At 61.0% G+C, this 57,671-nt stretch carries 47 protein-coding genes (1 of these 47 only partly in view); 30 read left to right on the top strand and 17 right to left on the bottom strand.

The genetic code is table 11. The features are described 5' to 3' along the window. Window positions 1-468 carry the 5' portion of a preprotein translocase subunit SecA gene (gene secA, locus BFQ03_RS21685; protein WP_032862476.1) on the bottom strand. The gene continues 2,268 nt to the left of window position 1, outside the view, so the window shows 468 of its 2,736 coding nt (coding positions 1-468); the start codon lies at window positions 466-468; its stop codon lies off the left edge, out of view. Between the two features lie 308 nt (window positions 469-776). Here secA and BFQ03_RS21680 point away from each other — a divergent pair, with 308 nt between their 5' ends. Further along, window positions 777-1,232 (top strand): DUF721 domain-containing protein, encoded by a 456-nt coding sequence (locus tag BFQ03_RS21680; protein WP_032862475.1) that lies wholly within the window; start codon window positions 777-779, stop codon window positions 1,230-1,232. Between the two features lie 38 nt (window positions 1,233-1,270). Here the strand turns inward: BFQ03_RS21680 and BFQ03_RS21675 are convergent, their stop codons facing one another. Next, complete coding sequence (locus tag BFQ03_RS21675) at window positions 1,271-2,749, bottom strand: helicase HerA-like domain-containing protein (protein WP_032862622.1); 1,479 nt, start codon at window positions 2,747-2,749, stop codon at window positions 1,271-1,273. Between the two features lie 193 nt (window positions 2,750-2,942). Here BFQ03_RS21675 and BFQ03_RS21670 point away from each other — a divergent pair, with 193 nt between their 5' ends. Further along, on the top strand, window positions 2,943-4,832 hold the full coding sequence (locus tag BFQ03_RS21670; RefSeq protein WP_032862474.1) for a methyl-accepting chemotaxis protein: 1,890 nt from the start codon (window positions 2,943-2,945) through the stop codon (window positions 4,830-4,832). Window positions 4,833-4,855: 23 nt separating this feature from the next. Here BFQ03_RS21670 and BFQ03_RS21665 read toward each other — a convergent pair whose 3' ends face one another. Together BFQ03_RS21665 and purU are read right to left on the bottom strand one after the other, a co-directional pair. Continuing rightward, entirely contained in the window at window positions 4,856-5,062 is a 207-nt protein-coding gene (locus BFQ03_RS21665; protein WP_065944002.1) for a hypothetical protein, read from the bottom strand. 87 nt (window positions 5,063-5,149) lie between these two features. Continuing rightward, window positions 5,150-5,998, bottom strand: a complete 849-nt coding sequence (gene purU / locus BFQ03_RS21660) for a formyltetrahydrofolate deformylase (protein WP_032862472.1) — start codon at window positions 5,996-5,998, stop codon at window positions 5,150-5,152. A gap of 351 nt (window positions 5,999-6,349) precedes the next feature. On the opposite strand from purU, the gene mvaT reads away from it, so the two are divergent. Further along, on the top strand, window positions 6,350-6,724 hold the full coding sequence (gene mvaT, locus BFQ03_RS21655) for a histone-like nucleoid-structuring protein MvaT (RefSeq protein ID WP_029295469.1): 375 nt from the start codon (window positions 6,350-6,352) through the stop codon (window positions 6,722-6,724). 89 nt (window positions 6,725-6,813) lie between these two features. On the opposite strand, the gene sbcB is transcribed toward mvaT, so the two are convergent. Continuing rightward, on the bottom strand, window positions 6,814-8,241 hold the full coding sequence (gene sbcB, locus BFQ03_RS21650; protein ID WP_032862471.1) for an exodeoxyribonuclease I: 1,428 nt from the start codon (window positions 8,239-8,241) through the stop codon (window positions 6,814-6,816). Between the two features lie 210 nt (window positions 8,242-8,451). On the opposite strand from sbcB, the gene BFQ03_RS21645 reads away from it, so the two are divergent. Genes BFQ03_RS21645 through BFQ03_RS21620 form a run of 6 tightly spaced genes read left to right on the top strand, consistent with a single transcriptional unit; the run spans window position 8,452 to window position 15,119 of the window. Further along, on the top strand, window positions 8,452-9,144 hold the full coding sequence (locus BFQ03_RS21645) for an RDD family protein (protein ID WP_032862621.1): 693 nt from the start codon (window positions 8,452-8,454) through the stop codon (window positions 9,142-9,144). Continuing rightward, window positions 9,141-10,121, top strand: a complete 981-nt coding sequence (locus tag BFQ03_RS21640) for a stage II sporulation protein M (protein ID WP_032862470.1) — start codon at window positions 9,141-9,143, stop codon at window positions 10,119-10,121. Before BFQ03_RS21645 ends, BFQ03_RS21640 begins: the two co-directional genes overlap by 4 nt. Next, window positions 10,108-11,637, top strand: coding sequence for a DUF4129 domain-containing protein (locus BFQ03_RS21635; protein ID WP_065944001.1), 1,530 nt, complete (start codon window positions 10,108-10,110; stop codon window positions 11,635-11,637). Before BFQ03_RS21640 ends, BFQ03_RS21635 begins: the two co-directional genes overlap by 14 nt. Continuing rightward, window positions 11,634-12,791 (top strand): DUF4350 domain-containing protein, encoded by a 1,158-nt coding sequence (locus BFQ03_RS21630; protein WP_065944000.1) that lies wholly within the window; start codon window positions 11,634-11,636, stop codon window positions 12,789-12,791. Before BFQ03_RS21635 ends, BFQ03_RS21630 begins: the two co-directional genes overlap by 4 nt. Continuing rightward, window positions 12,788-13,780, top strand: coding sequence for an AAA family ATPase (locus tag BFQ03_RS21625; RefSeq protein ID WP_032862467.1), 993 nt, complete (start codon window positions 12,788-12,790; stop codon window positions 13,778-13,780). Before BFQ03_RS21630 ends, BFQ03_RS21625 begins: the two co-directional genes overlap by 4 nt. 7 nt (window positions 13,781-13,787) lie before the next feature. Beyond that, window positions 13,788-15,119 carry a DUF58 domain-containing protein gene (locus tag BFQ03_RS21620; protein ID WP_065943999.1) on the top strand — a complete coding sequence of 444 codons (1,332 nt, stop codon included), beginning with the start codon at window positions 13,788-13,790 and terminating at the stop codon, window positions 15,117-15,119. Window positions 15,120-15,132: 13 nt separating this feature from the next. Here the strand turns inward: BFQ03_RS21620 and BFQ03_RS21615 are convergent, their stop codons facing one another. Then, complete coding sequence (locus tag BFQ03_RS21615; protein WP_032862620.1) at window positions 15,133-15,492, bottom strand: PilZ domain-containing protein; 360 nt, start codon at window positions 15,490-15,492, stop codon at window positions 15,133-15,135. A gap of 219 nt (window positions 15,493-15,711) precedes the next feature. Beyond that, window positions 15,712-16,086, bottom strand: a complete 375-nt coding sequence (locus BFQ03_RS21610) for a tol-pal system YbgF family protein (protein ID WP_032862465.1) — start codon at window positions 16,084-16,086, stop codon at window positions 15,712-15,714. A gap of 176 nt (window positions 16,087-16,262) precedes the next feature. Here BFQ03_RS21610 and pyk point away from each other — a divergent pair, with 176 nt between their 5' ends. Beyond that, a complete protein-coding gene (gene pyk / locus BFQ03_RS21605; RefSeq protein ID WP_032862464.1) occupies window positions 16,263-17,714 on the top strand; it encodes a pyruvate kinase in 1,452 nt (483 codons plus the stop codon). Window positions 17,715-17,892: 178 nt separating this feature from the next. Here pyk and BFQ03_RS21600 read toward each other — a convergent pair whose 3' ends face one another. Continuing rightward, window positions 17,893-18,642, bottom strand: coding sequence for an enoyl-CoA hydratase (locus BFQ03_RS21600; RefSeq protein ID WP_065943998.1), 750 nt, complete (start codon window positions 18,640-18,642; stop codon window positions 17,893-17,895). A gap of 28 nt (window positions 18,643-18,670) precedes the next feature. Beyond that, on the bottom strand, window positions 18,671-19,603 hold the full coding sequence (locus BFQ03_RS21595) for an iron-sulfur-binding ferredoxin reductase (RefSeq protein WP_065943997.1): 933 nt from the start codon (window positions 19,601-19,603) through the stop codon (window positions 18,671-18,673). 298 nt (window positions 19,604-19,901) lie between these two features. Between BFQ03_RS21595 and BFQ03_RS21585 the strand changes: the two genes are divergently transcribed. From BFQ03_RS21585 to BFQ03_RS21570, 4 genes are all read left to right on the top strand, one after another. After that, window positions 19,902-21,425, top strand: a complete 1,524-nt coding sequence (locus tag BFQ03_RS21585) for a fumarate hydratase (protein WP_032862460.1) — start codon at window positions 19,902-19,904, stop codon at window positions 21,423-21,425. 260 nt (window positions 21,426-21,685) lie between these two features. Continuing rightward, on the top strand, window positions 21,686-23,452 hold the full coding sequence (locus tag BFQ03_RS21580) for an ATP-binding protein (RefSeq protein ID WP_032862459.1): 1,767 nt from the start codon (window positions 21,686-21,688) through the stop codon (window positions 23,450-23,452). Then, a complete protein-coding gene (locus BFQ03_RS21575; protein ID WP_065943995.1) occupies window positions 23,446-24,780 on the top strand; it encodes a sigma-54-dependent transcriptional regulator in 1,335 nt (444 codons plus the stop codon). Before BFQ03_RS21580 ends, BFQ03_RS21575 begins: the two co-directional genes overlap by 7 nt. A gap of 194 nt (window positions 24,781-24,974) precedes the next feature. Continuing rightward, window positions 24,975-26,294 (top strand): MFS transporter, encoded by a 1,320-nt coding sequence (locus tag BFQ03_RS21570; RefSeq protein WP_032862456.1) that lies wholly within the window; start codon window positions 24,975-24,977, stop codon window positions 26,292-26,294. Between the two features lie 63 nt (window positions 26,295-26,357). On the opposite strand, the gene BFQ03_RS21565 is transcribed toward BFQ03_RS21570, so the two are convergent. Continuing rightward, complete coding sequence (locus tag BFQ03_RS21565) at window positions 26,358-27,113, bottom strand: COG4705 family protein (protein WP_032862455.1); 756 nt, start codon at window positions 27,111-27,113, stop codon at window positions 26,358-26,360. Between the two features lie 185 nt (window positions 27,114-27,298). Between BFQ03_RS21565 and BFQ03_RS21560 the strand changes: the two genes are divergently transcribed. Next, window positions 27,299-27,931 carry a flavin reductase family protein gene (locus BFQ03_RS21560; protein ID WP_032862453.1) on the top strand — a complete coding sequence of 211 codons (633 nt, stop codon included), beginning with the start codon at window positions 27,299-27,301 and terminating at the stop codon, window positions 27,929-27,931. Between the two features lie 38 nt (window positions 27,932-27,969). Here BFQ03_RS21560 and BFQ03_RS21555 read toward each other — a convergent pair whose 3' ends face one another. Together BFQ03_RS21555 and BFQ03_RS21550 are read right to left on the bottom strand one after the other, a co-directional pair. Further along, complete coding sequence (locus tag BFQ03_RS21555) at window positions 27,970-28,251, bottom strand: hypothetical protein (RefSeq protein ID WP_032862452.1); 282 nt, start codon at window positions 28,249-28,251, stop codon at window positions 27,970-27,972. Between the two features lie 8 nt (window positions 28,252-28,259). Further along, window positions 28,260-28,601, bottom strand: a complete 342-nt coding sequence (locus BFQ03_RS21550; RefSeq protein WP_032862451.1) for an antibiotic biosynthesis monooxygenase family protein — start codon at window positions 28,599-28,601, stop codon at window positions 28,260-28,262. A 328-nt stretch (window positions 28,602-28,929) separates the two neighbouring features. On the opposite strand from BFQ03_RS21550, the gene BFQ03_RS21545 reads away from it, so the two are divergent. Further along, complete coding sequence (locus tag BFQ03_RS21545; protein WP_065943994.1) at window positions 28,930-29,859, top strand: AraC family transcriptional regulator; 930 nt, start codon at window positions 28,930-28,932, stop codon at window positions 29,857-29,859. Between the two features lie 9 nt (window positions 29,860-29,868). Here the strand turns inward: BFQ03_RS21545 and BFQ03_RS21540 are convergent, their stop codons facing one another. The 4 genes from BFQ03_RS21540 to edd all read right to left on the bottom strand — a co-directional run bounded on the left by BFQ03_RS21540 (window position 29,869) and on the right by edd (window position 34,898). After that, entirely contained in the window at window positions 29,869-31,323 is a 1,455-nt protein-coding gene (locus BFQ03_RS21540; protein WP_032862449.1) for an ATP-binding protein, read from the bottom strand. Then, window positions 31,313-32,044, bottom strand: coding sequence for a response regulator (locus BFQ03_RS21535; RefSeq protein ID WP_032862448.1), 732 nt, complete (start codon window positions 32,042-32,044; stop codon window positions 31,313-31,315). The genes BFQ03_RS21540 and BFQ03_RS21535 overlap by 11 nt, the downstream gene beginning before the upstream one ends. A gap of 74 nt (window positions 32,045-32,118) precedes the next feature. Further along, complete coding sequence (locus BFQ03_RS21530) at window positions 32,119-33,075, bottom strand: glucokinase (protein WP_065943993.1); 957 nt, start codon at window positions 33,073-33,075, stop codon at window positions 32,119-32,121. Further along, window positions 33,072-34,898 (bottom strand): phosphogluconate dehydratase, encoded by a 1,827-nt coding sequence (gene edd, locus BFQ03_RS21525; RefSeq protein ID WP_032862446.1) that lies wholly within the window; start codon window positions 34,896-34,898, stop codon window positions 33,072-33,074. The genes BFQ03_RS21530 and edd overlap by 4 nt, the downstream gene beginning before the upstream one ends. 222 nt (window positions 34,899-35,120) lie before the next feature. Between edd and gap the strand changes: the two genes are divergently transcribed. The 7 genes from gap (at window position 35,121) to BFQ03_RS21490 (ending at window position 44,159) form a co-directional block, all read left to right on the top strand. Beyond that, the gene (gene gap / locus BFQ03_RS21520; RefSeq protein WP_032862445.1) at window positions 35,121-36,122 is read left to right on the top strand and encodes a type I glyceraldehyde-3-phosphate dehydrogenase; all 1,002 of its coding nucleotides are present in this window, start codon (window positions 35,121-35,123) and stop codon (window positions 36,120-36,122) included. 216 nt (window positions 36,123-36,338) lie between these two features. Continuing rightward, window positions 36,339-36,857 (top strand): RNA polymerase sigma factor, encoded by a 519-nt coding sequence (locus BFQ03_RS21515; protein WP_032862444.1) that lies wholly within the window; start codon window positions 36,339-36,341, stop codon window positions 36,855-36,857. An 82-nt stretch (window positions 36,858-36,939) separates the two neighbouring features. After that, window positions 36,940-37,908 (top strand): FecR family protein, encoded by a 969-nt coding sequence (locus tag BFQ03_RS21510; protein ID WP_032862443.1) that lies wholly within the window; start codon window positions 36,940-36,942, stop codon window positions 37,906-37,908. A 115-nt stretch (window positions 37,909-38,023) separates the two neighbouring features. Continuing rightward, window positions 38,024-40,594: a TonB-dependent receptor gene (locus tag BFQ03_RS21505; RefSeq protein WP_065943992.1), complete on the top strand. Its 2,571-nt coding sequence runs from the start codon at window positions 38,024-38,026 to the stop codon at window positions 40,592-40,594. A gap of 127 nt (window positions 40,595-40,721) precedes the next feature. Then, complete coding sequence (locus BFQ03_RS21500; protein ID WP_032862441.1) at window positions 40,722-41,330, top strand: biliverdin-producing heme oxygenase; 609 nt, start codon at window positions 40,722-40,724, stop codon at window positions 41,328-41,330. A 161-nt stretch (window positions 41,331-41,491) separates the two neighbouring features. Then, window positions 41,492-41,896 (top strand): YbaN family protein, encoded by a 405-nt coding sequence (locus BFQ03_RS21495; RefSeq protein ID WP_032862440.1) that lies wholly within the window; start codon window positions 41,492-41,494, stop codon window positions 41,894-41,896. A 124-nt stretch (window positions 41,897-42,020) separates the two neighbouring features. Next, window positions 42,021-44,159 carry a methyl-accepting chemotaxis protein gene (locus BFQ03_RS21490; protein WP_065943991.1) on the top strand — a complete coding sequence of 713 codons (2,139 nt, stop codon included), beginning with the start codon at window positions 42,021-42,023 and terminating at the stop codon, window positions 44,157-44,159. Between the two features lie 151 nt (window positions 44,160-44,310). Here BFQ03_RS21490 and BFQ03_RS21485 read toward each other — a convergent pair whose 3' ends face one another. Then, window positions 44,311-44,874 (bottom strand): nitroreductase family protein, encoded by a 564-nt coding sequence (locus BFQ03_RS21485; protein ID WP_032862438.1) that lies wholly within the window; start codon window positions 44,872-44,874, stop codon window positions 44,311-44,313. A 149-nt stretch (window positions 44,875-45,023) separates the two neighbouring features. Here BFQ03_RS21485 and BFQ03_RS21480 point away from each other — a divergent pair, with 149 nt between their 5' ends. The 7 genes from BFQ03_RS21480 (at window position 45,024) to BFQ03_RS21450 (ending at window position 57,421) form a co-directional block, all read left to right on the top strand. Then, window positions 45,024-46,454 (top strand): di-heme oxidoreductase family protein, encoded by a 1,431-nt coding sequence (locus tag BFQ03_RS21480; protein ID WP_065943990.1) that lies wholly within the window; start codon window positions 45,024-45,026, stop codon window positions 46,452-46,454. Window positions 46,455-46,485: 31 nt separating this feature from the next. Continuing rightward, complete coding sequence (locus tag BFQ03_RS21475) at window positions 46,486-47,550, top strand: imelysin family protein (protein ID WP_032862436.1); 1,065 nt, start codon at window positions 46,486-46,488, stop codon at window positions 47,548-47,550. Window positions 47,551-47,552: 2 nt separating this feature from the next. Further along, complete coding sequence (locus BFQ03_RS21470) at window positions 47,553-48,650, top strand: DUF1513 domain-containing protein (RefSeq protein ID WP_065943989.1); 1,098 nt, start codon at window positions 47,553-47,555, stop codon at window positions 48,648-48,650. 204 nt (window positions 48,651-48,854) lie between these two features. After that, complete coding sequence (locus BFQ03_RS21465; protein WP_065943988.1) at window positions 48,855-50,015, top strand: efflux RND transporter periplasmic adaptor subunit; 1,161 nt, start codon at window positions 48,855-48,857, stop codon at window positions 50,013-50,015. Beyond that, entirely contained in the window at window positions 50,012-53,068 is a 3,057-nt protein-coding gene (locus BFQ03_RS21460) for a multidrug efflux RND transporter permease subunit (protein WP_065943987.1), read from the top strand. Before BFQ03_RS21465 ends, BFQ03_RS21460 begins: the two co-directional genes overlap by 4 nt. A gap of 153 nt (window positions 53,069-53,221) precedes the next feature. Further along, window positions 53,222-54,385: an efflux RND transporter periplasmic adaptor subunit gene (locus BFQ03_RS21455; protein ID WP_065943986.1), complete on the top strand. Its 1,164-nt coding sequence runs from the start codon at window positions 53,222-53,224 to the stop codon at window positions 54,383-54,385. A gap of 3 nt (window positions 54,386-54,388) precedes the next feature. After that, entirely contained in the window at window positions 54,389-57,421 is a 3,033-nt protein-coding gene (locus tag BFQ03_RS21450; RefSeq protein ID WP_065943985.1) for a multidrug efflux RND transporter permease subunit, read from the top strand. The last annotated feature ends 250 nt before the right edge of the window (window positions 57,422-57,671 follow it).

Below are 57,671 nucleotides of genomic sequence, written 5' to 3'. Positions count from 1 at the left end.
GACGCCGACAGTCAGGCCGAGGAATTCATACAGCGGGCGCATCCAGTTGGCGTCCCGGCGGGCCAGGTAATCGTTCACCGTCACAACGTGCACGCCCTTGCCGGACAGTGCGTTGAGGTAAACGCCCAGGGTTGCCACCAGGGTCTTGCCTTCACCGGTACGCATTTCGGCAATCATGCCTTCATGCAAGGTCATGCCGCCGATCAACTGCACGTCGAAGTGACGCATGCCCATGACACGCTTACCGGCTTCGCGGGCGACCGCAAAGGCTTCGGGCAGCAATTTGTCGAGGGATTCACCTTTGGCTATGCGGGCCTTGAACTCTTCGGTCTTGGCGCGCAATTGCTCATCCGACAGAGCAACCATCTGCTCTTCGAAGGCATTGACCAGCTGCACCGTCTTGAGCATGCGTTTGACTTCGCGCTCATTCTTGCTTCCAAAAAGTTTCTTTAACAAAGGCGCAAACATATCGGCAGGTTCTTCCACACATTAGGGATGAAGGGGCGCCCCGTAAGTCGCCCGAGCAGCCCTCACGGCCGCATGCGAACGAGCATTCTACCCGGAAACGAGGGTGAGGAAAGTGGCGTTGTTCCACGATGCAGACACAGCGTTCCAGGAGGGCTTGTCTAAAATAAGGGCTTTTTGCTGAACTTCAACCCATTCGAGCGAGAAGTTACTTATTGATTTAATGGATAAACTGCCAACAAAGCAATGACCACGGTGCCGCACACGCTTTCTGCTACCATGGCGGCTCTGTTACCTAAGGTGTCTAGATCATGGCATTTCGCCCTCTTACGGCCCGAGCTCCCGCCGTGCTGCTGCGCGAAGCCAAGCCTTTAAAAGCCATCTTTGGCCATGCGCAACGCCTGGGTCATCTGCAACGCCTGCTGGAAAGCCAATTGCAACCTGCGGCCCGCGAGCACTGCCATGTGGCGTCGTGGCGGGAAGGGACGCTGCTGCTGATCGTCACCGACGGGCATTGGGCAACCCGCCTGCGCTACCAGCAAAAACGCTTGCAGCGCCAACTACAGGCATTTGATGTGTTTGCCAGCCTGCTACGCATCCAGTTCAAGGTCCAGCCACCGACCGTACAGCAAGGCGCGGTGGGGCATACCATGGATTTGTCGGTGAATGCCGCCGAGACGATCCAGGCCACGGCGGACGGGATTACCGATCCGAAGTTGCGCGCGGCGCTGGAGCGGTTGGCCGCGCATGCCAAGCCCAAAACCTGAAAACCGCTCCCACAGCTGGATTGCATAGACCTTGCTGGCTACTTACGCTTGCTACCGCCAAGCAACGAGCCCAGCAACCCGCGCACCAACTGGCGACCCATCTGATTCGCCGCCTGCTGCATCGCCGACTTCAAGGCCTTGCCCGCTGTAGTTCCCAGAAACGCCCCGGCCTTGTCGGTGAAGCTCGGCTCTTCTGCGACAGGTGCAGCACCCGCCTCCGGTCCCAACTCTTTACGCGCCATCAGCACTTCATAGGCCGACTCACGATCAACCGGCTTGTCGTAGCGTCCCAACAGCGATGAGCTGGCAATCAAGGCCGCACGCTCGGCTTCGGTCAACGGCCCGATCCGCGATTGCGGCGGTGCTACCAGCACCCGCTGGACCACCTCAGGCGTACCTTTTTCCTGCAGCGTCCCCACCAGCGCCTCACCCGTACCCAGCTCGGTCAACACCGCCAGGGCCTCGAACGCCGGGTTAGGCCGGAAGCCATCAGCCACCGCCCGCAGGGATTTTTGTTCCTTGGTAGTGAACGCGCGCAGGCCATGCTGGATCCGTAGACCCAGTTGCGCCAGCACGTTGTCCGGCAGATCGCCTGGCGACTGGGTGACAAAATACACCCCCACGCCTTTGGAGCGAATCAGCCGCACCACTTGCTCCAGACGGTCCTGCAACGCCTTGGGCGTATCGGCGAACAGCAAATGCGCCTCGTCGAAAAACAGCGCCAGCAGCGGCTTGTCGGCATCGCCGCGCTCCGGCAATTGCTCGAACAACTCGGCCAGTAACCACAACAGGAAGGTCGCATAGACTTTTGGCGACTCGTGTACCAGACGGCTGGCATCCAGCAGATGAATGCGTCCACGCCCGTCGCTGGCCGGCTGCAGAATGTCTTCCAATTGCAACGCCGGCTCGCCGAACAGGGCTTCTGCGCCCTGCTGTTCCAGCACGGCCAGGCGACGCAGCAAAGCCTGGCTGGAGCCGGTCGTCATCAAGGCCGCGTCATCACCCAGCAGTTCTGGGTTGAACTTGAGGTGATTGAGCAGGGCCTTGAGGTCCTTGAGGTCCAGCAGCAGCAAGCCCTCGCGATCCGCCACCTTAAAGGCGGCATACAACGTCGACTGCTGGCTGTCGGTCAGCTCCAATAGGCTGCCCAGCAGCAACGGGCCCATTTCACTCAAGGTTGTACGAAGCGGATGACCGGACTGACCGTGGATATCCCACAGTGTTACCGGATACGCCTTAGGCGCGTAATTAAGGAAAGGCATGCCGGCGATACGCTCGGCCACCTTGCCCTGGGGATTGCCTGCGGCGCCCAGGCCACACAGGTCACCCTTGATATCGGCGGCGAACACCGCGACGCCAGCATCACTGAACGCCTCCGCCAGCCGTTGCAAAGTCACGGTCTTGCCCGTGCCGGTGGCGCCGGCGATCAGGCCATGGCGATTAGCCAGGCGCATGGCCTGGGCAATGGGTTGGCCTTCGAGATCTGCGCCAATAAGAAGTTGCGAGGAGTCAGGCATTTTGTCACCCATGGTTAATCTTTAGCGCTGCACGGTCGATACAGACAAAGCGGAGACCAGAAAAGTCCTTAAAACAGAACAGATAATTCCTACACACCAAATGGAAATATCACAGTTTTTTTATCGCTGCCATTTTGCGCGCCTACACAAGAATGCGCCTCGGACATTAAGACCTTAGCGGACACGACAAGCCATGAATAAAAATCTGCGCTTCAGCCACAAAATCCTGCTTGCAGCCGCCCTTATCGTCATTGCCGCTTTTGCGTTGTTCACGTTATACAACGACTATCTGCAACGTAACGCGATTCGCGACGACCTAGACAATTATCTACATGAAATGGGTGATGTCACCGCCAGTAATATCCAGAGCTGGCTGGCCGGGCGCATTGTGCTGGTGGAGAACGCCGCCCAGAACATCGCCATCAATCCCGAGCCGGCCGTTGTCGCCAGCTTGCTGGAACAGAAAGCCCTGACATCGTCGTTCATGGCCACCTACCTGGGGGACAGCCAAGGCGGCTTCACTATTCGCCCCGATGCCAAGATGCCCGACGGCTTCGACCCACGCGTGCGTCCCTGGTACAAAGGCGCCCAGGCCAGCAATGGCTCGACCCTGACCGAACCCTATATTGATGCAGCCACCGGCCAACTGATCATTTCCATCGCCACGCCCAGCAGCAAGGCCGGACAAAGTGTCGGCGTGGTAGGTGGTGACCTGAGCCTGCAGACCCTGGTCGATAATATTGGTGCCCTGGACTTCGGCGGCATGGGTTATGCGTTTCTGGTCAGCGCCGACGGCAAGATCCTGGTCCACCCGGATAAAACCCTGGTGATGAAAACCTTGAGCGAGGTTTACCCGAATCAATCCCTGAAAATCAGCGCTGACTTCAGTGAAATTGCGGTCGATGGCAAAACCCGCATCGTCACCTTCGCCCCGATCAAGGGCTTACCGTCAGTGAACTGGTATATCGGTCTGTCGGTAGATAAAGACAAGTCCTTCGCAATGCTCAGCGAATTCCGCACTTCTGCCATCATCGCCACCGTGATTGCCGTGGCGATCATCATCGCGTTGCTGGGCATGCTGATCCGCGTGTTGCTGCAACCGCTGCACGTCATGACCCGCGCCATGGAAGACATCGCCGATGGCGAAGGCGACCTGACGCGCCGCCTCAATATCCAGAACCACGACGAGTTCGGCATTCTCGCCAAAGCCTTCAATCGCTTTGTGGAGCGGATTCACACGTCTATTCGCGAAGTGTCCTCCGCCACCGGCCAGGTCAATGAAGTGGCATTACGCGTGGTCAGTGCCTCCAACTCGTCGATGGTCAACTCTGACGAACAGGCCAACCGCACCAACAGTGTCGCGGCAGCCATCAACCAGCTGGGTGCCGCAGCCCAGGAAATTGCCCGTAATGCCGCCCAGGCCTCGCACCAGGCCAGCGATGCACGCCACCTGGCCGAAGATGGCCAGCAAGTGGTGGAGCGCAATATCAAGGCCATGACGCAACTGTCCGAGATGATCAGCGCCTCCAGCAGCAATATCGAGGCACTCAACAGCAAAACCGTGAATATCGGGCAGATCCTCGAAGTGATCACCAGTATTTCCCAGCAAACCAACCTGCTGGCACTCAACGCGGCGATTGAGGCTGCGCGTGCCGGGGAAGCCGGGCGCGGGTTTGCGGTCGTGGCCGACGAAGTGCGCAACCTGGCCCATCGCACGCAAGAGTCGGCGCAACAGGTGCAAAAGATGATCGAGGAGCTGCAAGTCGGCGCCCGGGACTCGGTCAGTACCATGAGCGAAAGCCAGCGCCACAGCCTCGACAGTGTGGAAATCGCCAACCTGGCAGGCGAACGCCTGAGCAGCGTGACCCAGCGTATCGGTGAAATCGACGGCATGAACCAATCGGTGGCCACCGCTACCGAGGAACAGACCTCGGTGGTGGAATCGATCAACATCGATATCACCGAAATCAATACGCTCAATCAAGAAGGCGTGGAAAACCTGCAGTCGACCTTGCGTGCCTGCTCCGACCTGGAGCAACAAGCGGCGCGCCTGAAACAACTGGTGGGCAGCTTCCGTATCTGAACCCGAACACGCTGTTCCTACATTCAACCTGCTTTGTTGCCCGGCATTGTGGCCGGGTCGAGCTTGTCGGGCGGCTCCGACTCTTCCTGCAATTGCTCCCACAATCGCGCAGCATCCGGAAAGTCCGTGCCATCCTCGGTACCCAGGGCATCCGGGTCATAGCGGCTCAAACAGCCCTCGCCCAACGTGGCAGGTGCTCGGGAAGTGGCTTTATCCAGGGGATCACTCATCGTTCGATCCTCGCAGTTGACACCAATAAAAAAGGGCCTGGGTGATTTAACGCCCAGGCCCTTTTGGCTTCAACTAAAAACAGTCGATCAGAACACCACGGTCTTGTTGCCGTGCACCAGCACCCGGTCTTCCAGGTGATAGCGCAAGCCACGGGCCAGGACCATTTTCTCGACGTCACGACCGAAGCGCACCATGTCTTCAATGCTGTCGCTGTGGCTGACGCGTACCACGTCCTGCTCGATGATGGGACCGGCGTCCAGCTCTTCGGTGACATAGTGGCAGGTTGCACCAATCAGCTTCACGCCACGCAAGGACGCCTGGTGATAGGGCTTGGCACCGACAAACGACGGCAGGAAGCTGTGGTGAATGTTGATCACCTTGCCTGCATATTCACGGCACAGTTCTGGCGGCAGGATTTGCATGTAGCGCGCCAGTACCACTACGTCAGCTTCATGCTGCTCGACCAGACGCGAGACTTCGGTGAAGGCTGGCTGTTTATTCTGCGAGTCAACCGGTACGTGGTAGTACGGAATACCATGCCACTCAACCATGCTGCGCAGGTCGTCGTGGTTGGAAATCACACAGGCGATTTCACAGTCCAGTTCGTCGCTGTGCCAGCGGTGCAACAAATCCGCCAGGCAATGGGATTCGCGGCTGGCCATCAGGACCACGCGTTTTTTCTGCTCGGTGTCGGTGATGCGCCATGTCATCGAAAACTCTTCGGCGATAGGCGCAAACGCCTCGCGAAACGCTTCGAGGCCAAAAGGCAGCGTGTCGGCCCGGATTTCGTGGCGCATGAAAAACCAACCACTGAGATTGTCCGAGTGATGACTCGCTTCGGTGATCCAGCCATTGTGGGAGGCCAGAAAGTTACTGACTTTAGCGACGATACCAACCCGATCCGGGCAAGCAATCACCAGACGAAAAGTGCGCATTAGGGGCAAACTCCAGAACTTCGCAAAGGCCGCCATTCTAGCGACACCGTAGAAAAACTGCAGTATTCCTCAACGCTTATTCGAGCGATTCCTTGCGGTGCCCCTAAACTGCGTACGGTTTTTACCTGAGCATTATGTCAACACGAGCATCTGTTACGGCAATTAGCCAAGATTTAATGAGAATATCTTTAGCCGCTTGTACGCACTAAATAATGCACTCACTCCCACCTTCCCTACAAACAAGCAAAGTAAATTACATAAAACCGAGCTTAAATGTTTACTTGGGGAAACTGTCTGACTATTATTAGGCCACTATCCCTGTCCCTCAGCGCCCCGCATAAGGTAGTCCACATGTCCCTGATCAACGAATACCGTGCCACCGAAGAAGCTATCAAAGAGCTGCAAGCCCGTTTGAAGAACCTGTCCCAAGACGACAAACTGCAAACCGAGCTGGAATTCGAAGGCAAATTGCGCACCCTGATGGGTGAGTACTCCAAATCCCTGCGTGACATCATCGCGCTGCTGGATCCGGAATCGAAAGTTAAAGCACCACGCGGCGCGGTAAAAGTTACCGGCACCAAGCGCGCGCGCAAGGTCAAGCAATACAAAAACCCGCACAACGGCGAAGTGATTGAAACCAAAGGTGGCAACCACAAGACTCTGAAAGAGTGGAAAGCCAAGTGGGGCGGTGACGTGGTTGAAGGCTGGGCTACCCTGCTGGGCTAAGGCTCGCCAGGTCGCCACCTGATTCGCGACACAATAAAAAACGCCAGTTCGCTGGCGTTTTTTTATTGCCGTCTTTTATAAAGTGCCGATTACAGACTCAGGCGCTGGCGTAAAGCGTCAGCATATTCCTGCCATTCATCCAGTACCTGACGCTGAAACGATGTAGCACTAACGTCCAATTCAAGCCTGGCTTTATTGAAACTCTCAAGGGTATTGGGCGCACCGTAATCCGCGTCTGACAAGCGTTGCTGACAGAATAGTTTCCAGCGTTGTTGCTCTTCATCGTCCAAGGTGTACGCAAAGTTACGGGCACGATACCGAAACAATAATTCCGGCAAACGATGATCATCAAAAGGCCACTGCTGGCGTGCTAATTGCGCAGGCTCCGCAGTCCGGACTTGTTCACATAACCGCCGATCCCGATCACCAATAAAACCATCGTAGAGCTGTTGCTCCGGGTCGGTGCTGGCAGCGAAATCTTCTTCGGCATAAATCGCTGGCAATTTATCCTGCCAAAGTTCCTGTGCGTCAGTTAGCCGCAGTGCCCGGGCCTGATATTCACTCATATCCAGATTCAAGCGCTGCTGGTCTTGTGCCCGCAACACACTCAGCGGCGCAACCACCGGGCAACGATTGATGTGTATTAGTTTGAGCGGCACCGGCAACTCACCTTCGGCCAACTCATCGCGTCGGGTATACAGACGCTGGCGCAGGGTTTCGGCATCCAGGTCCAGCAACCCCTGCGGGTCGAGCCCCAGGTCACAGACAATCAACGCGTTGCGATTGCGCGGATGCCACGCCAGCGGCAGGACGACCCCCAGGTAATGGCGTTCGGCGGAGAAACGCCCGGAAATATGCACCATAGGCTGCAACAGGCGGATTTGATCCATGACCCGCTGCTTGCTGCGCAGTTGAAACAACCACTCGTACAACTTGGGTTGCTTGTCCCGGACCAGGCGCGCCAAGGCGATGGTGGCACGCACGTCGGCCAAGGCCTCGTGAGCCTGGCCATGGTCGATCCCATTGGCCGCCGTCAAGCGCTCCAGCTTGAGGGTCACGTGCCCGTCCTGCTCGGGCCAGACGATACCGTCGGGACGCAGGGCATAAGCCGTGCGCATCACATCGATCAAGTCCCAACGACTGTTCCCGCCCTGCCATTCCCGCGCATAAGGGTCGAAAAAGTTGCGATACAAACTGTAGCGGGTCATTTCATCGTCGAAACGCAGGGTGTTGTAACCCGCGCCGCAGGTGCCGGGGGCCGCCAGTTCGGCATGCACCCGCGTCATGAAATCGGCTTCGGCCAGGCCTTTTTCCGCCAGTTGGCCGGGGGTAATGCCAGTGATCATGCACGCAGCCGGGTGCGGCAGGATATCCTCGCTGGGCTGGCAATAGAGGTTGACCGGCGGCCCTATCTCATTGAGGTCAAGGTCGGTGCGAACCCCGGCGACCTGCAGCGGGCGGTCGCTGCGTGGGTTGATGCCGGTGGTTTCATAGTCGTACCAGAAGATCGAGGTCACGGGCTATTCCTGTGCTGAAGACCGACAAAGTCTAGGCGCTGGATGCCGCCCAGGGCCAGCGCCATATGCACTGGATAAACATTCAGTGAAACCTTGGCGCATTTTCTGGTGTTACTTCCAGCGACGACACTGCTAGCATCGGCCTCTCAACTTGCCGGCCAGCCGATGAGGTTGCCCATGCCCAGCCACGCCGCACTGCCAGGGAACGCAATGCCCACCGCCCCATTGGACACTCGCTACCAGATCGAGACCCCCGAAGGTATCGACCTGCCCTTGCGCCCCGCCGGGCTGATGCCCCGGGCACTGGCATTCGGCTTCGACCTGGGCCTGCGCGGCCTGATCCTCGGCATCCTGTTCATCGCCTTGGCGTTTCTCGGCAACCTGGGCATCGGCCTCGGCTCGATCCTGCTGTTTCTCGTCAGTTGGTGGTACATGGTGCTGTTCGAAGTGCTTAACCAGGGCTGTTCACCGGGCAAGCAGATCATGGGCCTGCGCGTGGTACAGGATGACGGCACGCCCATTGGCTGGTCCGCCTCCTTGATCCGCAACCTGCTGCGCTTTGTCGATATGTTGCCGTTCGGCTACTTCCTCGGCGCCATCAGTTGCCTGCAACATCCCCACTTCAAGCGCCTGGGCGACATTGCGGCCGGGACACTGGTGATTTATCGCGAGCAGCCCCTGGCCCGGCCACACGTGCCCCAGGCCCCGGCATTGCGCCTGCCCTTTGCCCTTGAGCTGAACGAGCAGCGGGCGATCCTGGGTTTTGCCGAGCGCCAGGCCGATCTCTCCGCCGAACGGACCCACGAGCTGGCGGCGATTCTGGCCACGCCCCTGCAGGTTTCCCCCGCACGCGCCGTGGAACAACTCAATGGCGTGGCCCGTGGCCTGCTGGGGCCTTCATGAAACAGAGCCTGTTCGAAACCCGTCACCAGCCGCATTGGCAGGCCTTCGCCACGCAAGTGACACTGCTTGAACAAGGCAAGGCCAAGACCCAGGACCTGACGCACTTCCCCCATGATTACCGACGCCTGTGCCAACACCTGGCGCTGGCGCAGGAGCGCGGCTACAGCAGCTACCTGGTAGACCCACTGCAACAACTGGCCCTGCGCGGCCATCAACAACTGTATCGCCATCGCAGCCAACTCGGCGCCAAGACCCTGAGCTTCCTGCTGGCCGATTTCCCCCGCACGGTTCGCGAACAGTGGCGCTTCGTGCTGGTGGCCTGCCTGCTGTTCTTTGGCAGCCTGATCGGTATTGCGCTGCTGGTCTATCTGTTCCCCGACCTGATCTACGCCATCGTCAGCCCCCAGCAAGTGACCGAGATGCAGGGCATGTACGACCCCGACGCCAGCCGCCTGGGGCGCGCGGCCGAGCGGGCGTCGAGTGAGGATTGGATGATGTTCGGCTACTACGTCATGCACAACATCGGCATCGCCTTCCAGACCTTCGCCGGCGGCTTGCTGTTTGGCCTGGGCAGCGTGTTTTTCCTGTTTTTCAATGGCCTGATGATCGGCGCCATCGCCGGGCACCTGACAGAAATCGGCTACGGGCAAACCTTCTGGTCCTTTGTCATCGGCCATGGTGCCTTTGAACTGACGGCCATCGCCCTGGCCGGCGCGGCTGGCCTGCAATTGGGCTGGGCCTTGATCGCACCGGGTGCGCTGCCCCGGGGTGAAGCCCTGCGGCTGGCCGCCCGTAAAAGCGTGCAAATGATCTGTGGGGTGATTGTATTCCTGCTGATTGCCGCCTTTATAGAAGCCTATTGGTCCTCCACAACCGCCGTGGAGCCTTGGGGGAAATACCTGGTGGGCGCCACGCTCTGGGCGATGGTGATCGCCTATCTGCTGTTCGCCGGCAGGAGTCGTCATGCGCCTGAGTGACGCCAGCGTGGTGATCCGCCCTCGCTCCACATGGGAGGCCATGGACCTGGGGGTATTGCTGGCCCGTGAGCACCGTGTGCTATTGATGAGCAGTTGGGCCTTGGTGAGCCTGCCGATCTTTGCCCTGATCAGCCTTGTACTGTGGGACTACCCGTCTGTAGCCGTGCTGGTGTTCTGGTGGCTGAAACCCGCCTTTGAGCGCCTGCCGCTGTATATCCTGTCCAAGGCGCTATTTGGCGAGACACCCACCCTCAAGCAAGCGCTGCGCCAATGGCCGCGCCTGCTCAAGGGGCAACTGCTGGCCAGCCTGACCTGGAGACGCTTTAGCCTCAGTCGCAGCTTTGTCATGCCCGTGGTGCAACTTGAAGGCCTCGCAGGCCAGGCCCGCCAACAGCGGTTGGGAGTGCTGCAACAACGTAATGCCGGCGCTGCACGCTGGCTGACGCTGATCGGCATACACCTGGAAACAGCCCTGTGGATTGGCTTGATGGCGCTGTTCTACCTCTTCCTGCCACAACAGGTAGAGCTGGACTGGGACTGGCAGCAACTGGCGCTGGCCAGCAGCCAGGACTGGCTCTGGCTGGAACACCTGAGCAATGCCTTCTACGCCCTGATTCTGGTGCTCTGGGAGCCAATCTATGTGGCGTGTGGATTCAGCCTCTACCTGAACCGGCGTACCGTGCTTGAAGCCTGGGACCTGGAATTGGTGTTCCGCCGTTTGCGCCAGCGCCTGGGATCGGCAGTGGCCGTCCTGCTGCTGGCTGTCGGCCTGCTGGTGGTCCCGCCAACACCCCACGCCATGGCCGATCAACCCCAGCCCGCGAAACCGTTGAGTACGCCCGCCGCCAGCCAGGCGATCAAGCGCCTGCTGGAACACCCCCCCTTCAAGAACCCAGAGACCGTTACCCGCTACCGTTTTGGCGAGGACAAGACCACCGACAAAGCCAAGCCCACAGGTGATGCACGGCTGCCTGCCTGGCTTGAGTCCTTATTCAAAAAGCTCAACAGCGACACATTCAAGTCCCTGGCACTCGTCATGGAGGTGCTGTTGTGGGGCCTGCTGATCGCAGGTATTGGCCTGGTCGCCTGGCGCTATCGCGACTGGTTGCACGCCTTTGTCAGCCGTCGCCGCGCAGCCCGCCCCACGCCAACGCAACCGATGCCGTCACAACTATTCGGCCTGGACATGGGTGTGGAAACCTTGCCCGACGATATCGCCAGTGCCGCCGAGCAACTCTGGGCCACGCAACCCCGTGAAGCCCTTGGCCTGCTGTATCGCGGCCTGCTTAGCCGGCTGCTGCATGACTTCAACCTGCCACTGAAAAACGCCGACACCGAAGGTCAGGTCCTGGAACACGTGCGCCATTTGCAACATCCACAACTGCTGGCGTTCAGCGACGACCTGACCCGGCACTGGCAAAATCTCGCCTATGGCCATCGCGTACCGACGCCCCTGGCCCAACAACAGCTCTGCACCCATTGGCGCAGCTTGTTCAACAGCGAGGCCGCGCAATGAACCGGCTGCTGATCTGGCTCGGGTTGATCCTGGCGTGCCTGCTGACGGCAGGAGGCTTCTACGCCTGGCACAAGGCGATCCCCTATGAGGAAGTCGTCGATCGCGGCCCATCCCCCGAAGCCCAGGCCAATCCCTACCTGGCGGCGGAACATTTCCTCAGCCAGCAAGGCCTGGCCGTCGAGCACGCCCAAAACCTGGAGCGCTTGGCCACCCTGCCCGCCAAAGGCAGCAGCCTGCTGTTGCTCAGCGAGCGCAGTAACATGACCCCACGCCAGGTTGAACAACTGCTGGAGTGGACCAAGGCCGGCGGCCATCTGCTGCTGGTGGCCGAAGCCATCTGGGATGAAGAAACCCAGGACAGCGGCGACCTGCTGCTCGATCGACTGCAGTTGCGCCAGGCCTTCAGCGATGATTTCGACCAGCCGGCTCCCGCTCGCAAGGGCAAGAAACCGGACCTGACACGGCTCTATGTCGATAACGAAACCGCACCGGCGTTTTTCAGTTTCGACACGGATTTCAACCTCATCGACCCCAGGCACCTTGCACAGTTTTCGGCCAACAGCGCCAAGTCCAGCCACCTGATGCAACTCAATCTCGGGCACGGTCGGGTGACCGTGATCACCGACAGCGAGCTGTGGAAAATCCCGGCCATCGGCTTGCACGACAACGCCTGGCTACTGTGGTACCTGACCCAGGGCAGCGATGTCACCCTGCTGTCCAATACTGATGTCGAGAATCTGTTCAGCCTGTTGCTGCGTTATTTCCCCCAGGCCCTGGTGGCACTCGCCGCCTTGATTCTGCTGGGGTTGTGGCGCGCCGGAGTACGCCAAGGGCCCATCCAGGCGCCGGCCCCGAAAGCCCGCCGCCAATTGCTGGAACACCTGAATGCCAGTGCCGACTTCCTGCTGCGCCGCAGCGGGCAAAACAGCCTGCTGCAAGCCTTGCAGCGCGATATCCAGCGCACCGCGCGCCGCCGCCACCCCGGATTCGAGCAACTGGATACCGCCGGACAATGGCAGGCCCTTGAACGCCTGACCCGTCAACCCGCTTCAATTATCAGCCAGGCCCTCGGCCCACTCCCGGCAAAGCGGCTTTCCAGCGCCGACTTCAGCCGCCAGGTGGCCTGCCTGCAAACTCTCAGGAATGCCCTATGAGCGACTCTCCAGTGGACTTATCCAACACCCTCGACACCGGGCGGGCCACCCAGTTGGCCCAAGCGCTGCGCACCGAATTGCGCAAGGCGGTGATTGGCCAGGATGCGGTGATCGATGACGTACTGACTGCGCTGATCGCCGGCGGCCATGTACTGCTCGAAGGCGTTCCCGGCCTGGGCAAGACCTTGCTGGTACGCGCCCTGGCCCGCTGCTTTGACGGCGACTTCGCACGTATCCAGTTCACCCCGGACCTGATGCCCAGCGATGTCACAGGTCATGCCGTGTACGACTTGCACACCGAACAGTTCAAGCTGCGCAAAGGGCCGTTGTTCACCCACCTGCTACTGGCGGACGAGATCAACCGGGCCCCGGCGAAAACCCAGGCCGCCTTGCTCGAAGCCATGCAGGAACGCCAGGTCACCCTTGAGGGCGAAGCCTTGCCTATCGGCCAACCCTTTATGGTGCTGGCCACCCAGAACCCCATCGAGCAGGAAGGCACTTACCCGCTACCTGAGGCCGAACTCGACCGGTTCATGCTCAAGGTGCGCATGGACTACCCGAACGCGCAGCAAGAGCTGGATATGGTGCGTGAAGTGACCCGTTCATCCCGCGCCGACATGCTCGACGTACAGCCTCTGCGCACCGTGCTCCAGGCCAATGATGTGCTGCTGTTACAGCAGGTCGCCAGTGAGCTGGCCCTGGATGAGCAGGTACTCGACTACGCCGTACGCCTGGCCCGCACCACCCGCACCTGGCCCGGCCTGATCCTTGGCGCCGGACCGCGGGCCTCCATCGCCCTGGTCCGTGGTGCCCGCGCCCGCGCCCTGCTGCGCGGTGGCGAATTCGTGACCCCGGACGACATCAAGAGCTGCGCGCTAGCGGTGTTGCGCCATCGGGTACGCATCGCCCCGGAGCTGGATATCGAAGGGCTGGAAGTGGATCAGGTGCTGACCCAACTGCTCGACCAAGTGTCGGCACCCCGCCAGTGACCTGCCCATGAGACCCACTCGCCTGTTGCTGGCCTGGCTCGCGGTGTTGCTGGGTCTGAACATCGCCCTCGGAACGGCCATGGCCCTGCAATTCAAGGTGCCGGTCACCCTGCACTCCGTGGCCTGGGGCCTGCTCCTGGCGCTGTTGTTGCTGACATTGCTCGATGCGGCCCGCCTCAAGCGCCGCCCCTCGCCACGCCTGCGCCGGCAGATGCCGGGCAGCCTGGCTTTGGGGCGCTGGAGCGAGGTGCGGATTACCCTGGAGCATGACTATCCACAGCCGCTGATCCTGAAGGTGTTTGATCACGTACCGGATGGATTGAGCATGCAAAACCTGCCGCAGTCCATCGCCCTGCGCCCCGGTGAGCACAGTGACCTGGGCTACCGCCTGCGACCCTTGAGCCGCGGGCATTTCAGCTTCGAACGCTGTGAGGTGCACCTGCCCAGCCCCCTGGGATTGTGGACAGCAAAACGCCAGGTGCCGGTCAAGGATGCCACACGGGTCTATCCGGATTTTGCCCGCCTGTACGGTGCTCAGTTACTCGCCGTGGATAACTGGCTCAGCCAACTGGGTGTACGCCAGCGCCAGCGTCGCGGCCTGGGCCTGGAGTTTCATCAACTGCGGGAGTTTCGCGAGGGTGACAGCCTGCGCCAGATCGACTGGAAGGCTACCGCACGGCAACGCACGCCGATTGCCCGGGAATACCAGGATGAACGCGACCAGCAGATTGTCTTCATGCTCGATTGCGGCAGGAGGATGCGTAGCCAGGACGGCGAACTGTCGCATTTCGACCACGCCCTCAACGCCTGCCTGCTGCTCAGCTATGTAGCCTTGCGCCAGGGCGATGCCGTGGGCCTGTGTACCTTCGCCAGCGACCAGCCGCGCTACCTGGCGCCGGTCAAGGGCAGTGGCCAATTGAACCAGTTGCTCAACGCGGTATACGACCTGGACACCACCCGACGAGCCGTTGACTACCAGGGCGCGGCCAATCAACTGCTGGCCCGCCAGAAACGCCGGGCGCTGGTGATTGTCGTGACCAACCTGCGTGATGAAGACGACGAGGATCTGCTTACCGCAGTCAAGCGCATCGGTCGCCAGCATCGGGTATTGGTCGCGAGCCTGCGCGAAGAAGTGCTGGATCAAGTGCGCCAGGCCCCCGTGCAAACCCTACCGCAAGCGCTGGCCTACTGTGGCAGTGTCGACTACCTCAATGCCCGGGAAGAACTGCATGACCGCCTGAAAGCGCAGGGCCTGGCGGTGCTGGATGCCCACCCCTCGGACCTGGGAGCCGACCTGGTCACCCGTTACCTGGGTTGGAAAAAAGCCGGCGTGCTATGAAGGGCGTATGGCGCTAGGCCGAAGTCTGCAAGGGGTAAAAACTGAAGTACTGCAACAACGCGACCATCAGTTGCCCGTACTCGGCGGGTGCCTGCAGCAGGATGAACCCCGAATCGTAATGTAGGGGGTTAATATCTTCACGACTCCACAGGCAAGTGGCCGTAAAATCAATGGCATGCATATCCCCCTCAGGTCCGGGGATTTTCAAGCGCAGCTCAAAATCCACGTTGACCATCATGGGTAATTGGCTGATCAGCATCAGCCCTTCACTGGAGATGTTGCCCAAGTAACCGATGGGCTTATCCGTGAAGCGGTTGAATACCTGTAAAAAGCCGGGCAATTGATGCCGCTCAATTCGTCGGTCGGTAAACATGCTGAGATCGCCGTCCAATGGCCATGACTCTGGCCGCTCCTGTGATACGGGTCGGAGCGCTGCCTGCAACGCCCCGCTCTCCCTGGATCTCGGTACGACATCACGTTAGCTGCGCCGAAACTCGGGTTTTATATCTGTTTGACTTGAAAGTTGTACAAACGGACATCCAAAGAATAGCCTAACTCTGGCAAGAGGCCAGCTATGAAATGACAAATGTCATTACAAGGCTGCTGGGCGTGCTCGTGCCGGGCTTGCACCGGGGTAATGCCCCAGTTGTTGCAGCGTGTCCAGGCGTGCGCGAGCGCGGAACGCGTATTCGCTCGCCGGGTATTGGCTGATGATGAACTGATAGGTCTGCACCGCGTCCACAAACAACTTCTGCCGCTCCAGGCACTGCCCACGCAGCATCGAGACCTCCGGCTGCACGTAGCGACGGGAGCGGCTTTCACGGTCGACCTGGGACAACTCCAACGTGACCCGTTCGCAGTCGCCTACGTTGTAGGCACGGTAGGCATTGTTCAAATGATGGTCCATCGACCAACGGGTACAGCCGACAACACTGACGGCCAGGGCAGCAATGATCAAAACTCGCATGGGGTGTTCTCCTGTCTTGAGCAGTGTATCGACCCTTGGGCGAAAATCTTCAGGGTTGTTCGTCCCGCTCCTTAGAGTGAAAACAAGCGAATCGATAATAAGTAGTGCAAACGAACAATGACTACAGCCAAAGAGCATAGTAGCCTTCCCCAGCGCTAGAACTCAGGAGTCCGTGCATGTCCGTCCGTCGTACCAAAATCGTCGCCACCCTTGGCCCGGCCAGTAACTCGCCGGAAGTCCTCGAACAGCTGATTCTGGCTGGCCTGGACGTTGCCCGTCTGAACTTCTCCCACGGCACCCCGGACGAGCACAAGGCTCGCGCCAAGCTGGTACGTGACATCGCCGCCAAGCATGGCCGCTTCGTCGCGCTGCTGGGTGACCTGCAAGGTCCGAAGATCCGGATCGCCAAATTCGCCAACAAGCGCATCGAGCTGAAGATCGGTGACAAGTTCACCTTCTCCACCAGCCATCCGCTGACCGAAGGCAACCAGCAAGTCGTGGGTATCGACTACCCGGACCTGGTCAAGGATTGCGGCGTCGGCGACGAACTGCTGCTGGACGATGGCCGAGTGGTCATGCGCGTCGACACCGCCACCGTCACCGAGCTGAACTGCACCGTGATCATCGGCGGCCCGCTGTCCGACCACAAAGGCATCAACCGTCGTGGTGGTGGCTTGACCGCGCCAGCCCTGACTGAAAAAGACAAGGCTGACATCAAGCTCGCCGCCGAAATGGAAGTGGACTACCTCGCCGTGTCCTTCCCACGCGACGCCGCCGACATGGAATACGCCCGCCAACTGCGCGACGAGGCCGGCGGTACCGCCTGGCTGGTGGCGAAGATCGAGCGCGCCGAAGCCGTGGCCGACGACGAAACCCTCGACGGCCTGATCAAGGCATCCGACGCAGTGATGGTTGCCCGTGGCGACCTCGGCGTGGAAATCGGTGATGCTGAGCTGATCGGCATCCAGAAGAAAATCATCCTGCACGCTCGTCGCCACAATAAAGCGGTGATCGTGGCGACCCAGATGATGGAGTCGATGATCCAGAACCCGATGCCCACCCGTGCCGAAGTGTCCGACGTGGCCAACGCCGTGCTCGACTACACCGACGCCGTGATGCTCTCGGCGGAAAGTGCGGCCGGCCCGTACCCGCTGGAAGCGGTCCAGGCCATGGCGCGTATCTGTGTCGGCGCCGAAAAGCACCCGACCAGCAAGACCTCCAGCCACCGCATCGGCAAAGTGTTCGAAAGCTGCGACCAGAGCATCGCCCTGGCCGCCATGTACACCGCCAACCACTTCCCGGGTGTAAAGGCGATCATCGCCTTGACCGAAAGTGGCTACACGCCGTTGATCATGTCGCGTATCCGCTCCTCGATCCCGATCTACGCGTTCTCCCCGCACCGCGAAACCCAGGCCCGTGCGGCCATGTTCCGTGGCGTGTACACCGTACCGTTCGACCCGGCGTCCCTGCCGCCTGAGCAAGTCAGCCAGGCTGCCATCGACGAACTGCTCAAGCGTGGCGTTGTGGAGAAAGGCGATTGGGTGATCCTGACCAAAGGTGACAGCTATCACACCATCGGTGGCACCAACGGCATGAAGATCCTGCATGTTGGCGACAAGATGGTCTGAGTGACCTGCTGAAAGCAAAGGCCCTGTCATGTGAGTGACAGGGCCTTTTGCATTTCTAATCAGGGTGAGGTGGTGGTTGCACTGGCGCTTTCGCGGGCAAGCCCGCTCCCACACTTGAAATGCATCCCCATGTGGGAGCGGGCTTGCCCGCGAAAGCGTCAGTCCAGCCACTTCGATTTCAGCGCTGGGCAATAAACCCCGACAACGCCGCAATCGCCTCCGGCGACCTCAACCGCTGGGTAAACAGCGCGCCCTCCTCCTCGATCACCTGGCGCAACTGCTCGCGATCAACGCTCTTCATCAACTGTTTGCTGATCTGCACCGCGCCCGGCGCCAGGCTCTCGAAACGCTCGGCCACCTCCCGCGCCTTGGCCAGCGCGGCTTCGCCACTGTCCAGCGCTTGTGTGGCAATGCCCCACTGCGCTGCTTGCTCGCCGCTGAATCCTTCGCCCAGCAGCAACAATTCGGCAGCCTTCGCATGCCCAAGCAAACGCGGCAGGATCAGGCTGGAGCCAAACTCCGGGCACAGCCCCAGGTTGACGAACGGCATGCGCAACCGGGCATCGCGGCTGACATACACCAGGTCGCAATGCAGCAACAGCGTCGTGCCAATGCCCACCGCAGCACCGGCCACGCCAGCGATCACAGGTTTGCGGCAATTAAGCAGGCTTTTCATGAAGAGGAACGGTGGGCTGTCCAGGTCCGTAGGCGGTTGTTGCAAGAAATCGCCAATGTCGTTGCCGGCGGTAAAACACTCGCTGCTGCCCTGGATCAGTACCGCATTGACCGTGTTATCAGCATCAGCCTGCTCCAACGCCTCGGCCAACTGATGGTACATGGCGCGGGTCAGGGCGTTTTTCTTGTCGGGGCGATTGAGCTGCAGAATCAGCAGCCCACGGTCACGTTGCAGCACAATGGCATCGGTCATGGTGAGTCTCGCAGATTGGAATCAGCGCTCAACCACGGGGCAGGAACACATCGGCCAGCAGTTGATTACGCGGCAGGCCCGCCAGGAACAGGCGCTTGGAAAAGGCCTCGACACTGTCGGGATGCCCGCAGAGTAAGGCCAGGGTTTGCCGGGAAACAAGCCGCAGTTGCGCCAAAGCACCGGCCAACTGCGCCGCTGTCCACAGCTCGACGGTGAGGTTGTCATGGCTGGCGGCAAGCTGGGCCAGGGGTTCGGCCAGATAATGCGCGCCCGTATCATGAGCCAGGTGAATCACGCGGATGGCGCCCTGGTGATCCTGGCGCAAGGCTTCGCGCAACACGCCCCACAAGGGGGCCAGGCCGGTGCCGGATGCCAGCAGCCACAGCGGCCGGGATTGCCAGTCCGGATCGTAGTGCAACGCCCCGCCGCGCAGTTCGCCCAGGCGCAGTTGATCACCGGCCTGTAGCTGCCGAGCAAGATCACTGAACTCGCCGGGCAAGCGGCAATCAAGGTGGAACTCCAGGAACGGATCGTCCTGGGGCAGGCTGGCCAGGGAATATGGCCGCGCCACCGTACCCGCCCACAACACCAGGTGCTGGCCGGCCCGATAACGCAGCCCACGCTCCGGTTGCAGGCGCAGGCGCAGCACCGTCGGGCTCAACCAGTCCGCGCTCAGTACCGTTGCCGCTGCACCATCGCGCAAGGGGTCAAAGGCTTCAACCTGCACGTCACCCGTGACCTGGCACTGGCAGGCCAGGCGCCAACCGTCCTGGCGTTGTGCCGGGCTCAAGGCATCGGGCTGCTTGTCCTCGACCTCACCCTGGCACCGCACCAGGCAAGCGTGGCAACTTCCGGCGCGGCAGCTGTAGGGAACGGCCACACCGGCCTGGTTCAAGGCATCCAGCAGATTGCTGCCGGTGGAAACCGACCAGTGGCGTGCGCCGACGTGCAGTTCAGGCATAAAACTCTTCAACTGTAGGAGCGAGCTTGCTCGCGAATGTCGCTAACGATAGCGCGGGCTGCCTGACGAAACCCACCAGATTCACGTTTTTCGCGAGCAAGCTCGCTCCTACAGCTAAATCGAGCCAGCCATTCGTGACCATCGTCGGGTGTATCGGCCACCGCGCCGGGTTATACTGCCGCGCCTTTTTAGCGTCGCGCCTGCACCACTTGGCGTGCCTTGGAAAGGTGGCTTCAGCCGACCGACGCAACACTGAAGCCACCTTTATTGAATGTTCCCTTATAGAGGAGCGCGACTCATGACCGTGATCAAGCAAGACGACCTGATTCAGAGCGTTGCCGACGCCCTGCAATTCATTTCCTACTACCACCCCGTTGACTTCATCCAGGCGATGCACGAGGCCTATCTGCGCGAAGAATCGCCGGCAGCCCGTGACTCCATGGCCCAGATCCTGATCAACTCGCGCATGTGTGCCACCGGCCACCGCCCGATCTGCCAGGACACCGGGATCGTCACCGTGTTCGTCCGTGTCGGCATGGACGTGCGCTGGGATGGCGCCACCATGAGCCTGGACGACATGATCAACGAAGGCGTGCGTCGCGCCTACAACCTGCCGGAAAACGTCCTGCGGGCCTCGATCCTCGCCGACCCGGCAGGTAGCAGGAAGAACACCAAGGACAACACCCCTGCGGTGATCCACTACTCCATCGTCCCGGGTAACACCGTGGAAGTGGACGTGGCGGCCAAGGGTGGCGGTTCCGAGAACAAGTCGAAAATGGCCATGCTCAACCCGTCCGACTCGATCGTCGACTGGGTGCTCAAGACCGTTCCGACCATGGGCGCCGGCTGGTGCCCACCGGGCATGCTCGGCATCGGCATCGGCGGCACCGCCGAGAAAGCCGCAGTGATGGCCAAGGAAGTGTTGATGGAATCCATCGACATTCACGAGCTGAAAAAGCGCGGCCCGTCCAACCGTATCGAAGAGATGCGCCTGGAGCTGTTCGAGAAGGTCAACCAACTGGGCATCGGTGCCCAGGGCCTGGGTGGCCTGACCACCGTGCTCGACGTGAAGATCATGGACTACCCGACCCACGCCGCCTCCCTGCCGGTGTGCATGATCCCCAACTGCGCTGCCACCCGTCACACGCACTTTGTGCTCGACGGTTCCGGCCCGGTTGCCCAGGAAGCGCCACCTCTGGACGCCTACCCGGAAATCGTCTGGGAAGCCGGCCCGTCGGCGCGTCGGGTCAACCTCGACACCCTGACCCCGGAAGATGTGCAGAGCTGGAAACCGGGCGAAACCGTGCTGCTCAACGGCAAGATGCTCACCGGTCGCGACGCAGCGCACAAGCGCATGGTCGAGATGCTGAACAAGGGCGAAACCCTGCCGGTCGACCTCAAGGGTCGTTTCATCTACTACGTCGGCCCGGTCGATCCGGTGCGCGAAGAAGTGGTTGGCCCGGCTGGCCCGACCACTGCTACGCGGATGGACAAGTTCACCCGCCAGATCCTTGAACAGACTGGCCTGCTGGGCATGATCGGCAAATCCGAGCGTGGCCCGACCGCCATCGAAGCAATCAAGGACCACAAGGCCGTGTACCTGATGGCCGTCGGCGGCGCGGCTTACCTGGTGGCGCAAGCCATCAAGAAGTCGCGTGTGGTGGCGTTCGCCGAACTGGGCATGGAAGCGATCTACGAGTTCGACGTCAAAGACATGCCGGTGACTGTTGCAGTCGACAGCAACGGTGAGTCGGTACACATCACAGGTCCTGCCATCTGGCAGCAAAAGATCAGTGAGAGCCTGGCGGTAGAAGTGCAGTAAGCACCTCCCAGCAAGGATAAAAGGCGACTGTGGCTCCATGCCGCAGTCGCCTTTTTTGTGGTCGCTGCAAACGCAGTCATGTGGGAGCGGGCTTGCTCGCGAAAGCGCTGAATCAGGCGCTGGATGCGTTGAATGACACACTGCTTTCGCGAGTAAGCCCTCTCCCACACAAGCCCAGCTGTCACACCAGCCCGTTCGCCACAAGATCCAAGCGGCACATGTTATGGTGCTCGCCCCCTACTGCAGCTGCTCATTCTCGTATGATCGCGATCCCTCGCCCATTGCGTCTGACCTTCTACTCCCTGCTGATTATTGCCGGTGCCGTCCTGGCGGCCAGCGTGGCCATCCGCCAGGCCGAACGCCAGTCACTGGTGGACGATGCCGGGCGCGCGAACCAGCAGTTGGCACTGTATGCCAACTCCTTGCACACCCTGATCGAACGTTACCGCGCCCTGCCCGCCGTGCTGGCCCTGGATTCGGAAATGATCCGCGCCTTGAAAGGCCCACTGGATCCGGCGACCCAGGACGTGCTCAACCACAAGCTGGAACGTATCAACGGCGCCGCGCAGTCTTCGACCCTGGAATTGATGGACCGTACCGGGCTGGCCGTGGCTGCCAGTAACTGGCGCCTGCCCAGCAGCTATGTCGGCCACAACTATGCGTTTCGCCCCTACTTCAGCCAGACCCGCAGCCAGGGCACCGGGCGTTTTTATGCGGTGGGGGTGACCACCGGGATCCCGGGGTATTTCCTTTCCAGCGCGGTAGTGGATGAGCAGGAGCAGTTCATTGGCGCCATGGTGGTCAAGCTGGAGTTCCCGGAACTGGAACGCGAGTGGGCCCAGGGCGATGACCTGCTGCTGGTCAGTGATGCACGGGGCATTGTATTTATCGCCAATAAACCCGGATGGCGTTACCGCAACCTGCGCCCGCTGTCGGCCAACGATCTGGCTGAGCTCAAGGCCACGCGCCAATACGACAAGAAACAACTGCTGCCCCTGGACACTCAGACCTTGCAGCGTTTTGACGAAAACAGTCACCTGGTGCGTGTGGCCGGCCCCGCAGGCAACGCCAACTACATCTGGGAATCCCTGCCCCTCAAAGCCGAAGGCTGGACCCTGCACTTACTGCGCAAACCCCAGGTCGCCTTTGAAGATCAGCGTAATGCTGGGCTCGCCGCCGCCGGCCTGTGGCTGGCACTGGTGTTCCTGCTGTTGTTCCTGACCCAACGCTGGCGCCTGGCCCGTTTGCGCCAGCGCAGCCGCGAAGAACTGGAGCGCCTGGTGGAAGAGCGCACCCAGGCCTTGCGCACCGCCCAGGATGGCCTGGTGCAATCGGCCAAGCTGGCAGCACTGGGACAGATGTCTGCGGCCCTGGCCCATGAAATCAACCAGCCACTGACTGCCCAGCGCATGCAACTGGCCACCTTGCGCCTGCTGCTCGATCACGGGCGCATCGATGACGCTTACCAGGCGCTGACGCCCCTGGACGATATGCTCACCCGCATGGCAGGCCTCACTGGCCACCTCAAGACCTTCGCCCGCAAAAGCCCCAGCGGCCTGCGCGAACGCCTGGACCTGGCGACCGTGGTCGACCAGTCCCTGCATTTGCTCGACGCCCGCCTGCGCGACGAAGCCATCAGCATCGTGCTCGACCTGACCCGCCCAGCCTGGGTGCGTGGTGATGCCATTCGCCTCGAACAAGTGCTGATCAACCTGTTGCGCAATGCCCTCGATGCCATGGCCAACGCGCCGCACAAACGCCTGGAAATCCGCCTGCATGCCGATCAACAACTGTGGCACTTGAGTGTGAGCGACAGCGGCGGCGGCATTGCCGAGGAACACCTGAATAATGTGTTCGACCCGTTCTTCACCACCAAACCGGTGGGTGACGGCCTCGGGCTCGGGTTGGCGGTGTCCTACGCTATCGTGCATGAACTGGGGGGACGCTTGAGTGCTGCCAACCACGGCGACGGCGCCGTCTTCACCCTGACCCTGCCCATTGCGCTGGAGGCGCCGGACCTATGCTGAACGCGGTGATCGTGGTTGATGACGAGGCCAGCATCCGCACGGCCGTCGAACAGTGGCTGAGCCTCTCTGGTTTTGAGGTGCAACTGTTCAGCCGTGCCGAGGACTGCCTGGCTCACCTGCCCAGGGATTTCCCCGGGGTGATTCTCAGTGACGTGCGCATGCCGGGCCTCAGTGGCCTGGAGCTGCTGGCCGAGGTGCAACGACGCGATGCCGACCTGCCGGTGATCCTGCTGACCGGTCATGGCGACGTCCCCATGGCCGTCGAAGCCATGCGCGACGGCGCCTACGACTTCCTCGAAAAGCCCTTCAGCCCCGACGCCCTGCTCGCCGGCCTGCGCCGAGCCCTGGACAAGCGCGGCCTGATCCTGGAAAACCGCCGCCTGCACCAACAGGCCGATCATCGGGCCAAGCTCGAATCGAGCCTGCTGGGGGTGTCCCGCAGCCTGCAAACGTTGCGACGCCAAGTCCTGGATTTGGCGACCCTGCCGGTTAACGTACTGATCCGTGGCGAAACCGGCAGCGGCAAGGAGTTGGTCGCCCGTTGCCTGCACGACTTCGGCCCCCGGGCGAAGAAGCCGTTTGTCGCCCTCAACTGTGCGGCGATCCCCGAGCAACTGTTTGAAGCCGAACTGTTTGGCCATGAAAGCGGCGCCTTCACCGGCGCCCAGGGCAAGCGCATCGGCAAACTGGAGTACGCCGACGGCGGCACGCTGTTTCTCGACGAGATCGAAAGCATGCCCCTGGCCCAGCAGGTCAAGCTGCTGCGGGTGCTGCAGGAGCAGAAACTCGAACGCCTGGGCTCCAACCAGAGCATCAAGGTGGACCTGCGCATCATCGCCGCGACCAAGCCCGACCTGCTGGACGAAGCCCGCGCCGGCCGCTTTCGTGAAGACCTGGCTTATCGCCTGACCGTTGCGCAATTGCGCCTGCCGCCGTTGCGCGAGCGCCGCGAAGACATTCCGCTACTGTTCGAACACTTCACCCAGAGCGCCGCCGAGCGCCTGGGCCGGGATGCCGCGCCACTCAGCGGGCCGCAACTGGGGCGGCTGCTGAGCCATGACTGGCCGGGCAACGTGCGCGAGTTGGCCAACGTTGCCGAACGCCAGGTGCTGGGCCTGGGTGAACCGGAGCCGGAAGGTATCGAGGCAGGGCAATCCCTGGCCGCGCAGCAGGAAGCGTTCGAGGCCCACTGCCTGAAAGCCGCATTGACCCGGCATAAAGGCGATATCAAGGCCGTGCTGGCCGAGCTGCAACTGCCACGGCGCACCTTCAATGAAAAGATGCAGCGGCATGGGCTGACCCGGGAGATGTTTCTTGCGATGGATTGAGGGGGCTCATGAGGACAACCGCCATAAGCGGATTTCCGCTCACCACCAAAAAAACATCAGCGGCTTTCCGCTCAAAAAAATTCCTACACCCTTCTAGAACGGGCCTTCAGCCAATTGGCACAGCTCCTGCTATAGCCCCAACCAGGCTGCGCTGACGCGCGCTCCACAAAAACAATGACATGAAGGATCCTTCAATGGATAACTCCAATTCCCTGCCTCTGGGGTCGGCTGCCGTGCCGGCAAAAGAACGCACTACCTCCAGCCGGATCAAGTCGATCTTCAGCGGATCGGTCGGCAACATGGTCGAGTGGTACGACTGGTACGTCTACGCCGCCTTCTCGCTGTACTTCGCCAAAGCCTTCTTCCCCAAAGGCGACACCACTGCCCAACTGCTCAACACCGCCGCGATCTTCGCCGTGGGCTTTTTGATGCGCCCGATTGGCGGCTGGTTGATGGGCCTCTACGCTGACAAAGTCGGGCGTAAAAAGGCCTTGATGGCCTCGGTCTACCTAATGTGCTTCGGCTCATTGCTGATTGCACTGAGCCCTGGCTATGAAGTCATCGGCATCGGCGCGCCGATCCTGCTGGTATTTGCCCGTTTGCTGCAGGGCCTGTCGGTCGGCGGCGAATACGGCACCTCAGCCACTTACCTCAGCGAGATGGCGACCAAAGAACGTCGTGGTTTCTACTCCAGCTTCCAGTACGTGACCCTGATCTCCGGCCAGCTCATAGCCCTCGGCGTGCTGATCGTGCTGCAACAAACCCTGACTACCGAACAACTGTACGCCTGGGGCTGGCGTATCCCGTTCGCCATTGGCGCCCTGTGTGCGGTCGTAGCGCTGTACCTGCGACGCGGCATGGAAGAAACCGAATCGTTCACCAAGAAGGAAAAAGCCAAGGAAAGCGCCATGCGCACCTTGATGCGCCACCCCAAGGAACTGATGACCGTGGTCGGCCTGACCATGGGCGGCACCCTGGCCTTCTACACCTACACCACCTACATGCAGAAGTACCTGGTGAACACCGTCGGCATGAGCATTTCCGACTCCACCACCATTTCTGCAGCCACACTGTTCCTGTTCATGTGCCTGCAACCGATCGTCGGCGGCCTGTCGGACAAGATCGGTCGCCGGCCGATCCTGATCGCCTTCGGTATCCTCGGGACGCTATTCACCGTACCGATCCTCACCACCCTGCACACCGTGCAGACCTGGTGGGGCGCGTTCTTCCTGATCATGGCGGCGCTGATCATCGTCAGCGGCTACACCTCGATCAATGCCGTGGTGAAGGCCGAACTGTTCCCTACCGAAATCCGCGCACTGGGTGTAGGCCTGCCTTACGCGCTGACTGTGTCGATCTTCGGCGGTACCGCTGAATACATCGCCCTGTGGTTCAAGAGTATCGGCATGGAAACCGGCTACTACTGGTATGTGACGGCGTGTATTGCCGTGTCGTTGCTGGTCTACATCACCATGAAAGACACCCGCAAGCACTCGCGGATTACCACGGACTGACCGTTCGCCTGGTGTAAAAAAGGGGCCATGTCAGCCAATGACATGGCCCCTTTTTTCATCGTGTCAGGAAAGCTCTGCCACCGGCTGGCGGCTATCCCTGCGCTGTACATACCAGGCGCCGGCGATCATCACCAGCAGCACCGCCGCCAACACCGCCGACGAGCCAACGGTGCCAAAGTCCAGGCCGCCCTTTTCATGGGGTTTGGTCAGGAAGTCCCCAAGGGTCGCACCAAAGGGACGGGTCAGTACAAACGCGACCCAGAACAACACCACCGACGAAACCGTCGTGCAGTACTTGAGCGCCACCACCAGCAGGATGCTCGCGCCGATCAACATGGCGCCCCCGGCAAAGCCCAGCCCCGAGTCATCGGCGAGGAAATCCCCCAGCGCCGTGCCCAAGGTGTTGGAGAGCAGGATGGCGACCCAGTAAAACAGCTCGCCACGCGGGGTCTGGACCTTGTTCACGTTCAACGAATCGCCGCTCAAGTGCCAGAGGGCAAAGATCATCAGCAACAGCACAATCAGGATCATCGAACCAGAAGCGTACCCAAGGCCCAGGGTACGATCCATAAAGTCAGACATTGTGGTGCCCGCCGTGCTCGTCGACAGGATTACGATCCAGTACAGCACCGGGTTGTAGGTTTTCGACCACAACTGTGTCAGCAAGGTGATCAGGAACACACTGAGCAGGATCATCGAACTGATCGCATACCCGACGTTCAGGGTCATCGACAACAAGTCCCCAGCGGTTTCGCCCAGGGTGGTCGCACAGATTTTCATGACCCAGAACGCCAGGGTGATCTGAGGAAGTTTGTTCATTGTGCAGAAGGCTCCAGAGTTCAGTCTCGAAAGGCCGACTCATGGGGGGTATCGACCTGGCGTGCAGACTGGCCGTGCAGCTGTGAAAAATAGGTGGGCGATGAATGAAAATTCCATACGGTCTGTGGAAATCCTGCCCTTGGGGTTGCACTATTGCGCTTTTCCCCGCAACAGGAACACCGGCCATGCCTGACGACATCCACTTCTACGAACCCGCCAACGGCCACGGCCTGCCCCACGACCCGTTCAATGCCATCGTCGGCCCACGGCCGATTGGCTGGATTTCGTCCCAGGACAACGAAGGCCGCCTGAACCTGGCGCCCTACAGTTTTTTCAACGCATTCAACTACATTCCACCGATCATTGGTTTTTCCAGCGTCGGGCGCAAAGACAGCCTGAAGAATATCGAACAGACCGGCGAGTTTGTCTGGAACCTGGCCACGCGCCCACTGGCCGAGCAGATGAACCAGAGCTGCGCTGCCGTTTCACCTGAGGTCAACGAGTTTGAACTGGCCGGGCTGACGCCGGTGGCGTCCAAGGTGATTGCCGTACCACGGGTGGGCGAGAGCCCGGTGTCGTTCGAGTGCAAGGTCACGCAGATCATTCAACTGCAACGGGCCGACAAGGAACTGGTACCTAGCTGGCTGGTGCTCGGCGAAGTGGTCGCGGTGCATATCGCCAAGTGGTTGCTCAAGGACGGGGTGTACGACACCGCTGCTGCCGAGCCGATTTTACGCGGTGGCGGCCCGGCGGATTATTTCCAACTGGGCCCGCAAGCGCTGTTCAAGATGTACCGCCCAGGCGCCACCAAACCCTGACTGAAATGCAATCAAAACTGTGGGAGCGGTGGTGTGCTTTAGTTGGTTGCGGTCGCCCAGGCCAACTGGCCCTCTTCATCGATATCGATCAAGCGCTCCAATTGCTGGGCCGCCGCATCATCGGCGTCATCGGCAGTCTTGAACAGTTGGCCATCAAGGATCTTGTGAAAGCGCGGTGCGCTCATGCCATCCAGTGCCTTGACGGCAATGGCGGCGCTATAGCCACCCTGGTCTTCGCGCACGAGGGCGGAAACAGCTTCGTGGTGGGCAAACTCTTTACGTGCCATGTTGCAGGTCCTGGCCAATGGAAAGTCGGCCATTCTAAACCCTAACCGGCCAGTTGCAGGTACTCGCCGTAGGCATCCAGGGCAGACGCGTCGGTGAAGGTCCGGAAGTCCATGCTGCGCACGACCCTGTCGTTCAACAACTCGGTAAACAACATCAGGGCCGGCGAGCTGAAGTAGGCACTCATGGCTTGCTCGCTGCTCCAGAAACCTGAAACCAGCCATACGTCGGGGTCAATCTGGGAATGCTGCAACGAGAACTGCAGGCAACCCTGAGCCTGGCGGCCCGGTTCGATCAAACTGCTCAAGCGTGCACCCAGTTCGGTGCTGCACCCGCTACAGGCGCGGATAAAGGCCATATGGCTCGCGGGAATGGGGGTGGACATGTTCGACTCTCCCGTTGAGAAGTGATGCTCGGCAAGCACTGTGAGGGCGTGTTGCCACAGGATCAAAGATACGGGCGCGGGTGCGGGCAGAGTTAGTCGATTCCTGCTGGCTTATTGCACAATCCTGCCAGAGGCGTAGATAGACAGTTCGGCCCCAGGCTTTACTCAGAGTCCATACGCCTTGTTTCAGGCAGATGACAGGCCGTATTGCTTGCCTGATTCAAGAGACGCCGCAGGATCAGGCAAGGATTGTGCAGAATCGACATAACGCGATTGCAACTGCCACCGCTAAGCTAAGCCCATCCAAGAAGCATGCAGAGGACGCCCCATGCCGTCGCCCGAACACCCGCCCATTCCCCTCGATGCCGAAATGGAGAAGCAGCGCGCCGAACTGGCCGGCATCGTGCACCGGCATACCTGGGAAGACGGTTCCTACGGCACGTCGATCACCTCGCTGTACCTCAACCGCCACAACACACCGCGCGACTTCATGCCGGTGCTGGTGGAGCCCGCCCTGTGCATTCTCGCCAACGGCAGCAAGGAAGTGCGCCTGGCCGATGAAATCTTTGCCTATGACCCGCTCAACTACCTGGTGTTCTCGGTCGCGATGCCGGTGGCCGGGCGGATCATCGATGCCACGCCCGAAGATCCCAACCTGTCGGTACGGATCAATATCGACCCGGCGCAACTGACTGCCTTGATTGCCGAAGCCGGCCCGATGGGGGTGCCCACGCGCCCGACATCCCGTGGGATGTATGTCGACCAGATCGACACCCAACTGCTCGACGCCGTACTGCGCCTGGCGCGTTTGCTGGATACGCCCAAAGACATTGCGATGCTGGCGCCATTGATCAACCGCGAAATTCTCTACCGTTTGCTGCGTGGGCCCCAGGGTTATCGGCTGTATGAAATCGCCGTGGCCAACAGTCAGAGCCACCGGGTCAGCCGTGCGATCACCTGGTTGAACAGCAACTACGAGCAGCCGCTGCGCATCGATGACTTGGCCAGGGAAGTGAATCTCAGCGTGTCGACCCTGCATCACCGCTTCAAGGCCATCACCGCCATGAGCCCGTTGCAGTACCAGAAGCAGCTGCGTTTGCAGGAAGCACGGCGGCTGATGATCGCCGAGGGCCTGGAAGCCTCGGCGGCCGGTTATCGGGTGGGGTATGAAAGCCCATCGCAGTTCAGCCGGGAATACAGCCGCCTGTTTGGCGCGCCACCGCTTAGAGATTTAGCCAGACTGCGCCAAAGCATCTGACCCACCGCTTCAATCGGGTGTGCGGGGCAACTGCAAGGTCACCCGTAGGCCACCTTCGCGCAAATTCTGCAGGCTGACTTCGCCGCCATGGCTGTGGGCGATGTTGCGCGCAATCCCCAACCCCAAGCCATAGCCCTGCTGCTGCCCGGCCAGGCGAAAGTGCGGTTCAAAGACCTGTTCCAGGCGCTGCTCCGGCACCCCCGGTCCTTCGTCATCCACATGCAGGATGAACTGCGCGCCATCGTCTTCGATATGCAGATGGGCGTTCTGCCCATACTTCAAGGCGTTGTCGATCAGGTTGCCAATGCAGCGCTTGAGCGCCAGCGGCTTGCCCGAATAGGCCGTCAGCGCCCGACCATGCTGGGTCACCCGCCCATTGCCATTGGGCGCCAGGTACGGCTCCACCAGGCAGTCGAGCACATGATTGAGGTCCACCGGCTCGATGTTCTCGTGGATATCGGTGTCCTTGACGCACTGCAACGCACCTTTGACCAGCAGTTCCAGCTCGTCCAGGTCACGGCCGAACTTGGCTTGCAGCTTCTCGTCCTCCAACAACTCCACACGCAAGCGCAGCCGTGTGATCGGGGTGCGCAGGTCGTGGGAAATCGCACTGAACAACTGGCTGCGCTCGGTCAGGTAGCGGCTGATCCGTTCGCGCATGGCATTGAACGCACGGCCCACTTCCACCACTTCGCTGCCGCCGCCTTCGGCCACCGGCTCTACGTCGGCCCCCAGGGACAGGTCCCGCGCCGCGCGTGCCAGACGCTTGAGCGGGCGGCTTTGCCAATGCACCAGCAACCCGATAAACAGCAGCAGAAACCCGCTGGTCAGCACGATAAACCACACTTGCTGGGACGGCAGGCCTTGCTCTTCAAGGCTGGTGTAAGGCTCGGGCAAGAGCGATGCGATGTACAACCACTCGCCAGCCGCCAACTGGATCTGCGTGACCAGCACCGGTGGATTGACCGGTTCCAGGGTCAACGCGTAATGCGCCCAGGAACGTGGCAGCTCATCGAGTTTCAAGCCGGCATTGAAGATGCGCAGGTCTTCGGCGCTGACAAACTCCACCGAAAAATGCACGTTGCTGCCCAGGGTCTGGCGCAAGACTTCATCCACGGCACCGAGCACCGCAAGCTTGCGTGGCGTTTGCGGCAGCACTTCCATATCCAGCGGCTTGTCATTGAGCGTCACCACAAAACGCGTGCCGCCCATGCTGCGCAATTGGTCCAGCACCAGCGGCCGATAAGCCACTGGCAACGAGCGGAAATAACTGACGCTGGCAGTCATCGAATGCGCCAGGCTACGGGCACTGGTGACCAGGCCTTCAAGCTGGGTGGCGCGCAACTGCGACACCCAGATCACACTGGACAAGGCCTGGGCAAACAGCACGGCCAACAGGGTCAGCAGCAGCATGCGCCCCAATAATGAACGCGGGACCGGAATGCGCCGGCGTTCAGTGGGCATTGCTGGCAACCACACTGGCCGCCAGTTGGTAACCGCTGCCACGCACGGTGCGGATCAGCCGTGGAGGTTTCTCGGTATCGCGAAGGCGTTGGCGCAGACGGCTGACAGCCATATCGACAATCCGGTCGAGGGGCATCAGGTCGCGGCCACGGGTGGCGTTGCCAATGGTGTCGCGATCAAGGATTTGCTGCGGATGATCGAGGAACAGCTTGAGCAGGGCAAAATCGGCCCCGGAGAGGATGACTTCCTCGCCGTCGAGGTGGAACAGCCGGTGGCTGATCATGTCCAGCCGCCACTCATCGAATACCAGCACATCACCACCGCTGCGCTCCTGGCCAAACTGGCAGCGCCGCAGCAATGCCTTGATCCTGGCCTGCAACTCACGCGGGCTGAAGGGCTTGCCAATGTAATCGTCGGCGCCCAGTTCCAGGCCGATCACTCGGTCGGCCTCATCGGAACTGGCGGTCAGCATGATGATCGGCACCTGGGCCTGGCGCGGGTGTTGGCGCACCCAGCGGCAGAGGCTGAAACCATCTTCGTCCGGCAGCATCACGTCGAGGATCACCAGGTCGCACGGTGCCTCGTCCATGGCCTGGCGAAACCCTGCGCCATTGGACACACCCCGCACCTGGAAGCCGGCGCGACTGAGGTAGGTTTGCAGCAACTCGCGGATTTCCTCATCGTCGTCGACGAGGAGAATGGATTTACTGATTACGCTCACGGGGGCCTCCTTGTTGTTATGGGGTGCTCTCTAGGGCCTCATCGCGGGCTTGCTCGCGATCGGGCCATCACTGCCTACGCAAAAGCCTGCTCCAACGCCACACCCGCTCCAGTCAACCCGGAATACGGCGCCGTCACCAACCACACCGGAATACCCTTGAAGTAGTCACTCATGCAGCCTTTGTCAGCAAAACTCTTGGCAAAACCACTGTTGATAAAGAAATCGGCAAACCGTGGGATCACCCCGCCTACGATGTACACGCCACCCCGGCCACCCGTGGTCAGCACGTTATTGCCCGCCACGCGGCCCAGCCAGATGCTGAACTGATCGAGGACTTCCAGCGCGACCGGATCGCCGGCCAGGCCCGCCGCCGTAATCGCCTCGGGCGTTTCGAGCACGGCCTGATGACCGTCCACCGCGCAGATCGCCCGGTACAGACGCGGCAGGCCACCACCGCTCAGGGCGGTTTCAGCACTGACATGCCCGATTTCGTTGTAGATGTGCTGCCACAACTGGGTTTCCCGCGGGCTGCTCAGGGGCAGGTCGACATGCCCACCCTCCCCTGGCAACGCCGCCCAGCGGCCTGCGCCCAGATCCAGCAAAGTGCCGACACCCAAGCCAGTGCCCGGGCCAATCACCACCGCCGGGCGCAACGGCTCCGGCGTGCCTGCGCACACCACGCGATACTCATCGGGTTGCAGGCGCGTCATGCCCAGGGCCATGGCCGAAAAATCATTGACCAGCAACAACTCGTCCACCTGCAGGTTTTTGCAGAACGCAGCCCTGCTCAGGCGCCAATGGTTGTTGGTGAACTTGAACTCATCACCACTCACCGGCCCCGCCACCGACAGGCACACCGCGCCAATGGAACCTGGCGCCAGGCCTTCCTCCTTGAGGTAGACCTGGATCGCATCCTCGGGGCTGGCGTGATCTACCGTGGCCAGCACCCGGATCGAATGCAGTTCCTGGTCCCGCCACAACGCAAACCGGGCGTTGGTACCGCCGATGTCACCAACCAGCGCAAGCTTCACTTAAGTGTCTCCAGGGCAGAGGTAAAGGCGCTGGCGCCCTGCTCTGCGGAGCTTGCGGCCAGACGCATGAATGCAAACAGCTCACGCCCCGCCCCCACGTTATTGCCCAAAAGGCCCGTGGCAGGTGTGCGCGCGGCAAATTCTCCGGCGTCCACCTTAAGCTCCAGGGTGCCTTTGACGCCATCGACGCGAATGATATCGCCATCCATGACCCGCGCCAGCGGCCCGCCGCTCTGGGCTTCGGGGTTGACGTGAATCGCGGCCGGGATCTTACCCGAGGCGCCGGACATGCGCCCGTCTGTCACCAGCGCGACCTTGAAGCCTCGGTCCTGCAGGACACCCAGGAACGGGGTCATCTTGTGCAGCTCCGGCATGCCGTTGGAGCGCGGGCCCTGGAAGCGCATCACCGCGACAAAATCCTTCTCCAGTTGGCCGGCCTTGAACGCATCGGCCAGGTCTTGCTGATCCTGGAATACCACCGCCGGCGCTTCGACGATTTGATGTTCAAGGGCCACAGCCGAGACTTTCATCACTCCGCGGCCAAGGTTGCCTTCCATCACGCGCAGCCCACCTTCGGGGGAGAACGCACGGGCCACCGGGCGCAGGATGGTTTCGTCGAGGCTTTCGATCGGGCCGTCGCGCCACACCAGTTCGCCGTCCACCAGGAATGGCTCCTGGGTGTAGCGGCTCAGGCCACGGCCCGCGACGGTGTTGACGTCTTCGTGGAGCAAGCCGGCTTCCAGCAGTTCGCGGATCAGGAACGACATGCCGCCCGCCGCCTGGAAGTGGTTGATGTCAGCCTTGCCGTTCGGATAGACGTGGGACAGGGTCGGCACCACCTCGGAGAGGTCGGCCATGTCTTGCCAGGTCAGGATGATGCCCGCCGACATGGCGATGGCCGGCATGTGCAGGGTGTGGTTGGTGGAGCCACCGGTGGCGTTGAGGGCCACGATGGAGTTGACCAGGGATTTTTCGTCGACGATCTCGCCAATCGGCGTGAAGTTACCGCTGGCCTTGGTCAGGCGCGTGACCTGGTGCGCGGCCTCACGGGTCAGCGCATCACGCAGCGGCGTGTACGGGTTGACGAACGAAGCGCCCGGCAAATGCAGGCCCATGACTTCCATCAGCAACTGGTTGGTGTTGGCGGTACCGTAGAAGGTGCAGGTGCCTGGGCTGTGGTAGGACTTCATCTCCGATTCCAGCAACTCTTCGCGGCTGGCCTTGCCTTCCGCGTAACGCTGGCGCACATCGGCTTTCTGTTTGTTGGAGATCCCCGACGGCATCGGCCCGCCCGGCACGAAGATCATCGGCAGGTGGCCATAACGCAGGGCGCCCATCATCAGGCCGGGGACGATCTTGTCGCAGATGCCCAGCATCAGCGCAGCGTCGAACATGTTGTGGGACAGCGCTACCGCCGTGGACATGGCAATCACTTCACGGCTCAGCAGGCTCAGCTCCATGCCGGGCTCGCCCTGGGTCACGCCGTCGCACATGGCCGGGGTGCCGCCGGCAAACTGACCGACGGAGCCAATCTCGCGCAGGGCCTTTTTGATCTGTTCGGGGAAATGTTCGTAGGGCTGGTGCGCCGAGAGCATGTCGTTATATGACGAAACAATTGCCACGTTGGCCGCATTCATCATTCGCAGACTATTTTTATCTTCAGTGCCGCATCCGGCCACGCCGTGGGCAAAGTTGGCGCATTGCAGCTTGCCGCGCATCGGCCCGTCGCTGGCCGCGCCGCGAATCAGCGCAAGGTACGCCTCACGGGTGGCCCGGCTGCGGGCGATAAGGCGTTCGGTGACCTCAAGTACGCGGGGATGCATGTGTAGAACTCCAGGCTAACGGATGTGGCGACCTGAAAGTCTATGCTGGTCAAAAGCCCGCCGCGCAAAGGTTGGCAGGGAGTTACTTGACCAATCGGACCAGTTGATTCAGGTCACTCGTTGTAGATTGAACAAAATATTGCCACTAAAAAGGCTTGTTTTCTATTTTTATGCGAATAATCTTGTAATTCTTACAACAAATCGACGACAGGCGCTTTTCAAATGACTCTTCGAATCGCAATCAATGGTTTTGGCCGTATCGGCCGCAACGTCCTGCGCGCACTTTATACCCAAGGCTACCGCCAGGATTTGCAGATCGTCGCCATCAATGATCTGGGCGACAGTTCGATCAATGCCCACCTGCTTAAATACGACACCGTCCATGGCACTTTCGATGCAGAGGTCGCCCACGATCAGGAAAGCCTGACCGTCAATGGCGACCGGATTGCCGTCAGTGCCATTCGCAACCCCGCCGACCTGCCGTGGGCTGCACACAAGATTGACGTGGTATTCGAATGCACCGGCCTGTTCACCGACCGTGACAAGGCCGCCGCCCATATTAACGCCGGCGCACGCAAGGTGATCATCTCTGCCCCCGCCAAGGGCGCGGATGCGACGGTGGTCTACGGGGTAAACCATGACATTTTGCGTCAATCGCACCAGATCATCTCCAACGCGTCCTGCACCACCAACTGCCTGGCACCGGTCGCCCAGGTGCTACACCGCGAGCTGGGCATTGAAAGCGGCCTGATGACCACCATCCACGCCTACACCAATGACCAGAACCTGACCGACGTCTACCACACCGACCCATACCGCGCCCGCTCGGCCACGCAGAACATGATCCCGAGCAAGACCGGCGCCGCCGAAGCCGTGGGCCTGGTGCTGCCGGAACTGGCGGGCAAGCTGACTGGCATGGCGGTGCGGGTGCCGGTGATCAACGTGTCGCTGGTGGACCTGACCGTGCAACTGAAAAAAGAAGCCACGGCAGAGGAGGTCAATGCACTGCTCAAAGAAGCCAGCCAGCACTCGAAAATCCTTGGCTATAACACCCTGCCGCTGGTTTCCAGTGACTTCAACCATAACCCGCTGTCGTCGATCTTCGACGCCAACCACACCAAGTCCAGCGGCAAGCTGCTCAAGGTACTGGCCTGGTACGACAACGAATGGGGCTTCTCCAACCGCATGCTGGATAACTGCCTGGCGCTGTGTAACGCCGAGTAACCCGCTGAAAACCTGATTGACCCAATCACTGTAGGAGCGAGCTTGCTCGCGAGAAACGCAGAGGCACCACGCTAACTCAGAATGCCAGCGTTATCGTTGACGACCTTCGCGAGCAAGCTCGCTCCTACAGGGTTGAGCGGAATACAGCAAAGTGCCACTTGCCATTTGCGCTGATGATAAGCATTATCATTCGCTACCAATCGGTCTGGTACCCTCGTGAGCCTATCTCGCTTCAACCAAGTCTTCCTCAGCCAACGGCTGGTGCTGTTGCGAACCTTGCAGCGGATGGTGAACAACCACAGCACCGCCGAGGACCTGTTGCAGGAAACCTACCTGCGCGTCACTCGGGCCCTCAGCGAACGCCCCATTGACCATCTCGAACCTTTTGTCTTCCAGACCGCACGTAACCTGGCGCTGGACCATCTGCGCTCGCGTCGGATTCAATCGCGCACCTTGCAGGAAGATGTCCCAATGGATGTCCTGCAAAGTGTCGCCTCCCCGGTCACCACCCCTGAAGATGCCGCCCACGCCGAGCAATTGCTGGAGCACCTGAGTGTCAGCCTTGGGCAGTTGAGCGCCCGCCAGCAGCAAATCTTTATCCTCAGCCGCCTGCACGGCTGCAGCTATCAGGAGATCGCCGACCAGTTGCAGGTGTCCTTGAGCACTGTGCAAAAGGAACTGAAATTGATCATGGCCATCTGCATAGGTGTGGCCGAACGACTCGATCACCCTTAAGCTTTGTCGGGACAAGCCGACAGAAATGTCACAAAAATACGTAAGACATTGAATAAAACGTGGCGAAGACCCGAGGAACACCGTGACGGACCCGAACAACCTGCACCCCCATGAGTTGGCTCATGAGGTGTTGCAACATGCGGCCATGGACCAAGCCCTCGACTGGCTGATTGTCTTGCAGTGCCCGCAGCCTGGCCAGCAAGCCGAGTTTCAGGCCTGGCTGGCTGCCGACCCGAGTCACGCCCAAGCCTTCGCCAAAGCCCAGGCTGCCTGGGGCGGTGCGCCTGTGCACAGCGCCGCCGTGGCCCTCAATGCACCACGCAAACCCAGCGCCTGGCGGCGGATCAAGCCGCACTGGAAACCCCTGGCCACGGCGGCGGTGTTGCTGCTCGGGCTGTTCAGCTTCAGCAACCTGCCGGTGCGTCTGCAGGCCGACCATTTGACCGTGGTCGGCGAGCGCCAGCGCCTGCAACTGGATGACGGCTCCAAGGTGCTGCTCAATACCAATTCGGCGTTTTCCAGCACCATTGATGAGCATCAGCGTATCGCCCGCCTGTATCAGGGCGAGGCGTTCTTCGAAGTCGCGGCCAGCCGTGGCCTGCCCCTGCAAATCGACGCCGGCCCGGTGCGCGCCAGCGTCAGCGATACGGCATTTGCCGTGCGTTACCTCAACGGTGAGGCGCAGGTCCAGGTGCAACGCGGGGATGTCGACCTGAGCACCACCTTCGGCAATAACCGGGTGCGCCTGAGTGCCGGCGAGAGCATCCGCGTCGGCCCCAAGGGCTTCGGCCAACCGGCCAAGCTCGATGCCACCAAGGAGCTGGCGTGGGTCCAGGGCCGGTTGATCTTTGAAAACTGCCCGATGAGCGAGGTGCTGGCTGAGCTGCGGCGCTATTACCCGGGCTGGATCGTCAATACCAATGAGCAATTGGCCAGCGTCGCCGTGACCGGCAATTACCGCCTGGACCAGCCGCTGGACGTGGTGCGCTCCCTGGCCCACATCACCTCGGCCAAGCTCTCGGAGTTCCCGGCGCTAGTGATTCTCAACTGAGAATAATTATTTTTACTCGATAGCCCCTGCTGGTACGTCTCGTCTTAGCCAATGCAACTGATTCCTATTTGATTCAGGTTCGCAACTATAAGACTCGTCCCTCGGAGCGCTCTCGATGTCCTCTCGTTTCAACCGCCGGTCCTCTTCGCCCACGCTGTGCCTGCTGACCGCCGCGATCCTGCTGGCCGGCAGCCCGGTGCTCACGGCCAATGCGGCCGAACCCGCTGCGCGCAGCCACGCCAATTACACCTTCAGCATCGAGCAGCAATCCCTGGTATCGGCGCTCAACGCCTTTACCGCCGTCACCGGCTGGCAGATCGGCCTGCCCGCCGAACTGGGCCAAGGGGTTTCCTCCCCGGGCGCGCGCGGTTCGCTGACCCCGGAAAAAGCCCTGGACCGGCTGTTGGTGGGGACCAACCTGAACTACCGCAAACTGGGCAATAACAACATCGTCCTGGAAAAGCGCACGGCGGGCAGCGCGATCACCCTGCAACAAATGACCATCAGCGCCACCCGCACGGAACAGGCGGTCGATAGCGTGCCCAGCACCGTCAGCGTGCATGAGCGCGAGGAACTGGACCGCCAGAACGTCAACTCCATCCGTGAACTGGTGCGCTACGAGCCCGGTGTCTCGGTCGGCGGCGCCGGCACCCGCTCCGGTAATTCCGGCTACAACATCCGTGGCATCGACGGTGACCGCATCCTCACCCAGGTGGACGGTGTAGAGGTCCCGGACAACTTCTTCAACGGCCCGTACGCCAAGACCCGCCGCAACTATGTCGACCCGGAAATCGTCAAGCGCGTGGAAATCATCCGCGGCCCAGCCTCGGCCCTGTACGGCAGCAGCGCCATCGGCGGCGCCGTCAGCTACTTCACCCTCGACCCGGACGACATCATCAAGCCCGGCCAGGACGTCGGCGCGCGCCTGAAGACCGGCTACAGCTCGGCCGACGAAAGCTGGCTGACCTCCGGCACCGTCGCAGGTCGCGTGCAGGACTTCGATGGCTTGCTGCACCTGAGCCAGCGTAATGGCCATGAGATGGAGTCCTACGACGGCAACAACGCCACCGGCCTGGCCCGCACCGGCGCCAACCCGGAAGACGTGCGCACCACCAACGTGCTGGCCAAGCTGGGCTGGAACTATGGCGAAGACAACCGCCTGGGCCTGACCTACGAGAAGTACAAGGACGACCGCGACATCAACCAGAAAAGCGCGGTGGGCGGGATTTTCCTCGAAGGCCAGGGCATGAATATGTACCGTGACCGTCGCGGCAACGACACCATCACCCGCGAACGCTTTGGCCTGGAAAACAAGTTTTCCCTCGACTCGCCGTTTGCCGATCACATCAAGACCAGCCTCAACTACCAGATCGCCAAGACCGACCAGGCCACCAGCGAAATCTATCAGGTCGGGCGCCGCGTACTGCGGACCCGCGACACCCTCTACGAAGAAAAGCAGTGGGTGTTCGACGCACAGTTGGACAAGGCCTTCGTCATCGGCGACACCGATCACCTGCTGACCTACGGCACCACGATCAAGCAGCAGAAAGTCACCGGCTCCCGTGAAGGCGCGGCGACCTGCCTGGCCGTCGGTGCCGGCTGTACCGCCATCGGCGCACCGAGCCCAACCCCTGCCGACAGCGTGAAAAAAGCCAGCGATTTCCCGGACCCAACCATCAACAGCTACGCGCTGTTCGCCCAGGATCAGATCAGCTGGAATGACTGGACCTTCTTGCCGAGCGTGCGCTACGACTACATCCAGCTCAAACCCAAGCTGACCGAAGAGTTCCTCAACACCACCGACCCGGACCGCAAGTATCCCCACGACGATTCGAACAAAACCTGGCACCGCTTCTCGCCAAAACTCGGCGTGACCTACGCGTTGACCGAGCAATACACCTGGTTCGGCCAATACGCCGAAGGTTTCCGCACACCTTCGGCCAAGGCGTTGTATGGCCGCTTTGAAAACCTTGGCGAAGGTTACGTCGTGGAACCCAACTCCAACCTCAAGCCAGAAACCAGCAAGAGCTATGAAACCGGAATCCGTGGCAATTTCGATGCGGGCAATTTCGACGTCGCCGTGTTCTATAACAAGTACCGCGACTTTATCGACGAAGACAACGCCGTACTGGACCCTGCTGGCAGCACAGTCTTCCAGCCGGGCAATATCAAGCGCGCCACCATCAAGGGCATGGAAGTCAAAGGTCGCTTGAACCTGGACGCCTTCGGCGCACCGCACGGCCTGTATACCAAAGGCGCGATTGCCTACGCCCACGGTCGCAACGACGAAACCGGCCAGCCGCTGAACAGCGTCAACCCGCTCAAGGGCGTGTTTGGCCTGGGCTACGACCAGGACAACTATGGTGCGCTGGTCAGTTGGACCCTGGTCAAGAAACAGAACCGGGTCGACAGCGCCACGTTCTTTACCCCGACCGGCATCAAGGCCAACGGCCCGTTCAAGACCCCGGGCTTTGGCATCGTCGACCTGACGGGTTTCTACAAAGTCACCAACGACCTGACCGTCAATGGCGGCCTGTACAACCTGACCGACAAAAAATACTGGAACTGGGATGACGTGCGCAGCTACGACGGTGTGGGTGAAGCCGGCGTGACCTCGCCGGCCAGCCTGGACCGCCTGACCCAGCCCGGTCGCAACTTCGCGATCAACCTGATCTGGGACATCTGATCCCTGCAACCCCACCCCGCCGGATTTATCGCCAGCGGGGTGAGGTTTTTTTACTGTGACGCGTCTTCTTGTTCGTCTAGTAATAACAGCCTGGCAATAAGGCGCTTTTCCTTCTCAAGGACATCCCATGACCGCTTCCACCACCGCTGAACGTGCAAGCCTGCGCTCCCAGCGCCTGAACCAGATCACCAACGAGCCGCACACCAAGCTCGACGCACTGGTCAAGGCTCACGCCCCATTTGAAACCCAGGCCAACTTCGCCCGTTTCGTCGTCGCCCAGTACCTGTTCCAGTCGGAACTGGTGGCGCTGTACAACGATCCCGAGCTGATCAAGCTGGTGCCTGACCTGGCCGAACGCTGCCGTGCCGAAGCTGCCAAGCTCGACCTCGCCGACCTGGAAACCGCAGTGCCCGCCCCTGTGGCCGGTGCCGTGCAGAACCCAAGCAAGGCCCAAGCCCTGGGTTGGCTGTTCGTGTCCGAAGGTTCCAAGCTGGGCGCTGCGTTCCTGATCAAGCGCGCCGTCGGCCTGGGCCTGAGCGAAACCTTCGGTGCCCGCCACCTGGGCGAACCAGCCGGTGGCCGTGCCGAAGGCTGGAAGAGCTTCACCCGCACCCTCGACGGCCTGGAACTGAGCGCCGAAGAAGAAGCGGCGGCAGAGAAAGGTGCGGTGGATGCATTCGTACGCTTCACCGTGTTGCTTGAACAGGCGTACGCTAGCGCCCCAGAACTGGCCTGACCCACTGCTGGAATGCAATTAATGTGGGAGCTGGCTTGCCTGCGATGCAGGCGCCTCGGTTTATCAGTTGGACCGAGGCGATGCTATCGCAGGCAAGCCAGCGCCCACATTTTGATCGCGCTCCACTTTCAGGTTTTTCGCAACCCATACAAATCGTACCCATGACCGGCACAACCCAATCCTCCTCCAAACTCGCCCGAATCCTGTTCGGCCTGCTGGCCTATGTCAGCCTGGGGATCGGCTTGATTGCGATTGTCGTACCGGGCCTGCCCACCACCGAATTCATCCTGCTGGCTGCCTGGGCTGCCACCAAGAGCTCGCCACGCCTGAGCGCCTGGCTGGAAAACCACCGCCTGTTCGGGCCGATCCTGTTCAACTGGCGCAACGGCAAGATCATCGCGCGCCGGGCCAAGGTCAGCGCCACCGTGAGCATGCTGCTGTGTGCCGGCCTGATGCTGGTGATGCTCGATCACGGCTGGCCGATCTACCTGGCCATCGCAGGGATGAGCCTGGGCAACCTGTGGATCTGGTCACGCCCCGAACGCCTCGCGCAAACCGCTGCCTGAGCGCTACCGCTCATCGCCTGCCCCTCATGAATTACTCGCCGGTGCCGATGTTGCGGGCATAGCGCCGAATGGACTTGGCCGTTGCCCTGCTTGCACACCAATAAGTCCAATCGCGAGTAAGCCCATGTTCGACACCCTCTCCATCCGCTTGAAAATCGTGCTGCTGTCTGGCCTCTGCCTGTTGGGAGTGATTGCGCTGATCGTCAGCCTGAATATCTACCAGGCCAACCAGAACGACCAACTGGTCAGCGCCCAAAGTTCACGCATGCTCACCACCAGCGTGGAGAACCTGCTCCAGGCCAAGGCCGCCGAGCAGGCCGTGCAACTGCAGAAAGCCTTCGGCGAGAGCCTGTTGGTGGTCACCGCCCTCGCCGATCAGGTCAAGGACTTGCGCAACATGGCCGCCAAGCGCTCGCTGGAAGCGGGGGCCGTGCGCGAGGAACTCAACCAGCGGATCAAGACCGCCTTCGAGCGCAATACCAAGGTGCTGGGGATCTGGTTGTCGTTTGAACCCAACGGCCTGGATGGCAGGGACAGCGAATTTGTCGACGACAAACTGCGCGCCTCCAACGAAGTCGGGCGCTTTTCCAGCTATTGGAGCCGCGCCGGCGGTGAAGGCCTGAACACGGTGATGGTGGAAGCGGACCTGACCAAGACCACCCTCAATCTTAGTGGTACGCCCTACAACATCTGGTACACCTGCCCACGGGATACCCGCAGCGTTTGCCTGCTGGACCCGTATGCCGACGAAGTCGCCGGCAAGTCGATGCTGATGACCACGATCTCGCTGCCGCTGCTGGCAGATGGCAAGGTGATTGGTGTGATCGGCGTCGACATTGCCCTGGATGCCCTGCAAGCGGCCGCCAATACCGCGCAAAAAGAGCTGTTCGACGGCACCGGAATCATGGAAATCCTCTCCGGCAGTGGCCTGATTGCCAGCTACAGCGGCGAGCCGGACAAGGTCGGCAAGAGCATCGTTGATGTGCTGGGTGGCGAAGGCAAAGAGATCGTGCAACTGCTGGCCAGTGACACCCGCAAGGTCCGCGAGCAGGACGATACAATCCGTGCGGTGTACCCGGTCAAGCCGATTGCCGAGGCCAAGCCCTGGGGCGTGGTGATCAAACTGCCCAAGGACGTGCTGCTGGCCGATTCGGTCAAGCTGCAAGGCGTGCTCGACGACGCCCAGGCCCGTGGCACACTGCAGGCATTGCTGGTGGGCGCTGCGGCCGGCCTGCTGGGCCTGTTGCTGATGTGGCTGACGGCCACGGGCGTGACCCGCCCGATCAACAGCGTGGCGGCGATGCTCAAGGACATTGCCAGCGGCGACGGGGACCTGACCCAACGCCTGGCCTACACGAAAAAAGACGAACTGGGGGAACTGGTCGGCTGGTTCAATCGTTTCCTCGACAAGTTGCAACCGACCATCGCCCAGATCAAGCAGAGCATCACCGAAGCCCGTGGCACCGCTGATCAGTCCTCGGAAATCGCGCGCCAGACCAGCGAAGGCATGCAGGTGCAGTTTCGCGAGATCGACCAGGTGGCGACCGCCTCCAACGAGATGAGCGCCACCGCCCATGATGTGGCCAACAGCGCCTCAAACGCTGCCAGTGCAGCTCGCGGCGCCGATCAGTCAGCCCGCGAGGGCCTGGCGATCATCGAGCGCAGCACCCGTGACATCACCACCCTCGCCGAAGAAGTCAGCAAGGCAGTGACCGAAGTCGAAGCCCTGGCGGTCAACAGCGAGCAGATCGGCTCGGTGCTGGAAGTGATCCGCAGCATTGCCGAGCAGACCAACCTGCTGGCCCTCAATGCCGCGATTGAAGCCGCGCGCGCCGGGGAAAGCGGGCGTGGTTTCGCGGTGGTGGCGGACGAAGTGCGCAACCTGGCCCGACGTACCCAGGATTCGGTGGAGGAAATCCGCCTGGTGATCGAACGCATCCAGAGCGCGACCCGTGGGGTGGTGACCACCATGCATTCGAGCCAGAGCCAGGCGCAGAACAATGCCGGGCAGATCCAGCAGGCGGTTCAGGCCCTGGGCAAGATCAGCGATGCAGTGACGGTGATCAGCGACATGAACCTGCAAATCGCCAGCGCCGCCGAAGAACAGAGCGCCGTGGCCGAAGAGGTCAACCGCAATGTTTCGGCCATTCGTACCGTGACCGAGACCCTGACCGGCCAGGCGACGGAGTCGGCGGCGATCAGCAGCCAATTGAACGCATTGGCCAACCAGCAGATGAAGCTGATGGATCAGTTCCGGGTCTGAAAACACCGGATACCCATGTGGGAGCTGGCTTGTGTGGGAGCTGGCTTGCCTGCGATAGCATCACCTCTGTGTAACTGATGCACCGAGGCGTCTGTATCGCAGGCAAGCCAGCTCCCACACAAGCAGCTTCAACATTTGGATGTGGTTGGTATCAGAGACCGGTCCAGGCACTGACAAACGCCGTGATGTCTTCCTTTGCCGCCGTACGCGGCGGGTTCTGCGCGGTGCCCAGGTAGAGGAAGCCAATCACCTCCTCACCCGCGCCCAGCCCCAACCCCTTGGCCACATGCGCCGAATACGACAACTCCCCGGTCCGCCACACCGCACCAATCCCCTGGGCGTACGCCGCCAGCAGGATGCCGTGGGCCGCACAGGCGGCCGCCAGCAGCTGCTCGGACTTGGGCACCTTGAAGTGTTCCTGCAGACGGGCAATCACCACCACCACCAACGGCGCACGCAATGGACCGTTCTGTGCCTTGTCGATCACCGCTTGCGGTGCCGCGGGGTCTTGCAGGCGGGCCGCTTCGGCCAGCAGGGTGCCCATTTGCTCGCGGGCCGGGCCTTCCACGGTGAGGAAGCGCCAAGGCCGCAACTGGCCGTGGTCCGGCGCACGCATGGCTGCCGCGAACAGCACTTCGCGCTGTTCGGCAGTGGGGGCCGGCTCCAGCAGGCGCGGCACGGAAACACGGTTGAGCAAAGCGTCGAGAGCCTGCATTGGCCACCTCCAGGAAAAATGTGCGGCCATTCTAGCGGGAATGCATCAGATTGGAGCAAACGATAATTGCTCTTATTCAATCCGCCCTGCCCTGTTAGACTTTGCCCCCTGAATTTCATCCACCGTCGCCCGTCTTTTCAGGATTACCGATGCCCCGTTTGCTTCTTCGCCTGTCTGCACTCTTGATGGCCGTGAGCCTGAGTGCCTGCGATGACGCCCCGCCGCCGACATTTACCCAGGCCGAGCCGGGTGAGGCGCGTTCGGGAGGCAGCACGACGGTAAGGAAGACCGACCAGAATGCCTTCTCGCTGCCGTCGGCCAACTTGGCGCCGACGCGCCGCCTGGATTTCAGCGTCGGCAACAGCTTTTTCCGCAACCCGTGGGTGATCGCCCCGGCCACCACCACGGCCCGTGATGGGCTGGGACCACTGTTCAACACCAACGCCTGCCAGAACTGCCACATCAAGGACGGGCGCGGCCATCCGCCCTTGCCTGAGGCCAGCAATGCGGTGTCGATGCTGGTGCGCCTGTCGATTCCGGATTCACCGCCCTACGCCAAGGTCATCGAGCAACTGGGTGTCGTCCCGGAGCCAGTCTATGGTGGCCAACTGCAGGACATGGCCGTGCCAGGTGTGGTCCCGGAAGGCAAGGTGCGGGTCGACTACACGCCGGTCAACGTCACGTTCAAGGACGGCACGGTGGTCGAGTTGCGCAAGCCAACCCTGCAAATCACTCAGCTCGGCTATGGCCCGATGCATCCGGATACGCGGTTTTCCGCGCGCGTGGCCCCGCCGATGATCGGCCTGGGCCTGCTTGAAGCCATCAGCGATGCGGACATCCTGCAAAACGCCAGCAAACGCCCGGATAAAAATGGCGTGCTCGGCCGCCCGAACTGGGTCTGGGATGATGCCCAGCAAAAAACCGTGCTCGGGCGCTTTGGTTGGAAAGCCGGGCAACCGAACCTCAATCAACAAAATGTTCACGCGTTCTCGGGTGATATGGGCCTGACGACCAGCCTGAGACCCTTCGATGACTGCACCGACGCCCAGGTTGCCTGTAAGCAGGCGCCCAACGGCAACGGCGAAAATGGCGAGCAGGAAGTCAGCGATAACATCCTGCGCCTGGTGCTGTTCTACACCCGCAACCTGGCCGTACCGGCGCGCCGTGATGTCAATGAGCAGCAAGTGCTAGCCGGTAAGAACCTGTTCTTCCAGGCGGGTTGCCAGTCGTGCCATACGCCGAAATTCACCACCGCAGGCAACGCCGCTGAACCTGAGCTGGCCAACCAGGTAATCCGCCCCTACAGCGACCTGTTGTTGCACGACATGGGCGAAGGCCTGGCCGATAACCGTACCGAATTCAAGGCCGGTGGCCGCGACTGGCGCACGCCGCCGTTGTGGGGCATTGGCCTGACGCAAAATGTCAGTGGCCACACCCAGTTGCTGCATGACGGCCGCGCCCGCAACCTGCTTGAAGCCGTGCTGTGGCACGGTGGTGAAGCCCAGGCGGCGCAACAGCATGTGTTGTCATTTAGCGCCGAGCAGCGCGCCGCGTTGCTCGCGTTCCTGAATTCTCTATAAGCTTTGCCCCAATTAATGAAGGGAGCTCGACATGTTCCGTCCCAAGTTGTTGTTCACCAGCCTTGCCGCCCTCGCCCTGGGCGCCTGCTCGCCACAGGATCCGCAAGCGGTTACCTCGGCCGCCATCGCCAAGCAAGTGATCCTGCCGACCTACAGCCGCTGGGTCGAAGCTGACCGGCAACTGGCCGTCAGTGCCCTGGCTTACTGCCAAGGCAAGGAATCCCTGGAAACCGCGCGCGCCGACTTCCTTCACGCGCAAAAAGCCTGGGCCGAGTTGCAACCGCTGTTGATCGGCCCGCTGGCCGAGGGCAACCGCGCCTGGCAGGTGCAGTTCTGGCCGGACAAGAAAAACCTCGTCGGCCGTCAGGTCGAGCAACTGGCCACTGCCCAGCCGCAGATCGATGCCGCCGCCCTGGCCAAGTCCAGCGTCGTGGTGCAAGGCCTGTCGGCCTACGAATACATTCTGTATGACGCCAAGACCGACATCGCCAACGATGCCCAGAAAGCCCGCTACTGCCCACTGCTGATCGCCATCGGTGAGCGCCAGAAACAACTCGCCGAGGAAATCCTCGCCAGTTGGAACAGCACCGACGGCATGCTCGCGCAGATGACCAAGTTCCCGAACCAGCGCTACGCCGATTCCCACGAAGCCATCGCCGAGCTGCTGCGCGTGCAGGTCACGGCCCTGGACACCCTGAAGAAAAAACTCGGCACGCCGATGGGTCGCCTGTCCAAGGGTATCCCGCAGCCGTTCCAGGCCGATGCGTGGCGTAGCCAGTCGTCCCTGCAAGGCTTGCAAGCCAGCCTCGCGGCGGCCCAGACCGTGTGGGTCGGGGTCGACAACAAGGGCCTGCGCGGCCTGCTGCCCGCCGACCAGAAGCCTTTGGCCGAGAAGATCGACGCTGCCTACGCCGCCTCACTCAAACTGTTCGACAGCAACCAGCGTTCGCTCAATGAACTGCTGGCCGATGACGCCGGGCGCCAGCAACTCAACGACATCTACGACAGCCTCAACGTCGTCCACCGCCTGCATGAGGGCGAACTGGCCAAGGCGCTGGGCATCCAACTGGGCTTCAACGCCAACGACGGTGACTGATGATGCTCAGGCGACAGGCTTTGGCCATCGGCAGCGTGCTGCTCAGTGCAATCACCCTGGGCGGCTGGACGCTGTTCAAGCGCAAGGGCGACAGCCCGCTGCTGCTGTCGGCCCGGGATGATGCCGACGGCAAGCACTACGCCGTCGGTTATCGCCTGGACGGCAGCCAGGTGTTCGCGACCCAGGTCGGCCAGCGCTGCCACGACATCATCAACCACCCGACCCTGCCCATCGCCCTGTTCGTGGCCCGCCGCCCGGGCACCGAGAGCTACCTGGTAGACCTGCGCGACGGCACGCTGCTGCAAACCGTGACGTCCCAGGCCAACCGGCACTTCTATGGGCATGCGGTGATCCACAAGAGCGGCGACTGGCTGTACGCCACGGAAAACGACACCACCGACCCCGGTCGCGGCCTGTTGGGGGTATACAAGTTCGAAGGTGAGCGCCTGGTACACCGTGGCGAGATCTCCACCCACGGCATCGGCCCGCACCAGGTGTCGTGGATGCCCGATGGAGAAACCCTGATCGTGGCCAATGGCGGCATCCGCACCGAGGCCGAAAGCCGGGTCGAGATGAACCTCAACGCCATGGAGCCCAGCCTGGTGCTGATGCAGCGTGACGGTACGCTGTTGAGCAAGGAAACCCTCGGCCAGCAGATGAACAGCGTGCGCCATATGGGGATCGCCAGCGACGGCACGATCCTCACCGGGCAGCAGTTCATGGGGCCTTCGCAGGAGCGATCCGAATTGTTGGCAATCAAGCGTCCGGGGCAACCGTTCGTGGCGTTCCCGGTGGCGGATGAGCAGTTGCAGGCCATGGGGCACTACACCGCCAGCGTGGCTGTGCACAGTGAGTTGCGCCTGGTGGCACTGACCGCACCACGGGGCAATCGCTTTTTTATCTGGGACATGGACAGCGGCGAACTGCGTCTGGACGGGCCGTTGCCCGACTGCGCCGGCGTGGGTGCGGTGGCAGACGGGTTTGTCGTGACCTCGGGCCAGGGCCGTTGTCGCTTCTACGATTGCCGGCAGCCACAACTGGTGGCCAAGCCCCTGGAATTGCCCGCCGGGTTTTGGGATAACCATCTGCATCTGGTCTGAAACCACTGCATCGCTCCCGGGCTGACACCTGGGAGCCCATCCCCAGAACAAATCCTACGCAGCCTGCGAAAGCGCCCTCAACGAGGGACCAGCCTTCTTACAGGTACTCGCGAATTTCCGCCTTATAGCACCCGCCTTTCTCGTGAAGACTGCGTGGCTCAGCGTGCGCCCCCCGCACCACGTCACCCTCACAAGGAAGAACCTATGCCGGGCCGCCGGATGATTACCATGCTCAGCATTGTCCTGTTGGCCGTGCTGATGCTCGCCAGCTATAAGGCATTCTGGGTTTACCAACAGTTGCAGCTGCTGCATGCGCCCAAGCCGCCCGTCAGTGTGGCGGTCGCCAATGCCGTCGAAAAAACCTGGCAGCGCCAATTGCCAGCGGCGGGAACACTCAAGGCGCTGCAAGGCATCAACCTGAGTATCGAGGTGCCCGGCATCGTCACCCAGTTGCATTTCGACTCGGGGCAAGCCGTCAAGGCCGGGCAAACCCTGCTGCAACTCGAACACCAGACCGAACAGGCCGAGTTGGACGTGGCCCTGGCTGACCGCAGCCTGGCGCGGCAGAATTTCCAGCGCGGGCAGAAACTGGTGGGGATCAAGGCCATCTCCCAAGGCGAGTTCGATCGGCTGTCTGCCGAACTCAACCGCAACAACGCCCTGGTTGCCCAGCGCCGCTCGACCCTGACCAAAAAAAGCATCGTTGCTCCGTTCGACGGCACGATCGGCATTCGCCAAGTCGATATCGGCGACAACCTGCAAAGCGCCACGGTAATCGCCAGCCTGCAGGACACCCAGAGCCTTTACGTGGATTTCCATGTGCCTGAACAAGCCGTGCAACTGATCGAAGTCGGCCAGGCGGTGCAGATTGAAGTTTCGGCGCGGCCAGGGCTGGTCAGTCTCGCCAGCGTCAGCGCCATCAACCCCATTGTCGACGACAACACCCGAAATGTGTTGGTGCGCGCCACCTTGAGCAACCCGTCCAACGACCTGCTGCCGGGGATGTTCGCCCACTTGCAGGTGCTGTTGGCCAACCCGGCCGTGCACGTGGTGATTCAGGAGAGCGCAATCGCCTACAGCCCCTACGGCCAGTATGTATACGTCGTGACACCACGCAAAAACAGCGAGGGACGCGACGAACTCGATGGCGAGGGCAAGCCGGTCCTGATCGCCGAACAACGCCTGGTCGAAACCGGCGAACGGCGCGCCGGCGAGATCGTGATTGCCAAGGGCTTGAACAAGGGCGAACAGATCGTCACCGCCGGCCAGATCAAGCTGCAAAACGGTACCCCGATACGCATCGGTATCGACAAGAACCAGCCTGCTGAACGGCCCCTGACCACTCAGCGGGAGAACGCTGAATGACGTTCACCGACCTGTTTATCCGCCGCCCCGTGCTGGCCCTGGTTGTCAGCCTGCTGATCGTGTTGCTGGGATGGCAGGCCTACGGGCAATTACCCCTGCGCCAGTTCCCCCAGATGGAAAATGCGCTGATTACCGTAACCACGCTTGCTCCGGGCTCCAGTGCCGAGACCGTACAGAGCTACATCACACAACCGCTGCAGAAAAGCCTGGCCAGTGCGCAAGGCATCGACTACATGCGCTCCTCCAGCCGCCAGAATGTGTCCGTTATTTCAATCTATGGCCGGGTCGGTGCCGACAGCGACCGTTTGTTCACCGAACTGCTGGCCAAGACCAATGAAGTGAGGAACCAGCTACCCAGGGAGATTGAAGATCCGGTCCTGAACAAAGTCGCGGCAGACAACACCGCGCTCATGTACCTGAGTTTTTCCAGCGACACCATGAACAATGCGCAGATCACCGACTTCTTGCTGCGGGTGGTGCAGCCTCGGCTGGTGACGCTGCCGGGCATGGCCGAAGCCCAGATCATCGGCAACCAGAGCTTTGCCATGCGCCTGTGGCTGGACCCGCTGAAACTCGCGGGATTTGGCTTGAGCGCCAGCGATGTAACGCAGGCCGTCAAGCGCTACAACGTCCAGTCTATCGCCGGCGACGCCACCGGTGAGTTTGTCGTGACCAGTGTCACGGCCAATACCGAACTGCAAACGGTTGAAGGCTTCAAGGCCATCACCTTGAAAACCAATGGCGACAGCCAGGTACGCCTCGGTGATGTGGCGCGGGTGGAATTGGGCGCGCAGAACTACGACAGTTTCAGTTCATTCAACGGTCTGCCCGCAACTTATATCAGCATCAAGCCAACCCCCGATGCCAACCCGCTGGAGCTGGGCAAGCGCGTACGCGACCTGTTGCCGGACTTGCAGGCGCAGTTACCGCCGCACCTGCAAGCGGATATCGCCTACGACTCGACGCTGTATATCAACGCCTCTATCGACCATGTGCTGTCGAGCCTGATGGAAGCCATCCTGATTGTGGTGCTGGTGGTGTTTTTGTTTCTTGGCTCGTTGCGCTCGGTGGTGATTCCCGTCATCACCATTCCCCTGTCACTGGTCGGCACACTGTTCTTCATGCAACTGATGGGTTACTCGATCAACGTCCTGACGCTGCTGGCCATGGTGTTGGCCATCGGCCTGGTGGTCGATGATGCCATTGTGATGATGGAGAACATCCATCGGCATATCGAAAAAGGCCGATCGCCCCTCGAAGCGGCAATCAAGGGCGCCAGGGAGGTGTGCATGCCGGTGATTTCCATGACGATCACCCTGGCCGCGGTGTATGCCCCCATCGGCTTCCTCCAGGGGTTGACCGGTGCGCTGTTCAAGGAGTTTGCCCTGACCCTGGCCGGCGCCGTGGTGATTTCCGGCATCGTCGCGCTGACGCTGTCACCAATGATGTGCGCCCTGCTGCTGCGCCCTGAAGAACAGCCGCAGGGCCTGCACCTGCACCTGGAGCGACTCTTCGACAACCTGAAACAGCGTTATCAGCGGCGGCTGCATCAGATCATGGAGGCACAGTCGGTGGTCATCGTATTCGCCCTGCTTGTCCTCGGCCTGATTCCGGCCATGCTCACGTTCACCCTGTCGGAGTTGGCCCCCGATGAGGACCAGGGCCTGATCTTCATCCTCTCCAGCGCACCGCAGCCGACCAACCTGGCCTACCTCAACACCTACACCCAGGACTTTATCGAGCAGTTCCAGACCGTGCCCGAGTACCAGGCCTCGTTCCAGATCAATGGCCTGGATGGCGTGCATTCGGGCGTCGGCGGCTTCCTGCTCAAGCCCTGGGACCAGCGCGAGCGCTCACAGATGGAGGTCCTGGTGCCGCTACGCGAAAAGCTCGATAACATCCCCGGCCTGCAAGTCTTTGCCTTCAACCTGCCGTCCTTGCCGGGTACGGGCGAGGGCCTGCCCTTTGGCTTTGTCATCAGTTCCCAGCAGGATCATCAATCGATGTTGGAGGTGGCCGAGCGCGTCAAGCAACGGGCGATCGACTCGGGGAAATTTGCCTATGTGGATATCGACCTGGCATTCGACCGGCCTGAAGTGGTGATCGACATTGACCGGGCCAAGGCCGCGCAGATGGGCGTATCCATGGAAGACCTGAGCCTGACCCTGGCGACGCTGCTGGCCGAAACGGAAATCAACCGGTTTCGGATTGATGGCAATCTCTACAAGGTCATTGCCCAGGTCGAGCGTACCTACCGGGACAATCCGGACTGGCTGAGTCACTACAACGTAAAAACGGCCAAAGGCCAATTATTGCCCTTGTCGACACTGATCACCGTCTCCAGCCAAGAGGTCCGCCCCCGGCAGTTGAATCAGTTCCAGCAGCTCAATTCAGTGCTGGTCTCGGCGTATCCGATTGTGGGCATGAGCAACGCCCTTGAGACCGTGCAAGCCATCGCCCTGGAGGAGGCCCCGACGGGCTACACCTTCGACTACAGCAACGCCACGCGCCAGTTTGTACAAGAGGGGAATGCGCTGTGGGGTACGTTCGGCCTGGCACTGGCAATTATCGGCCTGGTGCTGGCGGCCCAGTTTGAAAGCCTGCGTGACCCGCTGGTGATCCTGGTGACCGTGCCGCTGTCGATATGCGGTGCGCTGATTGCGCTGTTCCTGGGCTGGTCCACGTTGAACATTTACACGCAAATCGGCTTGGTTACGTTGATTGGCCTGATCAGCAAGCACGGCATCCTGATCGTCGAGTTCGCCAATCAATTGCGCAAGGAACAAGGCCTGTCGGCGCGTGCCGCCATCGAGGAGGCCGCCGCTATCCGCTTGCGGCCGGTGTTGATGACCACCATCGCTACCGTGCTGGGGGTGGTCCCACTGGTGTTTTCCAGCGGTGCGGGCGCGGTCAGTCGGTTTGATATCGGCATGGTGATCGCCACCGGCATGTCGATCGGGACGTTGTTCACCTTGTTTGTCCTGCCGTCGGTGTATACGGCGTTGGCCAAGCGCGACAACCGGCTGGAACACACCCTTGAGAGAAAGGACTGACAACCCTTTCTCACCCCTGGACGCCCCGAAACCATTGCGCTTGAGCCTGCCCTCAGGTTGTGAAATTTACCAGTTGGAATCCCCCCGAAACTCGGAGTAATGTGCCAAATCGTTCGTCTTCGTCTGCCTCAGTTTTTTCCAAGGAACCGGAATATGCTGCGTCGTCGCATGCTGATCATGTTGGCCGTTGTGCTGTTGATTGTCCTGCTGCTGGGGGGCTATAAGGCCTTCTCCATTTACCAGCAGATCCAGGTCTTTTCCGCCCCCAAACCGCCGATCAGCGTGGCGGTGGCCACGGCGGTCGAACAACCCTGGCAACAGCGCCTGCCGGCGGTGGGCACGCTCAAGGCCTTGCAAGGGGTGAACCTTGCCCTGGAGATCGCCGGCACCGTCAAGGCCGTGCAGTTCGAGTCCGGGCAGAAGGTCAAGGCCGGGCAACCACTGGTGCAACTGGACAGCGCGGTGGAAGACGCCCTGCTGCAAACCGCCCAGGCCGACCTGGGCCTGGCCCAGCTCGATTACGGGCGCGGCAGCCAACTGGTGGGCAGCCAGGCAATCTCCAAGGGTGAGTTCGACCGACTCTCGGCGCAACTGCAAAAAAACAAGGCCACGGTCAACCAGCTCAAGGCATCCCTGGCCAAGAAACACATCGTCGCACCGTTCAGCGGCACCATCGGCATTCGCCAGGTCGACGTGGGCGACTACCTGGCCAGCGGCACGGTGATCGCCACCTTGCAGGACCTGAGCAGCCTCTATGTGGATTTCTATGTGCCTGAACAAGCGGTGCCCAGACTGGCCGTCGGCCAGGCGGTACAGGTGCAAGTCTCGGCCTACCCGAAACTGACCTTCCCCGGCACCCTCAGCGCCATCAACCCCAAAGTTGAGAGCAGCACCCGTAACGTGCTGGTACGCGCCACCCTGGCCACCCCTGACAATCAACTACTACCGGGTATGTTCAGCAACCTGCAAGTGCTGTTGCCCGACCCACAAGCGCAGGTGGTGGTGCCGGAAAGTGCAATTACCTACACCCTCTACGGCAACTCAGCCTACGTGGTCGCACAGAAAAAGGCCGAGGACGGCAGCCTCGAAAAAGGAGCCGATGGCCAACCGATATTGATCGCCGAACGACGGTTTATCGAGACCGGCGAGCGGCGCGACGGCCTGGTGCTGGTCAGCAAGGGCCTGAGCAGTGGCGAGCAAGTGGTGAGTGCCGGGCAGATCAAGCTCGACACCGGTGCGCATATCGCCATCACCGCGGATAAAAACCTGCCGGCCGCCCCGGGCCAACCCCCGCGCAACGACGGTTCAAGGAACTGAGCCATGGCGTTTACCGATACGTTTATCCGCCGCCCGGTGCTGGCCATGGTGGTCAGCCTGCTGATCGTGCTGCTGGGTTTCCAGGCCTACAGCAAACTGCCACTGCGCCAATACCCGTCCATGGAAAACGCCCTGATCACTGTGACCACCGCGTACCCCGGGGCCAATGCCGAGACGATCCAGGGTTACATCACACAACCCTTGCAACAAAGCCTGGCGAGCGCCGAAGGCATCGACTACATGACCTCGGTCAGTCGCCAGAACTTCTCGGTGATTTCCATCTATGCGCGGATCGGCGCCAACAGCGACCGCCTGTTCACCGAACTGCTGGCCAAGGCCAACGAGGTGAAGAACAAGCTGCCGCAAGACGCTGAAGATCCGGTATTGAGCAAAGAGGCTGCGGATGCTTCGGCGCTGATGTACATCAGTTTCTCCAGCCAGCAACTGAGCAACCCGCAGATCACCGACTACCTGTCGCGGGTGATCCAGCCCAAACTGGCGACCCTGCCCGGCATGGCCGAAGCCGAGATCCTCGGCAATCAGGTATTTGCCATGCGCCTGTGGCTGGACCCGGTCAAGCTCGCCGGTTTCGGCCTGAGCGCCGGTGACGTCACCAATGCCGTGCGCAACTACAACTATCTCTCCGCCGCCGGCGAAGTGAAGGGCGAGTATGTCGTCACCAGCATCAACGCCAATACCGACCTCAAGACCGCCGAAGCCTTCGCCGCCATCACCGTGAAGACCGATGGCGACAGCCGGGTGCTGCTGGGTGACGTGGCCCGGGTGGAAATGGGCGCAGAGAACTACAACGCCATCAGCTCCTTTGGTGGCACGCCCTCGGTGTACATCGGCATCAAGGCCACTCCCAGCGCCAACCCGCTGGATGTGATCAAGGAAGTACGCAAGATCATGCCGGAGCTGGAATCCCAGCTACCGCCCAATCTCAAGGCAGAAATTGCCTACGACGCCACGCTGTTTATCCAGGCGTCCATCAACGAGGTGGTCAAGACCCTGTTTGAAGCCGTGCTGATCGTGATAGTCGTAGTGTTCCTGTTTCTCGGGGCATTGCGCTCGGTGGTGATCCCGGTGGTCACCATCCCGCTGTCGATGATTGGCGTGCTGTTTTTCATGCAGTTGATGGGCTACTCCATCAACCTGCTGACACTCCTGGCGATGGTGCTGGCCATCGGCCTGGTGGTGGACGACGCGATTGTGGTGGTGGAGAACATCCACCGCCATATCGAACAAGGCAAGACGCCACTTGATGCCGCGCTGGAAGGCGCGCGGGAGATTGCCGTGCCGGTGGTGTCGATGACCATCACCCTGGCGGCGGTGTACGCGCCCATCGGTTTCCTGGAGGGATTGACCGGGGCGTTGTTCAAGGAATTCGCCCTGACCCTGGCCGGCGCGGTGGTGATCTCCGGCATCGTCGCCCTGACCCTGTCTCCGATGATGTGTGCCTTGCTGTTGCGCCACGATGAAAACCCCACGGGCCTGGCCCATCGCCTGGACCGGATCTTCGAAGGCCTCAAGCGCCGCTACCAGAGCCTGTTGCACGGCACCTTGAACACCCGGCCGGTGGTAATTGTGTTTGCCTTGATCGTGCTGTGCCTGATCCCAGTGTTCCTCAAGTTCACCCAGTCGCAACTGGCCCCGGACGAAGACCAGGGCATCATCTTCATGATGGCCAGCGCGCCGCAGCCGACCAACCTGGACTACCTGAACACCTACACCGACGAGTTCATCACGATCTTCAAGGACTTCCCGGAGTACTACTCCTCGTTCCAGATCAATGGGTTCAATGGTGTGCAATCGGGGATTGGCGGTTTCCTGCTCAAACCGTGGAACGAGCGCGACCGCACGCAGATGCAGATCCTGCCTGAAGTGCAGAAACGCCTGGAGCAGATCCCCGGTTTGCAAGTGTTCGGCTTCAACCTGCCCTCGCTGCCAGGCACCGGCGAAGGCCTGCCCTTCGGTTTTGTGATCAACACACCAAATGACTATGAGTCATTGCTGCAAGTGGCCAACCGCGTGAAGAAACGCGCCATGGAGTCGGGCAAGTTTGCCTTTGTCGATATCGACCTGGCGTTCGATAAACCCGAGGTGGTGGTGGACATCGACCGCGCCAAAGCGGCGCAGATGGGGGTGTCGATGCAGGATCTGGGCAGCACCCTGGCGACCTTGCTGGCGGAGGCCGAAATCAACCGGTTCACCATTGACGGGCGCAGCTACAAGGTCATCGCCCAGGTCGAACGGGCCTATCGGGATAACCCCGAGTGGCTGAACAACTACTACGTGAAAAACACCCAGGGCGAACTGTTGCCGCTGTCGACCTTGATCAGCGTCAGCGACCGCGCACGGCCGCGACAGCTCAATCAGTTCCAGCAACTCAACTCGGCCCTGATCTCGGGCTTTCCGATTGTCAGCATGGGCGAAGCCATCGACACCGTGCGCCAGATTGCCATCGAAGAAACCCCGGCCGGCTACGCCTTTGACTACAGCGGCGCGTCGCGCCAGTTCATCCAGGAAGGCAGTGCGCTGTGGGTCACCTTTGGCCTGGCACTGGCGATCATCTTCCTCGTGCTGGCCGCGCAGTTCGAGAGCTTCCGTGACCCGCTGGTGATACTGGTGACGGTGCCACTGTCGATCTGCGGCGCGTTGATCCCGTTGTTCCTCGGCTGGTCGAGCATGAACATCTACACCCAGGTGGGGCTGGTGACGTTGATCGGGCTGATCAGCAAGCATGGGATCCTGATCGTCGAATTTGCCAACCAGTTGCGCAAGGACAAGGGCCTGACACCCCGTGAAGCGGTGGAAGAAGCGGCGGCCATTCGCCTGCGCCCGGTATTGATGACCACGGCGGCGATGGTGTTTGGCATGGTGCCGTTGATCTTGGCTACTGGGGCTGGGGCGGTCAGTCGGTTTGATATCGGGATGGTGATTGCTACGGGGATGTCGGTGGGGACGCTGTTTACTTTGTTTGTGTTGCCGTGTGTGTATACGTTGTTGGCTAAGCGTGGTCCCTTGGCGGATTGAGTACATATCCATTTCTGCGGTAACGGTGGCTATTGGTTCCGCCCTTACGGCGGGTCACTTTCGAAGAGCGCGAAACTAACCAAAGCGCTCTTGCCCCACCACTCGGCACCTCGCCTAGGCTCGGTGTGCCCGTCATCCGACATTGATTTGGGGGGGCGCCGCGATGGGCCATCCATGGCCCAGCGCGGCTAAACCGGCGTCCTGCCGGTTTACCCCCCAAATCAATATCGGATGACGGCCAGCGTGGTTT

The organism is Pseudomonas sp. 25 R 14 (assembly GCF_900004755.1).
In the GTDB taxonomy this organism is placed as follows: domain Bacteria; phylum Pseudomonadota; class Gammaproteobacteria; order Pseudomonadales; family Pseudomonadaceae; genus Aquipseudomonas; species Aquipseudomonas brenneri.
Note: the sequence above shows the minus strand (reverse complement) of the source record. Positions and strands in the feature narration are given on the sequence as shown.

Bases quoted from the DNA above. Each gene is read 5' to 3' on its own strand.
- BFQ03_RS21625 (WP_032862467.1), top strand. From the start codon at position 12,788: ATGAGCGACTCTCCAGTGGACTTATCCAACACCCTCGACACCGGGCGG.
- purU (WP_032862472.1), bottom strand. From the start codon at position 5,998: ATGCGCACTTTTCGTCTGGTGATTGCTTGCCCGGATCGGGTTGGTATC.
- BFQ03_RS21500 (WP_032862441.1), top strand. From the start codon at position 40,722: ATGACCGCTTCCACCACCGCTGAACGTGCAAGCCTGCGCTCCCAGCGC.
- pyk (WP_032862464.1), top strand. From the start codon at position 16,263: ATGTCCGTCCGTCGTACCAAAATCGTCGCCACCCTTGGCCCGGCCAGT.
- BFQ03_RS21545 (WP_065943994.1), top strand. From the start codon at position 28,930: ATGCCGTCGCCCGAACACCCGCCCATTCCCCTCGATGCCGAAATGGAG.
- BFQ03_RS21595 (WP_065943997.1), bottom strand. From the start codon at position 19,603: ATGCCTGAACTGCACGTCGGCGCACGCCACTGGTCGGTTTCCACCGGC.
- BFQ03_RS21670 (WP_032862474.1), top strand. From the start codon at position 2,943: ATGAATAAAAATCTGCGCTTCAGCCACAAAATCCTGCTTGCAGCCGCC.
- BFQ03_RS21465 (WP_065943988.1), top strand. From the start codon at position 48,855: ATGCCGGGCCGCCGGATGATTACCATGCTCAGCATTGTCCTGTTGGCC.
- BFQ03_RS21450 (WP_065943985.1), top strand. From the start codon at position 54,389: ATGGCGTTTACCGATACGTTTATCCGCCGCCCGGTGCTGGCCATGGTG.
- BFQ03_RS21505 (WP_065943992.1), top strand. From the start codon at position 38,024: ATGTCCTCTCGTTTCAACCGCCGGTCCTCTTCGCCCACGCTGTGCCTG.
- BFQ03_RS21580 (WP_032862459.1), top strand. From the start codon at position 21,686: ATGATCGCGATCCCTCGCCCATTGCGTCTGACCTTCTACTCCCTGCTG.
- BFQ03_RS21555 (WP_032862452.1), bottom strand. From the start codon at position 28,251: ATGGCCGACTTTCCATTGGCCAGGACCTGCAACATGGCACGTAAAGAG.
- BFQ03_RS21565 (WP_032862455.1), bottom strand. From the start codon at position 27,113: ATGAACAAACTTCCTCAGATCACCCTGGCGTTCTGGGTCATGAAAATC.
- BFQ03_RS21470 (WP_065943989.1), top strand. From the start codon at position 47,553: ATGCTCAGGCGACAGGCTTTGGCCATCGGCAGCGTGCTGCTCAGTGCA.
- BFQ03_RS21680 (WP_032862475.1), top strand. From the start codon at position 777: ATGGCATTTCGCCCTCTTACGGCCCGAGCTCCCGCCGTGCTGCTGCGC.
- BFQ03_RS21585 (WP_032862460.1), top strand. From the start codon at position 19,902: ATGACCGTGATCAAGCAAGACGACCTGATTCAGAGCGTTGCCGACGCC.
- BFQ03_RS21600 (WP_065943998.1), bottom strand. From the start codon at position 18,642: ATGACCGATGCCATTGTGCTGCAACGTGACCGTGGGCTGCTGATTCTG.
- BFQ03_RS21475 (WP_032862436.1), top strand. From the start codon at position 46,486: ATGTTCCGTCCCAAGTTGTTGTTCACCAGCCTTGCCGCCCTCGCCCTG.
- BFQ03_RS21635 (WP_065944001.1), top strand. From the start codon at position 10,108: ATGCGCCTGAGTGACGCCAGCGTGGTGATCCGCCCTCGCTCCACATGG.
- BFQ03_RS21675 (WP_032862622.1), bottom strand. From the start codon at position 2,749: ATGCCTGACTCCTCGCAACTTCTTATTGGCGCAGATCTCGAAGGCCAA.
- mvaT (WP_029295469.1), top strand. From the start codon at position 6,350: ATGTCCCTGATCAACGAATACCGTGCCACCGAAGAAGCTATCAAAGAG.
- BFQ03_RS21665 (WP_065944002.1), bottom strand. From the start codon at position 5,062: ATGAGTGATCCCCTGGATAAAGCCACTTCCCGAGCACCTGCCACGTTG.
- BFQ03_RS21495 (WP_032862440.1), top strand. From the start codon at position 41,492: ATGACCGGCACAACCCAATCCTCCTCCAAACTCGCCCGAATCCTGTTC.
- BFQ03_RS21485 (WP_032862438.1), bottom strand. From the start codon at position 44,874: ATGCAGGCTCTCGACGCTTTGCTCAACCGTGTTTCCGTGCCGCGCCTG.
- BFQ03_RS21575 (WP_065943995.1), top strand. From the start codon at position 23,446: ATGCTGAACGCGGTGATCGTGGTTGATGACGAGGCCAGCATCCGCACG.
- BFQ03_RS21620 (WP_065943999.1), top strand. From the start codon at position 13,788: ATGAGACCCACTCGCCTGTTGCTGGCCTGGCTCGCGGTGTTGCTGGGT.
- BFQ03_RS21610 (WP_032862465.1), bottom strand. From the start codon at position 16,086: ATGCGAGTTTTGATCATTGCTGCCCTGGCCGTCAGTGTTGTCGGCTGT.
- BFQ03_RS21480 (WP_065943990.1), top strand. From the start codon at position 45,024: ATGCCCCGTTTGCTTCTTCGCCTGTCTGCACTCTTGATGGCCGTGAGC.
- BFQ03_RS21550 (WP_032862451.1), bottom strand. From the start codon at position 28,601: ATGTCCACCCCCATTCCCGCGAGCCATATGGCCTTTATCCGCGCCTGT.
- BFQ03_RS21570 (WP_032862456.1), top strand. From the start codon at position 24,975: ATGGATAACTCCAATTCCCTGCCTCTGGGGTCGGCTGCCGTGCCGGCA.
- BFQ03_RS21560 (WP_032862453.1), top strand. From the start codon at position 27,299: ATGCCTGACGACATCCACTTCTACGAACCCGCCAACGGCCACGGCCTG.
- BFQ03_RS21645 (WP_032862621.1), top strand. From the start codon at position 8,452: ATGCCCACCGCCCCATTGGACACTCGCTACCAGATCGAGACCCCCGAA.
- BFQ03_RS21630 (WP_065944000.1), top strand. From the start codon at position 11,634: ATGAACCGGCTGCTGATCTGGCTCGGGTTGATCCTGGCGTGCCTGCTG.
- BFQ03_RS21455 (WP_065943986.1), top strand. From the start codon at position 53,222: ATGCTGCGTCGTCGCATGCTGATCATGTTGGCCGTTGTGCTGTTGATT.
- edd (WP_032862446.1), bottom strand. From the start codon at position 34,898: ATGCATCCCCGCGTACTTGAGGTCACCGAACGCCTTATCGCCCGCAGC.
- BFQ03_RS21615 (WP_032862620.1), bottom strand. From the start codon at position 15,492: ATGTTTACCGACCGACGAATTGAGCGGCATCAATTGCCCGGCTTTTTA.
- BFQ03_RS21490 (WP_065943991.1), top strand. From the start codon at position 42,021: ATGTTCGACACCCTCTCCATCCGCTTGAAAATCGTGCTGCTGTCTGGC.
- BFQ03_RS21460 (WP_065943987.1), top strand. From the start codon at position 50,012: ATGACGTTCACCGACCTGTTTATCCGCCGCCCCGTGCTGGCCCTGGTT.
- BFQ03_RS21540 (WP_032862449.1), bottom strand. From the start codon at position 31,323: ATGCCCACTGAACGCCGGCGCATTCCGGTCCCGCGTTCATTATTGGGG.
- gap (WP_032862445.1), top strand. From the start codon at position 35,121: ATGACTCTTCGAATCGCAATCAATGGTTTTGGCCGTATCGGCCGCAAC.
- BFQ03_RS21640 (WP_032862470.1), top strand. From the start codon at position 9,141: ATGAAACAGAGCCTGTTCGAAACCCGTCACCAGCCGCATTGGCAGGCC.